The sequence below is a fragment of the Ruegeria sp. HKCCE4148 genome, from assembly GCF_017872495.1.
GTDB lineage: Bacteria > Pseudomonadota > Alphaproteobacteria > Rhodobacterales > Rhodobacteraceae > Ruegeria.
Window position 1 is genome coordinate 345,170 of the sequence record NZ_JAEDOS010000003.1, and the last position, 57,671, is coordinate 402,840.

Here is a 57,671-nt window from a genome sequence, read left to right on the forward strand (position 1 = left end):
CGCCAACATCACCGGCGATTTGACCATGAATGGCGTCACCAAATCCGTTGTTCTGGACGCCAAGTTGAACAAAGCGGACAGCCACCCGATGGCCAACAAGCCTTGGGCCGGCTTCAACGCAACGACAACTTTGGTTCGCAGCGATTTCGATCTGGGTCAGTTTGCACCGTTTGTCGGTGACGAAGTTCAGGTTCAAATCTCGATAGAGGCCCAAAAGGCCGACTAAAGCCCACATTGCTAAAGACAAAGCCGCCGGTGAGCATTTCACCGGCGGTTTTTTGTTGAACCGTCCTTTTTCCGCGTGGATAGCCCTAGGATCATTCCGCGCGGGTAGCTGTAAGGTCGACGGAAACAGAGACGGCAAATCCCAGGGATTCCTCGGTGGGCTGTGACGTGCCGACATCAAATTCCAAGCGGTTCAAATCAACCGAGCCAGACATTACGGCTGTTTCACCCTCAACATCCAGCGAGAAGGGCAGCACGATATCAATCGTTTTGTCGCGAATTGTCAGGGGGCCGCGAGCTTCAAACCCGGTTTCGGTCCTGAAGAGGTCAGCAGTGAATTGAGTAGTGGGGAATTGCGCCGTATTGAAGAAATCGGCACCCATGGCCTGCTCGGTAACTGTACCAAGATTGAGCGAGCCAATGGCAATGGTGACGTCCACTGATCCCGCAGGTCCGACTTGCGCCGGGTCGTCGAATGTGATGGCCGCCGTCCAGTCTGTAAAGGAACCGGTGACGGGGCTGCCCAGTTGCGAGATCGTAATCGACAGAGTGCCTGTCTGAACTTGCCAGTCTGATTGAACCTCGGCCAGTTCGATGTCGGCGTCTCCAGCTTCCCGAGCGAATTCACCCGTGACCCAACCGCCCGTCAAAACCATAGCCCAGACCGCCAAAGCGGCAACTGCGGGAACGAGAGAATGGTGTTGTCGCGGGGGTTCAGGCGCATCCGAACGTCCTGGCAGCATTCTGCGCAACGTGCTGTCTTTATCGACGACATGGTGTTTCAACGCGCCAGCGATGTGCAGAACCAGAGAACCGACCAAAACCCACATGAACAGCCAATGAAGCACGCCTGTAACCTCGGCCAGTACGTCGGACTTGGGAACAAAGGGCAAGTTTTGCCCAAAAGGCCATAGGATCGGAGCAAAGCCTTCTGTTGCGGCGTGGTGAACCCACCCGCTGAGAGGAACAAGAACCAAGGATCCATAAAGAAGCCAGTGAACGGTCTCTGCGGCGAAGGCCTCAGGCTTGTTTTCGGCATTCAAAAGGCCGGGCTTTGTTTGGGTGAGGGCCCACAGGATACGCGCCAATGCGACGAAGAACACTGCGATCCCGACTGTTTTGTGCAGCGAAAAGACGCGCGCTGCGCGGGCGATCTCGGCTTCGGTTGGTGCGGTGTCTGCGTGAAGAACCGCATATGCAAGGTTGTCTGCGACCCAGCCGAGCGGCAAGGTCGTCAGGATCAGCAGGGCTGTGAGCCAGTGAAACGTCTTTGCAACGCTTCCGTAGCTGGAAAAGGAATTGGTCGCGGCCATGGGTCGTGGACTCCGAGATTCTTGATCTTGTCCAACGTAAAGCTGACAGAATGAGACACAAGTAAGCGCGGGCGCACAGCAACAGTGCCAGAATGCAGAACGCAGGCAGCGCTTGTGCCAGACGAGCAGTCAGTTTACACCCCGCCGCAACCTAACAGCATGCATGAGGTTGCAATGACACTCGCGTTCGTTTTTCCGGGGCAGGGCGCCCAGACAATCGGTATGGGCAAAGCGCTGGCCGAGGCTTACCCGGCGGCGCAAGCCATCTTTGATGAGGTGGACGACGCTCTGGGTGAGAAACTGAGCAGCCTGATCTGGGATGGCGATATCGCTGAGTTGACGCTGACACAGAATGCGCAACCCGCGTTAATGGCAACGTCAATGGCCGCAATGCGTGCCTTGGAGGCCGAGGGTGTTTCAATCAGCAAGACCGCTTTTGTGGCGGGGCACTCGCTTGGTGAATATTCCGCTTTGGCCGCTGCTGGAGCGTTATCGGTTGCCGACACCGCGCGCCTGTTGCGCACGCGCGGGCAAGCCATGCAAAGCGCCGTGCCCGTGGGTGAGGGGGCCATGGCCGCTGTTCTCGGGCTGGACCTTGAAGCGGTACGCGCCGTTGCCGAAGAGGCCGCGCAGGGCGAGGTATGTCAGGCGGCCAATGACAACGACCCAACCCAGGTTGTTGTGTCCGGTTCAAAAGCCGCCGTTGAGCGTGCTGCTGAGATCGCCAAAGAAAAAGGGGCTAAACGTGCAGTTATGTTGCCTGTAAGTGCTCCATTTCACTGTGCGCTGATGCAACCTGCTGCAGATGTAATGGCGGAAGCCCTTGCTGCAGTCGAAATTAAGGCACCTGCAGTGCCGTTGGTCGCCAATGTACGCGCTGAGGCGGTCAGCGACCCTGATTTGATCCGTCAGTTGCTTGTCGAACAAGTGACGGGCTCGGTGCGCTGGCGCGAAAGCGTGCAGTACATGGCTGCGCAGGGTGTGACCGAGACATGGGAGATTGGCGCCGGCAAAGCACTCTCTGGAATGATCCGTAAAACCGACCGTGCCATCGCCGGCAAAGCTGTGGGTGCGCCGGAAGATGTTCATAAGGCCCTTCAGGCCGAATCGTAAGCTGAATGCGCGTCTTTGCCGACGCACCAAGAGGGAAACTGTATGTTTGATTTGACAGGTAAAAACGCACTGATCACTGGTGCGTCAGGGGGCATCGGTGGTGACATTGCACGTGCACTGCACGGCGCGGGTGCAACGGTTGGGTTGTCCGGTACACGGGTCGAACCGCTGCAAGCCCTTGCTGATGAGCTTGGCGAGCGTGCACATGTACTGCCTTGTAATCTGAGTGATCCCGAAGCTGTGGAGGCGCTGCCGAAGCAAGCGGCCGAGGTGATGGGATCGGTCGACATTCTGGTCAACAACGCCGGTATAACGCGCGACAATCTGTTTATGCGTATGTCAGACGAGGAATGGCAAAGCGTCATTGACGTGAACATGACCTCGACCATGAAACTGTGTAAAGGCGTGATCCGGGGCATGATGAAGGCCCGATGGGGGCGCATCGTGAATGTCTCGTCCATCGTGGCGGCTATCGGTAATCCGGGGCAAACTAACTACGCCGCTTCAAAGGCCGGAATGATTGGTTTTTCCAAGGCCTTGGCCCATGAAGTTGCAACGCGCGGTATCACCGTAAATGCCGTGGCGCCGGGTTTCATCACAACGGCAATGACAGAAAAGCTGAGCGAGGATCAGAAAAAGGGTTTGTTGACCAAGGTTCCGGCGGGCCGCATGGGCGACCCCAGAGAAATTGCTGCGGCGGTTCTGTACCTCGCAAGCCCCGAAGCAGGCTATGTCACCGGAAGCACCTTGCATGTGAACGGCGGTATGGTCATGTTGTGATCGCATCAGGGGCGAGCGCGAAAGCGTTTGCCTCTTGCGTCGACTATGCTATAGGCGGCGCATCTATGCGGGGCCGGTCTTTCAGGTCGGCCTTCTACTTTCCCGGTTTCCCGGGACCCAAACCGCCCGAAACGGGCAAATCAAAGCCAACCCGTGCGGGCAAGGGCAGAATCGGGCAGACCGCCCTGTAAAGGAATGAGGAATAGATATGAGCGACGTCGCAGATCGCGTTAAGAAGATCGTTGTTGAGCACCTGGGTGTTGAAGAAGATAAGGTCGTTGAAAACGCGTCCTTCATCGACGATCTGGGCGCAGACAGCCTGGACACTGTTGAGCTGGTTATGGCCTTCGAAGAAGAGTTCGGCATCGAGATCCCCGATGACGCAGCCGAAACCATTCAAACATTCGGCGACGCGGTTAAGTTCATCAGCGAAGCGTCCTAAGCGTTTCTATCTGATCAAAAGCGGCGCTTCCGAGCAACGGAGGCGCCGTTTTTTTGTGCCCGATCAAATTTCGGTCTTGCGTGGTCATTTTCCACTGCGCACTGTTTCCATTGAGGCAAAACTCAAAGTGGACAGGGCATGATAAGATCCACTCCAATGATAAATACCGCGCGTTTGACGCTTTGCGCCATGCGCCCCGAGGATTTTGAGCGGTTCGCCGAAATCTGGCGTGACCCTTGCGTCGTTCAGAATATTGGCGGGACGCCACGGTCACGTGGCGAAGCGTGGGATTCGTTTCTGCGAAATGCTGGGCATTGGCAAATGGCCGGATTCGGCCAGTGGGGCGTAATGCAGCAGTCAACGCGTACGCTGATAGGGCAGGCAGGGTTCTTCTACGGCAACCGACGTATGGGGGAGGATTTTGACGGTTTCCCCGAAGCCGGTTGGATCCTAGCCCCCGAAGCTCAGGGCCAAGGGTTGGGATATGAAGCGGCCAAGGCCGCCCATGATTGGTTTGATCGGGTGATTCCCGGACCTTTGGTTGCAATGGTGAACGCGTCGAATACGTCTTCGCAGAAGCTCGCGAAAAAGCTGGGCTATGTTCTGATCCGTGAAGGGGTATATAATGAAACCCCGGTGCATTTGTTGCGGCGCAACGGACCACCCGCCCGCGCGTAATTCCGCCAGTTCGCCTATATGCCGCAAAATGGCCAAACTGTGCCGATCCCGGTAAATCGGGTTTGGAATGTGTGATCTATGCTGCCGGGGATTTTCAGAGCGATTGAGCGGAGGAGCAAGCTCATGAGGATTTACCCCACGATGGAACTGCAGAACGGCCGGTGTGTCACGCTGGATAAAGGCCGTCTGGATAACGCGATGATCTGGCATGTGAATCCGGTTGAAACCGCGCGGAGCTGGGCCGAGGCAGGTGCCGAATGGATGCATCTGACTGATTTCGACGCGATTGAAGGCAAGGACACCAACGCCCAGCTGATTGAGGAAATCATTCGCGGAGCAGAGATTCCCGTGCAACTGGCCGGCGGTATGCGCACACGTGAACAGGTCGAATACTGGATCGACAAAGGGGTGGGGCGTGTCGTTATCGGCACGTTGGCCGCGCTGGAGCCGAATCTGGTCAAAGAACTGGCCAAGCTCTATCCGGATCAGATCGTGCTGTCTGTCGACGTCTGGCAGGGATTTGTCATGACGGATGGCTGGCGTAACCAGAGCGCCTTTACACCCGAGGCATTTATTGACGCGTTTGAGGGCGTTCCGTTTGCAGCGATTGTCGTCACGGATATCGATAGCGACATGGAAGATGTAGACGCGCAGCTTGGTTTGATTTCCGGGATCGCCGGGCATTCCCGGACCCCGGTAATTGCAAGCGGAGTCGTGCGCACGGCGGACGATATATCCCGTCTGGCCTATATCCCGAACATTTCGGGCGCAATTGTCGGGCGGGCGCTGTTCCGAAAGTCGCTGGAATTGTCAGATGCTCTGGAGATGGCTAAGGCCGCACACGAGCCAGTGGCGCAGTTCCAATAAGCCGAATAAACAAACCATCCCGCCCTTTCTGCTGCGCGCGTGAAAGGGCGGGTACTGTGTTTTCCTTAAAATACGCGTTTCTCTGGGTGATCGGCGGCAGGATGCCGGCGCGGAAATCGCCCTTGCTCTTGCCCCCGGACCCCGGGCCGGGGTATGAGCGGTTCTCATAACAGGAAGCAGGCAAGAGGCACTTCATGCGCAGAGTCGTTGTAACCGGTCTTGGATTGGTCACTCCTTTGGCCAGCGGGGTCGAGGAAACATGGTCGCGGTTGCTGGACGGGGAATCCGGCGCAGGCCCCATCACGCATTTCGACGCTGAGGCAAGCGGGGTCACAACGACCTATGCCTGCGAGGTGCCGCGCGGGGATGGTACCAACGGAACGTTCAATCCTGACGATTGGATGCCGCCGAAAGAACAGCGCAAGATCGAAGACTTCATCCTGTATTCGATTGCGGCCGCGGAAATGGCCTGCAAGGACGCCAACTGGTTGCCGGAGGATGAGGAAGACCGTCTGCGAACAGGTGTTCTGATTGGTTCGGGTATTGGTGGGTTGGGCTCGATTGCCAACACCGCTAATCTGATCCGCGACAAGGGTCCGCGCCGGGTGTCACCGTTCTTTATTCCGGGTGCTCTGATCAACCTGGCCTCGGGTCAGGTGTCGATCCGCCACGGTTTCAAAGGGCCGAACCACTCTGTTGTGACCGCATGTTCGACTGGTGCCCATGCGATTGGCGATGCCAGCCGTATTATCCGCGCGGGTGATGCGGACGTCATGGTTGCAGGTGGCGGCGAAGGCTGCATCTGCGAGATCGGGATTGCAGGTTTCAATGCCTGTAAGGCGCTGTCGACGAAATATGCAGACGACCCGAAGAAAGCCAGCCGTCCCTATGACGTCGACCGCGACGGGTTCGTCATGGGCGAGGGTGCGGGCATCGTGGTGTTGGAAGACTACGAACACGCAAAAGCACGTGGAGCCAAGATTTATGCCGAAGTTCTGGGTTATGGCATGTCGGGTGATGCGTATCACATCACCGCGCCGTCAGAGGATGGCGATGGGGCCGAACGTTCGATGAAGGCCGCGCTGCGCAGTGCCGGGCTGGAGCCGAAAGATCTGGACTATATCAACGCGCATGGCACCTCGACCATGGCGGATACGATTGAGTTGGGTGCTGTGGAACGCCTGCTGGGCGATCATGCGTCAAACGCCACAATGACATCGACAAAGTCAGCCACTGGGCACTTGCTGGGGGCTGCGGGCGCGATTGAGGCAATTTTCTCGATTCTGGCAATCCGTGATCAGGTTGCGCCGCCGACGATCAACTTGGACAACCCGGCGGTCGAAACACCGATTGATCTGGCACCGAATGCCAAGCGCGAGCGTGAGATCAACGTGGCTCTGTCAAACTCGTTCGGGTTTGGCGGTACCAATGCCAGCGTGATCTTTGGAAAGGTCAGCTAAATGTGGCGGGCCATTGCTTCGAATGCTCTGACCATGTTGGTGGTCGGCCTGTTCCTGATGGGCGGTCTGATCCTTTGGGGGCAATCCCAGTACAAGGCGGAAGGCCCGCTTGAAACCGCAATCTGCCTGCAGGTCAGAAGCGGATCGAACATGACGCGTGTCAGTCAGGAACTGCAAGAGCAAGGCGCGATTACCAATGCGACGCTGTTCCGGATGGCAGCGGACTACACCGACCGCGCGCAGCAGCTGAAAGCCGGTAGCTTTCTGGTGCGCGAAGGCGCGTCGATGGAGCAGATCATCGCTGAGATTACCAGCAGCGGTGCCAGCACCTGCGGATCCGAGATCGAATACCGCATCGGCGTGACCCGTGCCCAGACACGGGTGCGCGAGCTGAACCCCGCGACGTTGGAGTTTGATGAAATCGCGTCTTTCGATGCGTTGGAGGAAGAGGCGCCAGAAACCTATACCAAAAAACGTAACGAGGCCGATACCAGGTACCGTGTGTCGTTGGCCGAAGGCGTGACCTCGTGGCAGGTGGTTGAGGCGTTGAAGTCCTTCGAGGCGCTGGCCGGAGAAGTGACTGAGATTCCGGCCGAGGGGATGTTGGCTCCAGACAGCTATGACATTGTGGCCGGTCAGGACCGCAACGACGTCCTGCAAGCCATGCAAGATAAACAGCAGCTTCGGATCAATGCGGCCTGGGAAAACCGTCAGGATGGCTTGCCGCTGGAAAGCCCCGAAGAGATGCTGATCCTTGCTTCGATCATCGAAAAGGAAACCGGAGTTCCCGAAGAGCGTGGTCAAGTAGCCAGCGTGTTCGTGAATCGCCTGAATCAAGGGATGCGGTTGCAGACGGACCCGACGGTCATCTACGGCGTGACCAAAGGGCAGGGCACTTTGGGTCGGGGTTTGCGGCGCAGCGAGTTGAATCGCCCAACGCCGTGGAACACGTACCAAATCGATGGGTTGCCGCCGACCCCGATTGCGAACCCAGGTTTGGCAAGTCTTGAGGCTGCTGTTGCGCCGGATGACACCAGCTTTGTGTTCTTTGTGGCCGATGGTACCGGCGGTCATGCGTTTGCAGAGACGTTGCAGGAGCACAATCGTAACGTAGCCAAGTGGCGCGAGATTGAAGCCGAGCGGAACTCGGGGAATTAATCCGAACCTTAAACGCTTTCAAAAGAAACGCCGACGTCAGAGGGTTGTCTGACGTCGGCGATTCATTTTGAATTAGGTGTGGGCGCTACGCAGCAGGACGCCTGCGGCGGGGACGTCGACCTTTTGACCCTGAAGGTTTGCCAGCACCATTTGCCGGTTTGGGCTTGAACCCCCGGCGGCGGTTGTTCTGGCGACGCGCCGGTTTTTGAGTTTCTATCCCTTCGGGCATGGAGCCGCTTGCCACTGGAATTTCGATCTTCATCAGCTTCTGAATCTGAAGCAACAAATCGACTTCTTCCGGAGAGCAGAAGGCAATAGCCTCACCTTCGCGCCCGGCACGGGCTGTGCGGCCGATACGGTGGACATAATTATCTGGCACTTCGGGCAGGTCGAAATTGATGACATAGGCAACACCGGGGATATCGATACCACGGGCTGCGACGTCGGTGGCCACCAGGACATTGACCTCGCCTGCGCGAAACGCCTTGATCGCGCGGTCGCGTTGCCCCTGGCTTTTGTTGCCATGGATCGAAGCGGCGTTGTAGCCGTCGGCCACCAGTCCCTTCATCAACCGCTCGGCCCCGTGTTTAGTGCGCGAAAACACCAGCGTTAGGGCATTGCTGTCTCGTGAGAGAATCTCGCGCAGTTTGGCTGGCTTTTCGGGTTTTGAGACGAAATGCACGGACTGAGTAATTTTATCGGCGGCCTTGCCCGGAGGCGAAACCTGCACCCGTTGCGGGTTATTCAGATAGGCTCGGCTGAGTTCTTCCATTTGCTTGGGCATGGTCGCGGAAAACAGCATGGTTTGACGCGGCGTTCCCAAAGCGGGTGCAATGCGACGCAATGCGTGAATAAAGCCAAGATCAAGCATCTGGTCTGCCTCGTCAAGCACGAGATGCCGGACTGCGCCGAGGTCAACCGCGCCTCGGTCCATTAGGTCAATCAAGCGACCGGGGGTTGCGACCAGAATATCAGTGCCACGGGACAGGAACATGATCTGCTTGTTGATCGATTGTCCGCCCACAACGATCGCCACACGCAGCTTGGAGCCTTTGGTTAGGAAGCGCAGGCTGTCGGCGATTTGGTTCACCAGTTCGCGGGTCGGTGCAAGGATCAGCGCTTTGGCTGTCTTTGGATCAGGTTTTCCCGGCTGAGCCAGCAGGTGGTCGATCAGAGGTAGGCCAAAGGCCAGTGTCTTGCCTGTACCAGTTTGGGCCAGCCCGAGGATATCGTGCCCATTCAGCGCCAGCGGAATGGCTTGATTCTGGATCGGGGTGGGTTGTGTGAAATTGGCGCTCTTCAGTGCTTTGTTGAGTGCGGGGGCAAGGCCCAGCATGTCGAAGTCGAACAAAAAATTATCCTTTTTGTCCGGAGCTATCGCCCACGGACAGATCGTGACGGGTCGCATGTGGCGACCAGCAGGGTTGTGCGAGACCTCGGGACGGGCAGGCGCACCCTGCGCTATCCGGTCGTCGCGTCAAGAACCCTGCGTGATGGGGAACTGTAATGTGGATCGGGCGCTGTAGGGCGGAAGAGGTCCGCGCAAGCTCACGCAGCAGCGCTTTGATTGGCGGCAAATGGGGGTTGAGGGAAGGATTGTCAAGCTAGCATTTGTAAATGGAGCCATGCGTTGGCAGCGAGGGTGTCAAATTTAACGCGTTTCTTAGCCCGGTTTTGAGTGACGTCCTGAAGCAAGAGGGTGGTTTTGATGGTTTTTCAACGAGAGCAGTATTCGCGAAGCAGCTATGCTGGGGGCTGAAAGTCTTACTTCTGCGTACGCTCCCTGTTGCGTTCGTGTTGCGTAACTAATTGACATTGCGAACTTAAATCCATATAAGTTGTGTCATGCTAGAAGAAGTGGGCAACGGCCACGGGGAAACCCAGCGGCCGTTTTTCGTTTCTCTCGTGCGGAGAAAACTCACGCATGAGGTCACAGGCAAACATGACTTTGATTACCCCGGAAGAGCGGATTTCCCAGACGGCTGATTTGTTGCAGTCGCTTGAGAGGTCCATTCGCGATCTGCGGCAAGCGGCGGAAGACCTGCGCAAACAGATCGGTGCCGGGGAGGATGCAGATCTTGCTGGTTCAGCCAGGCAACTCGGGCAGTTAGAGGGGCTGATCCGAAGTTGTCAGAAAGTGGAGACAAGCTTTGTCGAACAACATCACAGACAAGCCGGAATTGCCCAAGGGGGGTACGCGCTCGACCTTGAGCGCGCTCGATTTGAAATCGGGTGCAGGTTGGCTCGCCTCCGCCGATGCTGCGGTGCGGGAGAGATTTCTGAGTGAGATCGGGGAGGGGGGGCTGTGTGCCCTCCCTTTCCTGTTCGAGTTCTGGGCGCTGCCGCATCAGTTGCCGCCCGAGGGCGATTGGCGGTCATGGGTGATCATGGGCGGGCGCGGCGCGGGCAAGACGCGCGCCGGGTCTGAATGGGTACGGGCGATGGTTGAGGGGGCCAAGCCGTTGGATCGTGGCGAGGCCAGTCGCGTGGCGTTGGTTGGCGAGACCTTCGATCAGGTGCGCGATGTGATGATCTTTGGCGACAGTGGAATTTTGCAATGCTCGCCGCCGGACCGGCGGCCTGTGTGGAAGGCATCGGAGCGCAAGTTGATCTGGCCCAACGGGGCCGAGGCGCAGGCGTTTTCGGCGCATGACCCGGAGGGGTTGAGGGGACCACAGTTTGATGCGGCCTGGGTGGATGAGCTGGCCAAGTGGAAAAAAGCCGGGGAAACCTGGGATATGTTGCAATTTGCGTTGCGGTTGGGGGAGCGGCCTCAGGTCTGTGTGACCACGACACCGCGAAATGTGAAAGTTTTGAAGGATTTGTTGGCCTCGCCGTCCACGGTGCAGACCCATGCGCCGACGGAGGCAAACCGTGCCAATCTGGCGGAGTCGTTCTTGCAGGAAGTGCGCGCGCGATATGCGGGCACGCGGCTGGGGCGGCAGGAATTGGACGGAGTGTTGTTGTCGGATGCTGAGGGTGCGTTGTGGACGGGATCGATGCTGGATCCTGCGCGGTGTGCGCAGGTGCCCGAGTTGGACCGTGTGGTGGTGGCGCTGGACCCGGCGGTGACATCCGGTTCAGGCGCGGATGCCTGCGGGATCGTGGTTGTTGGTGCTCAGATACAGGGCCCGCCCGAGGAGTGGCGTGCCTATGTGCTGGCCGACCGGACGGTGCAAGGCGTTGGCCCGGCAGGCTGGGCACAGGCGGCAATTGACGCGATGGATGAGTTTGGGGCCGAACGGCTGGTGGCCGAGGTCAATCAGGGCGGGCAGCTGGTGGAAGAGGTCGTGCGGCAGGTGGACCCTCTGGTCCCGTTCCGCGCGGTGCGGGCCTCACGCGGCAAGGTGGCGCGGGCCGAGCCCGTGGCGGCCCTGTACGAGCAGGGGCGGGTGAGCAATGTGGCGGGACTGGACGCGCTGGAAGAGCAGATGTGCCAGATGACCGCGCGCGGGTTCGAGGGGCAAGGCTCACCCGACCGGGTGGATGCGCTGGTCGACCGCGGCCGGGTCGATGTGGTGTCGGGTCCTGCAAAAGGGCTGTGGGCCTCGATCAAGCGAGACCGGCAAACAGGACGCGGGCGCGAGATCACGCTGTGGTCAGGGTTTGGCGAAAACCTGGTCGCGGGCGACTTGGTCCGACTGCGGGCAGGGTGTGACAAACGCATGAAGACCTGTCGGTCGAAATTCAACAACATTCTGAACTTTCAAGGTTTCCCGGATCTTCCTGGGGAGGATTGGGTGATGGCTGTTCCCAAGAAAGGCAAAGCCAACAACGGAGGAAGCCTACGGTGACACTCAAGAAACAGGACATTGTCGCTGAGGCACGCAGCTGGGTTGGAACGCCATATGTCCATCAGGCTTCAACCAAAGGAGCAGGTACGGATTGCCTGGGTTTGCTGCGTGGTGTGTGGCGTGCCCTGATCGGGCAAGAGCCCGAAGCCGTTCCGATCTACAGCCTGGATTGGTCCGAGCCGCAAGGGGAAGAACGCATGTGGGCGGCCGCGCAGCGGCATCTGGTCGAAAAACCGGTCTCCCGGTTCGCACCCGGAGATGTGCTGTTGTTTCGGATGCGCGAGGGTAGCGTGGCCAAGCATCTGGGCATTGTCAGCGCGACGCAGCCCACCCCGCGTTTCATTCACGCGTATTCCCGTCGCGGTGTTGTCGAGAACGCTCTGAGCGTCCCGTGGCAGCGCCGGGTCGTTTCCTGTTTTGAATTTCCGTTGGAGGAGCTCTGATGGCTACCATTCTTCTTTCTGCAGCTGGCGCAGCACTGGGCGGTTCGATCGGTGGTACGATTGCTGGCTTGTCGACGGCCATCATTGGGCGGGCCGTGGGCGCCACGATCGGACGGGTGATTGACCAGCGTTTCTTCAGCCAATCTGTCATGGGAAGCGGCAGCGAAGTTGTCGAAACCGGGCGGATGGACCGCTTTAGGCTCACTGAAACGGGCGAGGGCGCACCGGTCAGCACGGTGTTCGGGCGCATGCGCGTAGGCGGTCAGGTTATCTGGGCCTCGGATTTCCTGGAAACGCAAACATCGACGACCGAGGGGGGCGGTGGCGGTGGTAAAGGAACGCCCAGCACACCCGAAGTCACAACCATCTCATACAGCTACTCGGTTTCGTTGGCTATCGCGGTCAGCGCGGGCGAAATTGCGGATGTGGGACGTGTGTGGGCGGATGGTGAAGAACAAGAACGATCCAGCCTCAATATGCGGATCTACCATGGTACGCAAAATCAATTGCCCGACCCGCTGATTGAAGCCATTGAGGGCGCAGGTACTGTACCGGCGTATCGGGGAACGGCCTATGTGGTCATCGAAGATTTCCCGCTTGCCGCCTTTGGTAACCGCGTGCCGCAGTTTTCATTTGAAGTCGTACGGCATGCACAGCGTGACATGCCCGATCATGACAGTGCGGTCTCGCAGCTCGTACGGGGGGTCGCAATGATCCCCGGAACCGGTGAATACACATTGGCGACGTCACAGGTGAACTTTAAGAACAAAGGGAAAAGTTGGGCCACCAACGCGCATTCAGCGTCTGGAATGACCGATTTTCTGGCTTCGACGCGCGCTTTGCGAACTGAACTTCCCAATTGCGATGCCGCATCTTTGGTTGTGTCTTGGTTCGGCGACGACCTGCGGTGCAACGCTTGCCAGATACGTCCAAAGATTGAACAAAACAGCCTGGATAGCAGAGACATGCCGTGGGCTGTGTCGGACCAGAATCGAGGCAATGCGGGTGTTGTGGCCAAGGAAAATGGCCGCCCGGTCTATGGTGGAACACCCGCGGATGCGGCTGTGGTCGAGGCGATCCGCCATCTGAACAAGACCGGCAAAAGGGTCATGTTCTATCCATTTATTTTGATGGAGCAATTGAAGGATAACGGGCTGCCGGATCCATGGTCTGACGCGACAAACCAGCCACATTTGCCGTGGCGGGGGCGGATCACGCTGGACGTGGCGCCTGGGCGTGCCGGGTCACCGGATCAGACAGCCGCCGCAGATGCTCAGGTGGCTGCGTTCTTTGGAACAGCGCGGGCGCAGGATTTTACGATCAACCCCGAAGCACTTGACCCGGATAATGACTCTGATCGCGACACACTTACGCCGCCATTGCTTGGAGGGCGTGCGGATGATCAAGGGCGAGGAGAGCTGATTTGGTTCGGCGAAAACGGTTTGTTAGCGGGGCTTGGCGTTGGCGAAGGACCTATTATTGCAAAGGAAATCATCTCGTATTCAGGGCCGCAGGAATGGAGCCTGCGCCGCTTCATTCTGCACTATGCCATGTTGTGCAAAGCCGCGGGTGGTGTGTCGTCTTTTTGCATATCCTCAGAAATGCGTGGTCTGACGCAAATACGCGGGGCATCTGGCTTTCCCGCCGTTGCGCAACTGCGAGCCCTGGCGGCAGAAGTCCGTCAGATTCTGGGCCCGAATACGAAAATCAGTTATGCAGCGGATTGGTCCGAGTATTTTGGCTATCAGCCTGAAGGCAGTGATGACAGGTATTTTCACCTCGATCCACTGTGGGCAGACGACAACATCGACTTCATAGGCGTCGACAATTACATGCCGTTGTCCGATTGGCGCGATGGTGAGAACCATCTGGACGCCCAGGCCGGTGCCCCGTCTATCTACGATCTGGATTACTTGCGCAGCAACATCGAGGGCGGGGAAGGTTATGACTGGTATTACGCCTCGCCCGAAGAGGCCGATGCACAGATCAGAACCCCCATCGAAGACGCAGCGCATGGCGAGGCATGGGTGTGGCGTTACAAGGATCTGCGCAACTGGTGGTCGAACCCCCATCACGAAAGGATCGATGGGATGCGCCAACCCAACCCAACGGATTGGGTGCCGGGTTCAAAGCCGATCTGGTTCACCGAACTAGGCTGTGCAGCAATTGACAAAGGCACCAACCAGCCCAACAAGTTTCTGGACCCCAAGTCTTCGGAATCGCTGTTGCCTGCGTATTCGAACGGATTGCGGGATGATTTCATTCAGGCGCAATACCTGACGGCGACTCTTGGGTATTGGAACGATCCCGCAGTCAATCCTGTGTCACATATCTATGGCTCTCGGATGCTGGACTTGGCGAACGCTTACGTCTGGGCCTGGGACACTCGTCCATTTCCTACGTTCCCCAATCTGCAAAGACAGTGGGATGATGGTAAGAACTATGCCCGTGGGCATTGGCTGAACGGGCGGTCCGGATCGCGCACGCTTGCATCTGTCGTGACCGAAATATGCCATGGGGCAGGTGTGACGGATATTGACGTCTCGCGGCTTTATGGCGTGGTTCGGGGATATGTCATCGAAGATGTGACCAATGCGCGATCTGCGTTGCAGCCCTTGATGCTGCGGTATGGTTTCGACGCGATCGAACGGGACGGTCAATTACGGTTCCATATGCGCGACGGCTACGGTGCGGTCGCGCTGAACTCCGATCATCTTGCTGTAAGTAGCGATCTGGAGGGTACGCTGGAACACAGGCGCGAGGCCGAAGCCGAAATGACCGGGCGGGTTCGTCTGCGATTTGTGCAGTCAGATGCCGACCATGAACTGGTTGCCGAAGAAGCCGTGCTGCCCGAAGATAAAACCCATGCTGTGTCCGTGAACGAAATGCCCTTGTCGATGACGCGCACGGAAGGCCGTCAGACGGCCGAAAGATGGCTCAGCGAAGCTCGGGTTGCGCGTGATACTGTCAGGTTTGCATTGCCACCTTCGCAATTGCATCTGGGGGCGGGGGACCTGGTTCGGTTATCGGATGCTGAAAACAGCCCTATCTACCGCATCGACCGTCTGGAAACATCTGACTTGCAATTGGCCGAGGCGGTCCGGGTTGAACAAGGCGTCTATAAAGCGTCGGAATTGAAAGATGACAGGCCGACAGTCAAACCCTATGCCGCGCCAACGCCTGTATTGCCGATCTTTCTGGATCTGCCGTTGATCACCGGGGCGGAAACGCCGCATGCTCCGTATCTTGCCGTGTCGCGCGATCCTTGGCCTGGTGCCGCTGTTGTTTACTCTTCGTCCAGTGACGAATCGTACACTTTAAGCGACATCATCCAAAGGCAGGCAGTTGTTGGCACCACGGAAACACCACTGCACCGCGCCAAAACGGGGGTTTGGGACGAAGGCCCCGCGCTGCGGGTCAAGCTTGTCTCGGGTCAATTGGAATCGCGTACGCGCGGATCGGTTCTGAATGGCGTTAACCTGGCGGCCATCGGTGATGGGTCGCCCGGTAATTGGGAGGTATTCCAGTTCTCTGACGCGACCCTGGAAGCGCCCGGTGTTTATGCCCTGAGCGGCCGTCTCAGGGGGCAACTGGGTACGGATGCGCTGATGCCGGATGTCTGGCCGGATGGGTCCGTGTTTGTGTTGTTGAACACGCAGATCCAGCAGATCAACTTGCGACGCAATGAACGTCGAATGGCCAAGCACTATAGGATCGGCCCGGCAAACCGACGCTATGATGACCCGTCTTTCCAACATCTGATCGCCTCGTTTGATGGTAACGGACTGCGCCCTTACGCTCCGGCGCACTTGAGTGTGCAATCCAGCTTATCCGGTGATGCATTTAGCTGGATACGGCGCGCGCGTCTTGACGCTGACGATTGGTCGGGATTTGAGATTCCATTGGGCGAGGAAAGCGAATCTTACCTTGTGCGCATCCGTGCCAATGGCACCTTGATGCGCGAAGAACTCATCGCCGAGCCGTACTGGACTTATTCTGCGTCCATGAAGGCGGCGGATGGGGTCACTGGCGCGTACGAGCTTAATGTGGCGCAGGTGTCGGCGATCTATGGCCCCGGTTTGTCGTCGCGTTTGACAGTGCGGCTGGTGATCTGATGCGCCCAGTCCTGCACGGAGATGTCAGCGCAGCGGCGCGCGCGTTGCTGACCGTGCCGCAAGCGGAACGGACCCGTCTATGTGTTCGGATGATCCATGAGGCGGAACTGGCCGACGAGCATCTTAAAAACACCGGGCGGCTTCATCCCATTCACGGCAACGGCTCTCTCATGGCCGTTGCTCGCAACAGAGCCCTGGCAGATGAGCCAGGGTTCGACAACTTGCAATATTGCCAGTGTTTTGAAACGGTTTTGCACCATCTGTCCAGATTTCTGATCACCCGGCAGCGCAGCTAACGCATTTGCTGGCAGCCAAGTCCAAAGACAACCGCCCATCCGGGATACGATCGCCGCAATCTTCGCAATACCCGTACTCTTCCTCCTCAATCCGTACCAAAGCGGCTTGAAGCCGACTCTTTTCAATGTCGCGGTTGGCCTGCTGTGCTTTTGCCATCGCCTGGTTTTGCAAGGCGTCCATTCGGCTCAGCCGCCCAATAGCCTGCTGATCCAATTCGACCACCGCCTGCGCCTTTAGGGCTGACGCAGAAAGCTGCTCAAGCTCGGCCAGCCGCTCGCGAATTTTTGTTTCGAAATATGTGCTTTCGGACTCATTCATTTTTGTTGCGCAGCAGATCATGGGTTTGCGTTTGGTCTTTTTGCCACTAAATGGCATTCTAGGCGCAGCAAAGGATCAAAAGCCATGTTTGAAAAGCGCAGCCATGTGACGCCGGTCGATCCGGTGTGGAACCGCATCACATCCGAGGCCCATGCGGCCGTTGAACAAGAGCCACTTATGGGCGGCCTTGTGCACGCTTGTATCCTGCATCACCGCAGTCTTGAGCGCGCGCTTTCCTATAGGATTTCGGCCAAGCTGTGTTCTAACGAAATGTCGATGATGGTCCTGCGCGAGATTGTCGATGAGGCTTACGGTGATGATCCCAATGTGATCGAAGCGGCGCGGGCCGATTTAATGGCTGTTTACGAACGTGATCCAGCATGCCACCGCCTTTTGCAGCCAATCCTGTATTTCAAAGGCTACCAGGCCATGCAGGCTTATCGCGTCGCGCATTGGCTGTGGAACAAAGGTCGCTATGATCTGGCCTACTTCTTCCAGATGCGCTCGTCCGAGATTTTCGGAATCGACATTCACCCAGCCGCAAAAATCGGAAAGGGTATCATGATCGACCACGCGCATTCGATTGTGATTGGTGAGACTGCTGTTGTGGGTGACAATGTTTCAATGCTGCACTCTGTAACGCTGGGTGGGACCGGCAAGGAAGAGGAACAGCGTCACCCCAAGATCGGTAACGGTGTTCTTATTGGAGCCGGGGCAAAAGTGCTGGGCAACATCGAAGTGGGCCATTGCAGCCGTATCGCTGCCGGTTCGGTGGTATTGCAACCCGTGCCAGCGTGCAAAACTGTTGCAGGTATCCCGGCGAAGATCGTGGGCGAGGCGGGATGTGACCAACCCGCAATTTCGATGGATCATATGCTGGGCAAAGACCAGTAGGTAAAAATCACTTCAAGCGGTTGGTGCGTTTTTCCAACGGCTTGCGCTTGCGTTCCTCTCGTTTTTGCTGGCGCAATTCTTTGCGCCGCTTTTGTTCAGCTTTCTGCTCGGCAATCGCCGCAGGATCGTTGGAATTGAATTTCGAGTGCTCACCCGGATAACTGTTCGGTTTCGCAATCGCCTCGTCTGATGCCGTTCCGGTCAGAAAGGCCAAAATTATCAGGCTTTGAACAAGGTTCTTGCGGGTCACAGCGCACTCTCCTTCTGTCTTAATCTTAAAGAACAAGGTGGGAGAGCAGACTGCTTTAGGCAATTGATGCGCCGATCACGTGGGCTCAATTCGGCGCCAAGAGATAGGATGCCCCCGCCCGGCAAGAGCTTGGACGGGGGCATGATTCAGTTCCTCAGGCCAGCATGACCATCGGGTTTTCCAGATTATCGACGATGGCCTTGAGAAGTTCCGCCCCCAACGCCCCGTCGATGACGCGATGATCCACGGACATTGTGACAGACATCACGGTTGCCACGGTCAATTCGCCATCATCTCCGACAACAGGCTTTTTCACACCGGTTCCTACAGCCAGAATTCCGGCATGCGGCGGGTTCACAATGGCGTCGAAGTTATCGATGCCGAACATGCCTAGGTTCGAGATGGCAAAGGTGCCGCCCTGGTATTCATGCGGGGCCAATTTGCGCTCACGGGCGCGGCCTGCAAGGTCTTTCATCTCGGTAGACAGGGCGGACAGCGACTTCATGTCAGCATCTTGCAGAACCGGGGTGAACAAGCCGCCTTCGATCGCAACAGCAACAGCCACGTCCGAAGGTTTCAATTGCAGCACCCGGTCGCCCGCCCAAACTGCGTTGCAGGCTGGAACCTGTTGCAGCGCGTTTGCGACGGCCTTGATGATGAAATCATTGACGCTCAGCTTCACGCCACGGCCTTCCAACTGCTTGTTCAGTTGGCTGCGGAACTTGAGCAGCGCGTCCAGTTTGATGTCGCGACGCAGGTAGAAATGCGGGATGGTCTGCTTGGCTTCGCCCAAACGCGCGGCAATGGTCTTGCGCATACCGTCTAGCTGAATTTCTTCGTACTCGCGACCTTCGTACATGCGTGCGACCATATCTGCCAAGGGGCCGGCAGGTGCCGCAACAGGAGCCGAAGCAGCCGCAGTTGGGGCCGGTGCCGCAGCAGCCGTAGCAGTGGTCGCCGTGGTGCTTTCAACATCTGCCTTGACGATACGGCCATGCGGCCCCGAGCCGCTGATCTGCGAAAGATCCAGACCTTTTTGTGCCGCGATCCGACGGGCCAGAGGTGACGCAAAGACGCGACCGCCATCTGCCGTGACCGGAGCCGCTGGGGCAGGTGCAGGCGCCTCAGTTGTCGCTGCCGAAGCAGCCTCTGTGCCCGCAGCGACCGCTGGTGCAGCCACAGGCGCTGCGGCATGCGTTGCTGCGATGTCATCCGCGCTTTCGCCGTCTTCCAGCAGAACCGCGATGGCGGTGTTTACCTTGACCCCTTCAGACCCCTCGGGGATCAGGATCTTGCCGATGGTGCCTTCGTCAACGGCTTCGAACTCCATCGTGGCCTTGTCGGTTTCGATCTCGGCCAGCAGGTCGCCGGACGAGACTGCGTCGCCCTCTTTGACGAGCCATTTTGCAAGCGTGCCTTCCTCCATAGTTGGGGATAGGGCGGGCATCAGAATTTCGGTGGGCATGTCTTCATGTCCTCTTACTTCGAAAATGAGTATATCAGCGTTGCGATGTCGATCAGGAGAATGGCCGCGCAGAAGGTGACGAACACCCCCACGACCACAGAGCGCGCCTTCGAGACGCGTGGATGGTTCTTTTCGAGCCACTCGGTGAACAGACCAAGCGCTGCGGCGTCGCTGTGTTCAATGGTTGCCAGATAGTCCATACCCAGTTGCAGGCGCTGCTGCTCGAGTACGATGTAAATGACCGAGGCATAAGACACGACACAGGCAACAGACAGCATGGCTCGGATCGGCCAAGCGCTGGTCAGGTTGCCCTCGACCGATAGCAGATCGAAAGAGATCTGGTCGAAGGCCTCAAGATTGAACGCAATACTGACAAAGGAAACCACCAGGAACGCCGCACAGACATAAAGCAGGTTGCGGTTGTTATCCTTGCGCGCGGAGACGAGGCTTTCGAACAGCCAGTCCACGCCCGCAGGATTATGTACGTTCCCGGGGGTCATCGCCTATCGGTAGGTCACTTGTTTGACGGCGGCGATCACCTCATCGGTGGTGATCAGCGCCAGCTTTTCCAAGTTCGCGGCATAGGGCATTGGCACATCCTTGCCGGTGCAGTTGATGACCGGGGCGTCGAGATAGTCGAACGCTTCCTGCATCACCACTGAGCTGATGTAGCTGCCGACGGAACCCTGCGGCCAGCCTTCTTCAACGGTTACCAGACGGTTGGTTTTCATAACCGAGTTGATGATCGCGCCGGTATCCATCGGGCGGATGGTGCGCAGGTCGATCACTTCGGCGCTGATGCCTTCTTCGGCCAGCTTGTCGGCGGCTTCAAGCGCGTATTGCATGCCGATACCGAAGCTGACGATGGTCACGTCGGACCCTTCGCGCCAAATGCGCGCTTTGCCCAGCGGGATGGCCAGGTCATCCACTTGCGGTACTTCAAAAGAGCGCCCGTAGAGGATTTCGTTTTCCAGGAAAACTACGGGGTTGGGATCACGGATTGCCGACTTCAGCAGACCTTTGGCATCCGCGGCCGAATAGGGCATCACAACTTTCAGTCCAGGTACCTGCATGTACCAGGCAGCGTAATCCTGAGAATGCTGAGCAGCCACGCGCGCGGCAGCACCGTTGGGGCCACGGAATACGATTGGGCAACCCATCTGACCGCCTGACATGTAAAGCGTCTTGGCGGCAGAGTTGATGATCTGGTCAATCGCCTGCATGGCGAAGTTGAAGGTCATGAACTCGACAATCGGCTTCAGACCACCAAAGGCCGAACCAACAGCGATACCTGCAAACCCATGTTCGGTGATCGGGGTGTCGATCACGCGTTTGCTGCCGAACTCGTCCAGCAGACCTTGGCTGATCTTATACGCTCCCTGGTATTCGGCGACTTCTTCACCCATCAGGTAGACGTCTTCGTCGCTGCGCATTTCCTCGGCCATCGCGTCGCGCAGTGCTTCGCGGACGGTTTCAGACTTCATCTCTGCATCAGCAGGCCAGTCAGGCGACAGATCGACCACCGGTGCGGCAGGTGCAGCAGCGGGGGCAGGGGCCGCTGCGGGGCTAGCCTCGGCTGCCGCTTCTGCTGCAGGAGCCGCTGCGGGCAGGGCAGAGGCGTCTTCGCCGTCTTCCACCAAAACCGCGATAGGGGTGTTCACCTTGACCCCTTCGGTCCCTTCAGCGATCAGGATTTTTCCAACGATCCCTTCATCGACCGCTTCGAATTCCATCGTCGCCTTGTCGGTTTCGATCTCGGCCATAATATCGCCTGAAGATACAGTGTCGCCTTCCTTAACCAGCCACTTGGCCAGCGTGCCCTCTTCCATTGTGGGCGAAAGGGCGGGCATGAGAATTTCGGTTGCCATGTCTTATTCGTCCTCTCAGGCGTAAATGTCGGTCCAGAGCTCTTCGACGGAAGGCTCGGGGCTTTCTTTCGAGAATTCGGCGGCTTGATTGACGATCTCTTTGATCTCTTTATCGATCGCCTTCAGATCATCCTCGGTTGCGTGTTTGCCGGTCAGCAGAAGCTCGCGCACATGTTCGATCGGATCGCTCTGCTCGCGGACCTTCTGAACCTCTTCGCGGGTGCGGTACTTGGCCGGATCAGACATCGAGTGGCCACGATACCGGTAGGTTTTGACCTCAAGGATGTAAGGGCCTTTGCCCGCACGGCAGTGGGCAACAGCTTTTTCACCTGCGGCCTTAACCGCCAACACATCCATACCGTTGACGATCTCGCCGGGGATGCCAAACGCTTCGCCGCGCACGTAGATGTCCGGCGACGATGTCGAGCGCGCCTGCGCTGTACCCATGGCGTATTGGTTGTTTTCGATCACAAAGACCACAGGAAGATCCCAGAGAGCGGCCATGTTGAACGTCTCATAGACTTGCCCCTGGTTGGCCGCGCCATCACCGAAATAGGTGAATGTCACGCCACCGTTCTCTTTGTATTTGTCAGCAAAGGCCAGACCTGCACCCAGCGGAACCTGTGCGCCAACGATGCCGTGGCCGCCATAGAAATGCTTCTCTTTCGAGAACATGTGCATCGAGCCGCCCTTGCCTTTGGAAAGGCCGCCTTCGCGCCCGGTCAGTTCGGCCATAACGCCGCCCGGATCCATACCGCAGGCCAACATGTGGCCGTGATCGCGATACGAGGTGATGCGTTTGTCCCCTTCCTGAGCTGCCGCTTCGAGGCCGACAACAACGGCTTCCTGTCCGATATAAAGGTGGCAGAAGCCGCCAATCAGACCCATACCATAAAGCTGGCCTGCTTTTTCCTCGAATCGGCGGATCAAAAGCATCTCGCGGTAGTAGGTCTTGAGTTCTTCCGCAGAAACGTTTGGTTTCTTTGTGGTTTTTCGCGCAGCCATTGTGGCGATCCCCCCCCTTTCGGACAGATAGTTTAGCGTTAAACTATCTCATAAAGCATTTGATGCTATCTGGCGAGGGTAAATGTGACGCAGCGTCGGATTGCGCTGAGCCACGCTTGTCGAAGCAGGGTAAAATTTTGGATGTGCCAGATTTTTCGACGAAAAATCCAAATCAGGTCAGCGAATGACAATCTCGTCTGCGCGGATCATACCCAGAACCGAACGTGCCTGTTGGTCCAGAAGATCTAGATCAAGGTAGGTATCGGACAGCCTTAGGGTCAGGTTTTCCATCTCGGTGATCTCGGCGTTCAGTTTCGCCAAGTCGCGCGACAGAGCGTCCCGTTCCGCTGCAATCTCGACCCGCCGAAACAGACCATAGTCTCCTTGCACGGCAGCGAAGGTGAAGTAGACACCCAGCATGAAAGCCACCGAGAAGAAAGCAACTGCGCCCAAACCGGGCCGATGGGAACGGGACACTCTGTTTACCGCCGTATGAAAACTTGCCTCAATAACGGGTCCTTTTTGGACCTCTTTCAGCACTATGTCACAGGTGATTCGGCTTGTGAATCCCCTGACGCGGAAAAATCAGGGGATGAGTCAGAATGTCTCGGCACGCGCAGTAAAACCTTACTGCTCCAACGCTGCAACGCCAGGAAGGGACTTACCTTCCATCCACTCCAAAAACGCGCCACCCGCGGTGGAAATGTATGAGAAATCATGCGCTGCACCCGATGCGTTCAGGGCTGCAACAGTGTCGCCGCCGCCTGCGACCGAAACCAATTGTCCCGAACGCGTCAAGGCGGCTGCCTTCAGAGCCGCTGCATTGGTGGCTGCATCGAAAGGTTCCAGCTCGAACGCGCCCAGCGGGCCGTTCCAGATCAGGGTTTGGCTTTTTGAAAAGATGTCTGTGATGACAGCAACACTTTCGGGGCCTGCGTCCAGGATCATGCCGTCTTCGGGGCATTGATCTGTGGGCAGCGTTTGATGTGGTGCATGGGCTTCAAACTTCTGTGCGACCACGATGTCCTTTGGCAGAACGATAGTGCAACCGGAGTTTTCGGCTTTGGCCAGAATCTCAGCTGCGGTCCCCTGCATGTCGCGCTCCGCCAATGATTTTCCGACGTTGATCCCTTGGGCAACCAGAAACGTGTTGGCCATTCCGCCACCGATAACCAGATAGTCCACCTTGTTGATAAGGTTGCCAAGCAGCTCCAGCTTGGTCGAAACTTTGGCGCCCCCGACAACTGCCGTTACAGGCCGTTTCGGAGCACCCAAAGCGCCTTCCAGTGCCTCAAGTTCGGCCTGCATTAGACGGCCTGCACATGCAGGCAGAAGCCGCGCCAGTGCTTCGGTTGAACTGTGGGCCCGGTGTGCGGCCGAGAACGCGTCATTGCAATAGACATCACCAAGCTTGGCCATGCCTGCGGCCAGATCGGCGTCGTTCTTGGTCTCGGCAGCGTGAAAACGGGTGTTTTCCAGCAGCAATACCTGACCTGGTTGAAGCGCTTCGGTCGCCAACTCCGCCTCGGTTCCGACGCAATCAGCGGCAAACAAGACCGGCGCGCCGAACGCGCTTTCCAGTGTTGGCACCAACTGCTTGAGCGAAAGATTCTCGCGTCGCTCGCCGCCCGGACGTCCAAAATGCGCCAGCAAGATCGGCTTTCCGCCCGCAGCAAGGATGTGGCGCACTGTGGGCACGATCCGTTCAATACGCGTTGCGTCGGTGACAGTGCCGTCCACGACCGGTACGTTAATGTCCACACGCACCAAGACGCGTTTGCCACCCAAGTCCATATCGTCCAGTGTTTTCCAGCTCATCTTGCGATCCTCGTCATTGGCAACCGATTTAGGCGGTTCTTTTCCTGCATTTTACCCTCAGGTCAATGCGTCACTTGGCATTCACGCGCGTGCGGCATAGGTATTTGCGCAAGACAAACGACAGGAGGGCCACATGGCCGAGATCAAAGATCCCGAAAACACAATCATCATCGAGCTGAAGGGCGGCAATGTCGTCATCGAGCTGCTGCCGGATGTAGCACCGTTGCACAGCGCGCGGATGAAGGAACTGGCCCGTGGCGGAGAATATGACAACGTGGCCTTTCACCGTGTAATCGACGGCTTCATGGCGCAAACCGGTGACGTTCAGCACGGCGATATGGAAGACGGCTTCAACCTGCGCATGGCGGGCACCGGCGGGTCCTCGTTGCCGAACGTTCCGGCAGAATTTTCCAAACTGCCGCATGATCGGGGCACGCTGGGCGCGGCCCGGTCGCAAAATCCGGATTCGGCCAACTCGCAGTTCTTCATCAACTTCAAGGACAACCACTTCCTGAACGGTCAGTATACCGTCTATGGTCGCGTGATCGATGGCATGGAGCATGTGGATGCGATCGTTCGGGGCGAGCCGCCTGCGAACCCGGATCGCATGATCAGCGTCAAGGTGGCCGCCGATGCATAAGCTGGCTGCAGCCTTTGCACTTCTGGCCAGTCCCGCGTTGGCCAGCGGTTTGCAGATCGACGTCGAAGGGGAGGGAGCCAACGGCACCATCTCGATCGACCTGTTCGAGGATGTCGCACCCAAGCATGTGGAACAGATCACCGCCTTGGCCGCCGACGGTCAGTATGATGGCGTCGTGTTTCACCGCGTGATTGACGGCTTTATGGCGCAAACTGGCGATGTGGAATATGGCAACTCCGGCGCGGCCGGTTTCGACATGCGCAATGCAGGACGTGGCGGATCTGACCGTCCTGACCTGCCGGCTGAGTTTTCCGATGTCACCTTTGACCGGGGCGTGGTCGGCATGGCCCGTTCGAATGACCCGGATTCAGCCAATTCGCAGTTTTTCATCATGTTCGAACCCGGCCCGTTCCTAGACGGGCAGTACACTGTAGTCGGTCAGGTGACTGACGGCATGGATGTGGTGGACGCAATCAAGCGCGGTGCCGGTCAAAACGGTGCGATCATTGGCGCACCGGACGTGATGAAGAAAGTCACAGTCATCGAATGAACGAAAAAGCCCGACGCGCGTTACCGCATCGGGCTTTTCCATATTGTGGGTTGCACGAACCGGAATCAATCGTCGGGTGACATCATCTTCCAGATCACCGCGCCGATCGCTCCACCGATCAATGGGGCCACCCAGAACAGCCAGAGCTGCGCCAAGGCCGGGCCATCCGCGAACAGCGCCACTCCGGTAGACCGCGCCGGATTCACCGATGTGTTGCTGACCGGGATCGACACCAGATGAATCAGCGTCAGCGCCAGACCAATTGCAATCGGCGCGAACCCGGCGGGTGCCTTTTCTGACGTTGCACCCAGGATGATGATGATGAAGAAGGCGGTCATCACAATTTCGATCACCAATACGGACATCATCGAATAGCCCTCGGGCGAGGCGTCTCCGTATCCGTTTGATGCAAACCCTCCGACGCCTTCGAAGCCGGGTGCGCCGCTTACGATCAGATACAGCACGATGGCAGCTGCAATCGCGCCGATGACCTGAGCGCCCCAATAGGGCAACAGATATTTGGCCGGAAACCGCCCGCCGATCATCAACCCCAAACTGACGGCCGGGTTGAAATGCCCACCCGAGATGTGACCAACCGTGTAAGCCATAGTCAGAACTGTCAGGCCAAAGGCGAAAGACACGCCAAGCCATCCGATGCCGACATCCGCGACACCGGCTGCTAATACGGCACTGCCGCATCCCCCAAGGACCAGCCAGAATGTGCCGAAGAACTCGGCAAGTAATTTCGATGACATGAAAAATCCTCCGCAATGTTATGAGGTTAAGTGTAATTCAAAAATTAGCTTTTGTTAAATTATGACGAACGGGGAATTTGTCGAATGACCTGTCACCTTGGGTAAAAGCGATCAGCGCCACTGTACGGGGTCCAGATGAAACAGTTTTGACAGCTGTTCATAGACCTCCGGATCAGAGTTTCGCAGCGCCCTGGGCCGTTCAAAAAACACTTCAACCGAAACGGCGAAAAACTCTTCGTGCCCTTCCGCACCGTAGGGATCAATCACAGTTGCGCGCCCCATTTCAACGGCCTGTACATGGGCGTCGTAAGCCGCCAGAAACGCGGCCTCCCACTCGGAAAAGCTCTGGTTGGCGCTGAGAACGGGCACACCATTGGCCGAGCCTGTCAGATCGTCGATCTGATGTGCGAACTCGTGGAAGACAACATTTTGCCCGTCGTGGTCGTTCATCGCGCCGCGCCGGCTGTGCGCCCATGACAGGATCACCGGGCCGCGATTCCAGCTTTCTCCGGTGCGTACAATTTCCTTTTCGGTGACAACATAACCGCTGTGGCGGCTCTGTCTGGATTTGAAGGCGCTGGGATAGATCAGGATGGTGGTGAGGTTGTCGTACCAAAGCTCGGTGTTCACAACCAACAGACAGGCTTGCGCGGCGATAGACATTTGCATGTCTTTGGTAACGTCCAGACCGTCGCAGCCGATGAACTCAACCTGATCGAGAAACAGGTTGATCTTACCTTCCAGCTTAGCGCGCAAGCCTTGCGGCAATTTCCGCAGGATCGGGACCTGAGCGTCGATAAGGTGCCGTTCCTGATCCGTCAACGGCGCGGCCAACAGGGCCCGGCGCGCCTGTTGTTTTGACCAAAAGTAATAGGCCGCACCACAAGCAATCAGCGCAACAAGTGTCAGGAATATCAACATGACCCGACCCTAACGCGATCCCCGCACGATCAAAACCTGTTTCCCGAACTGAACAATGCCCCAAAAGAAAAGACGCCGCGGGTTTCCCAGCGGCGTCTCGGGTTTGACCAGAAAGGTCGCGTTATTGTTTGACGTCAGCCGCTGGGTTCGATCCCGATTTGCTACTGCGGCCAGGGTTCAGCGGGTCGTCCTGACGCTGCACTGAACCTTCAAAATGCGCGCCGCTTTCGATGGCGATGGTCTTGTGGATGATGTCGCCTTCAACACGCGCAGTCGAAGTCAGGCGCACCTTCAGGCCACGCACACGGCCCACGATACGACCGTTGATCACCACGTCATCTGCGGTGACTTCACCCTTGATTGTTGCCGATTCACCAATGGTCAGCAGGTGAGCACGAATATCGCCCTCCACGGTGCCTTCCACCTGAATGTCACCGGAGGTCTTGATGTTGCCGGTGATGTGCAGATCCGAGGACAGAACCGACGCCGGCGGCTTTGGCTTGGGCGCAGTGGCAGGTTTCGTCTCGGTCGGTGCAGGGGCCGCTGGGGTCGCCGGAGCGGCAGGTTTGGCCGCCTCAGGTGCCTTGGATGCGGGCTCGTTGATTTTGCTTTTAGAAAACATTTCTCGCAGCCTTGATGTAAGTCATTGGGTTCACGGGCTTTCCGTTCACGCGCACCTCATAGTGCAAATGCGTGCCGGTGGACCGTCCGGTGCTACCCATATCAGCAATATGATCCCCGCGCGAGACCCTTTGGCCAACCTTCACGTTGATCTTGGTGTTATGAGCGTAAAGTGTCTCAATTCCGAACGCGTGCTTGATTTTAACAAGCCGTCCGAAACCCGACTGCCAGCCTGCATGAGTGACCACACCATCCGCAGTTGCAAAGATGTCAGTGCCGTGCGCACCAGCAAAGTCCGCGCCATTATGCATACGGCGACCACCGGTTTTGGGGTCGCGACGTGTGCCAAATCCGCTGGTATAGCGCACAGCACTGTTGACCGGGCTGGCGAAGGGGGCCTTTTCCGCAGCAATCCGGTACAGGTTTAGTTGGTCCATCTGCTCAAGTAGAATGTTTGCACGGGCTTCTTCAGCGGACAGCTCGTCCTCCTCACCACGCGTGCTAAGGGATAAAGGGGTCAGCGGACCGCCCATACCGCTATATCCGCGCCGGACCTCTTCGATAATGCGATCGGTCGGCATGCCGGCCTTACGGAACATCTTGTCCAAAGGTTCGACCGAGATCACCATGGCTTCTTCCAACTGGCGGAAAATCTCGTCGCTGCGTTCCTGCATCAGACGGATTTCCAGTTCCAGCTCATCCCGTTGGTCCAAAGCCTGACGCGCGTCCGAGGCGATTTGATCGCGTTCTTCCGCGGTGCGGGAAAGGGCATTTGTCATGAAGGCCATCTGCACCGGGGTGCTCGAGGCCGTCACGTACATGTCGGCATCATTGGTTTCCTGCTTCAGAACAGCCAGCTCCGTGCGGGCTTCTTCCCGTTGCTTCATCGTGCTGCGCAGCGTCGTCTGGATGACCTCGATACCGGTCTCAAGCTCGCGGCGGCGGTTTTCCGACGCCAGCAACTCGGACTGCATTGCGGAAATCTGTTCCAATGCGGCGTTAAAGCGATCTTGTGCGGCCAGTGCTTCTTGCGCGCGTGCGTCCCGTTCGGCTGACAGGATATTCAGGCGCTCTTGATATGTCGCCTGATCGCGCTTGGCTTGTTCTCTGAAGTTGCCCGACCCGATGCTGTCCATCAGCAGTATGGCCGTTGCAACCGTTGTCCACCCAACCATCACCGCGACACCGGTGACTGCGATCACCTGCGTTTCCGAACTCAGCCGAATGAACCGCGTGTCCTTGTCAGATTTCAGAAAGACCCGGCGTTCCGGGAAATACCGCTCAAGCAGTGAGTGTAGCTTTATTGCCAGACGTGTTCGCACGCGCCTTACCTCTCGTCCCCAAATTCGGGACCGGTCGTGGTGCAGTAGCCGTCCCTTGGGCCGAGTGCATAAACGGCTCGCTACGATCGGGCAAGTTTGTTGACCTCTTTGCGGCAAACAGCGCAAAAATCCCCCGAAGATCGGCGGGAATTCGCCGAAATTCACATATAAGTGTCAGTTCGTGACTTCACCCGGCGCGGGCAGGTCTTCTGTCAGCGGCCAATAGAAATCGGGGGGCAGGCCAGCTTCGGCGCGCTTCTCCTCGTTAAAGGGCGGTTTCAGGACGCCGTGGAAATACCGCCGGACCAGGGCGTGGAACACGTCCTTCGGGTCGGCGTTTTCCCGACCGCACAGGAAATGAAACCACTTAGAGCCATAGGCGACATGGCCGACTTCTTCCGCATAGATCACCTCCAACGCGGCAATGGCTTGGTCCGCTTTGGCCTTTCGGAAGATTTCGATCATGCCGGGGGTGACATCCAGACCGCGTGCCTCAAGCACCATGGGAACAACAGCCAGCCGTCCCATCAAGTCTTCGGCAGTATCTTCGGCGGCGCGCCACATTCCGGCGTGGGCGGGCAGGGCGCCATAGTGGCTGCCCATCTGCTCTAGGCAGTCGCACACCAGCTCGAAATGCCGCGATTCCTCTTCGGCGCATTTCACCCAGTCATCGTAAAAGCCGATCGGCATCGGCACATGACCAAACCGCGCGATGATGTCCCAGTGCAGATCGACGGCATTCAACTCAATATGCGCCACAGCGTGCAACAGGGCGATACGCCCGGCCTCGGTCCCGGGTTTCCGCTTTGGCACTTCACGAGGCGAAAGAAGCTCGGGCTTGTCCGGGCGGGCGGGGTTCAAGGGGGGCGTTGCCGCGCCAATTTCGATTGGGTCAGCTTCGCCCTTGCGAGCAGCGAACCATGCGGCGGCGTGCGCTTTGGACAGGGCGGTCTTGGCCCGCCCGTCCGCAGTTGTCAGAACCTCTGTCGCCATCTGTGTCAGTGTCTTGGGCACGGGATCACTCCGACTCTGTCGTGTCGAGGCGGGTCATAAACCGGATGGCATGGCAGGTCGAGAGTGCGCTTACAGCGCCTTCACCGCCTCAAGCACCTCGTCCACATGACCGGGCACTTTGACTTTGCGCCAGACCTTAGCAATGCGACCTTCGGCATCTATGACAAAGGTCGAACGTTCGATGCCCATCGACTTGCGCCCATACATGTTCTTTTCCACCCACACGCCATAGTCCTCGCAAACGGTCGAGTTTTCGTCCGATAAAAGCGGTGTGGTCAGACCATGCTTGGCAACAAATTTGTCATGCTTGGCGACACTGTCGCGCGAGATACCGAAAACTTGAGCACCTGCATCCGCAAAGGCCTGAAGCTGTTCTGAAAAACCAATGGATTCCTTTGTACAGCCCGGCGTATCATCACGGGGATAGAAGAACAAAACCACGGTGCCACCGCGCAACGCCGAAAGCGTCACCTCGCCGCCGCCGTCGCGTGGCAGGGTGAAGTCGGGGGCCATGTCTGAAATATCGGGCATTGGAAACTCCGCTAAAGGTTTTTAAAGGCTGCCTGATATCATAGGGCAACACGTGCGGGTTGGAAGGCGTGGACAGTAAATTGAAGCAGCATGACGACGAACAAGACGAACCGGTACAACCGGTGCGTCGACGGTCGCGTCGGAGGGCCGCTGGTCTTTGGGCCATGCGCGGTGCTTTCATGCTGGCGCTTCTTGCGCTGTTCGCCGGTTTCATGGTGGTGGGGCAAAGGATGCACGCGCCTGCCTGGTTGCGGGACAGGGTCGAAACGCGGCTTGAACAGGCGCTGGGTGGTCTGCAAATCCGCTTTGGCGATGTCAGCTTCATCATTCACGAAGGCTGGCGGCCCCGTCTGCGTCTGACCGACGTTGCCATCAGCGACGCGGCGGGCCAGCAGATTGCGCAGGTCTCGGACATGCGTGCCAGCCTTGCCATGCGCCCTTTGTTGCGCGGGCATGTTCGCCCAAAACGCATCATCCTGAGCGGAGCTCAAATCGCCCTGACCCGAGGCATGGATGGGGCGTTGACCCTGACCGTGGGGTCTGGCAGCGCTCCGGTACAAGAGGCACCGAACCTGGCAGAGCTGATCGAGGCGTCCGATCAGGTATTCCTGTCTCCGGCTCTGTCTGCTCTCACCTCGGTCGAGCTTGATGCAATCACGCTGGATTACAGCGATTTGCGACAGGGTCGGTCCTGGGTGCTGGATGGTGGTCATATTCAGGCCAACCGCAGTGACAACGAAGTACGACTCGCTACCGGGTTTTCGGTTCTTTCGGGGCGGGATTACGTCAGTGCCATCGAGGCCAACTATACCAGCATCCTTGGCACCCCTGCCGCTCAGTTCGGCATCTCGGTCTCGGACCTGCCTGCCGAGGATATCGCCGGTCAAAGCCCTGTTTTGGCGTGGCTGCAGGTCTTGCGGGCCCCCATATCGGGTGCCTTGCGCGGCAGTATCGACGATAGCGGTGCCATCGGAACGGGCTTTGCAACGCTCAACCTTGGGGCAGGGGTCGTACAGCCCAACCCTGAAACGCGCCCGGTGCCTTTTGAATCTGCCCGCACCTATTTCACCTATGATCCTAAAACGCATGCGCTGGATTTCAACGAAGTGTCAGTAGTATCGGCTTGGGGCGAAGTGCAAGCAGACGGTACGGCGTTCCTGCAGGGGGTGGAAGATGGTGTCCTGGACAGCCTGACCGCGCAATTGCGTTTGTCGGGCCTCAATGTGAACCCCGCCAACCTGTTTCCAGAGCCGATCCAATTGTCCCGCGCCAGCGTGGATTTCAAAATGGTGTTGGACCCTTTCGAGTTGCGTTTGGGACAGGTCACTGTTGAAGACCCAGGTCACATCATACGCGCCTTTGGAGTTCTGAGCGGCCGGCCCGACGGCTGGGCAGTGGAATTGGATGCACATCTGGATCAGATGACCTCGGACAAGGTTCTCAGTTACTGGCCCGAACTTTTGGCACCGAAACCGCGCGAGTGGGTTACCAAGAACCTTTACGAAGGCGTTCTGTCGGACATGGATTTTGCCCTGCGGCTTGAGCCCGGATCCAAGCCCGATATCTATTTGGATTTCGGATTCGAAAAGGCCAAGATTCAGTTCGTCAAAACCCTTCCACCGATCGAGGACGCCCAAGGGCAGGCCAGCCTGATCAATCAACGATTTACTGTCACCGCGCAAAAGGGGGTGGTGATCGCTGACGAAGGTGGTGCAGTGGATGCCGCGGGCACGTCCTTCATAATACCCGATACGGACATAAAGAAATCCGCGCCTGGAATTGCGCGTATACGGGCCAAGGGCAGTGTGACCGCTGCACTGTCGCTGCTGGACCGCCCCCCACTTTCATTGCTGAGCAAAGCAGGATTGCCTGTCGAGCTTGCCAAAGGCACCGCTTCGCTGACTGGCACGCTGTCATTGCCGCTGAAAAAGGAGCTGAAGTTTCAGGAAACCGAATTCCATTTCGACGGCAATCTGGCAAACCTTTCCAGCGATCGTCTGGTGCCGGGGTTCACGGTCAGCGCCGCTTTGCTGGATCTGTCCGGCAATCAGTCGGGCGTTCAAATACAAGGGCAAGGGCAATTCGGAGATGTTCCTCTTGAGGCGCTGTGGCGGCAGCCGATTGATGGAAAAACGGCGCAGCGCAGTACGCTGACAGGCCAGATCGAACTGTCCCCACGCTTGATGGATCAGATCGGGGCCGGGCTACCCCCTGGGATGCTGACCGAGTCGGGTGTTGCGGACATTACCCTGGGTCTTGGAGCAGATACCCCGCCGAAACTGTCCGTTGCGTCGGACCTACAGGGTGTGGTGCTGGCGATCCCGGAACTTGGGTGGCGTAAGGCGGCAACCGCACCGGGCTCACTGACAGCCGAAGCGACATTGGGCAAAGGGTTGAAGGTGGACAGTTTGAACATCGAGGGCGCTGGTCTGCGAACAAGCGCATCGATTACCTTTCGCGAAAACGGAGATTTTGACCGCATACGATTCAGCTCATTCGATCTGGGGAATTGGCTTGCGGTCCCGGCTGAGATGATCGGGCGCGGGGATGCCGTACCAGATATCCGAGTTCTTGGCGGTGTACTGGACATGGGGAAAGCGACGTTCGGCGAAAGCGGCGGCGGCGGGGCAGGTCCGAAGCTGGACGTTGCCTTGGATCGCTTACAAGTGACCGAAGCGGTTGCGCTTACGGGATTTCAGGGAACGTTTCAGACGACTGGTGGCGTAAACGGAGGGTTTACGGCACGGGTGAATGGGGGGGCGGCGGTCTCCGGGCAGGTGACCCCGCGCGGAAACCGCAGTGCCGTGACCCTGACATCGCAGGACGCCGGGGCGGCGTTGCGTTCTGCTGGCGTGCTGACCCAAGCGCGCGAGGGCACATTGAACTTAAGCCTCGAACCGGTGGCAGCACCGGGAAACTATGACGTGGTCCTGAAAATCATCAACACGCGTATCACCGATGCCCCGGCCATGGCGGCCCTCTTGAACGCAATCAGTTTTGTTGGATTGTTGGACGAGATGGCCGGGCAAGGCATTTTCTTCTCGGCGATCGACAGTCGCATGCGGATTACGCCGACGGATATCAAAGTGCTCAGCGGCAGCGCAGTTGGACCATCCATGGGACTTTCGTTTGACGGCACCATCGACACGGTCAACGAGATGCTGAACCTGCGCGGTGCGATTTCGCCAATCTATCTGCTCAACGCCGTGGGCAGCGTTTTCACGCGCAAGGGCGAGGGTGTGTTCGGATTCAACTACACCCTCACCGGGCCGCTGGCTTCTCCGAAAGTTTCGGTGAATCCGCTTTCTGGACTGGCCCCTTTGTTTTTGCGCGATTTGATGCGTCAACCTGCACCAAAGGTATCGGATGGCCCAAACGCGACACCGCAAAAACCAGATGAGCCCAAGCAGACATTCGGGTCACAGCCCAGCGATCGCTGACGACATATGGCCGAATCTTTTGCGGGGATGTAAGGCGCGCGCATGAAACTCAGCGATTTTGACTTCCACCTGCCTGACGACCTGATTGCCACGCGGCCTGCTAGCCCGCGATCCTCTGCGCGTCTGCTGGTGGCGCAGGGGGATCAGACAACGGACAGCCACGTCCTTCATCTGCCCGATTTTTTGCAACCCGGTGACAGGCTAGTGCTGAATGACACGCGCGTCATCCCGGCACGGCTTAATGGTCGCCGCCATCGGGACAGTGCCCAAGGTCCAGTGTCAGCCGGGATCGAGGCGACATTGCTGGATCCTCAGGCCGATGCAACTTGGTCAGCTCTGATCAAGCCCTTGAAAAAATTGAAGGTTGGGGAAGAGATTGTCTTCTCGGATGACCTGAGCGCCACGCTGGACCGGTTTGAGGATGGGCAGGCCTATCTGCGGTTTAACCTGAGTGGCGAAGATTTTGATAAAGCACTGGAGCAAGCCGGGGCGATGCCGTTGCCGCCGTATATTGCGGCCAAACGTCCGGCGGATGAACAGGACAAAACCGACTATCAAACCATCTGGGCGCGTAATTCGGGTGCCGTAGCCGCGCCGACCGCTTCGCTGCATTTCGATGATGCCCTTCTGTTGGCTTTGGCCGAGCGCGGCGTGAATTTCACTCATGTAACCCTGCACGTGGGGGCAGGCACGTTCCTGCCGGTCAAAGTTGAAGAAGTGACAACCCACAAGATGCACGCGGAATGGGGGCAGGTCAGCCCCGAGGCGGCAGCCGAGATTCAGGCCACCAAAGACGCAGGTGGACGGGTGATTCCAGTGGGCACCACAGCCCTGCGTCTGATCGAAAGTGCGGCCCGGTCCGGCCGCATCCAACCCTGGGAAGGGGATACGGATATTTTCATCTATCCGGGCTTCCAGTTCCATGTCACGGACGCGTTGATGACCAATTTCCACCTGCCGAAATCAACGCTGTTGATGCTGGTGTCCGCGTTGATGGGGCAAGATCGAATGTTTGATTTGTATCATCATGCAATAACACAGAAATATCGTTTCTTTTCCTACGGCGACGCGTCGCTTTTGATCCCATGAGGGGCGCGCATGAAGTATCAAAACAGTTCAATGTCGTAGACAAGCGCGACAGAAGCGGTCTTTGATCGCAGTACACAGCGCAACTTAGTTTGGCATCACTCGGAGACCCCAATGATTCAGGTTCTTTCCAGCGCGTGGGCGTTGCTGCTCGGCATGGGGTTGCTGATGGTCGGAAATGGCCTTCAGGGCACTCTTTTGGGTGTTCGCGGCGAGATCGAAGGGTTTTCGACTCTGCATATGTCTATTGTGATGTCCGCCTATTTCGTCGGCTTTCTGGGCGGCTCACGACTTGCCCCTGAAATGATCCGGCGCGTCGGCCATGTGCGGGTCTTTGCAGCGCTTGCGTCTTTCATCTCGGCCGTCATGATCATGTACCCCATGCTCACGAACCCAATCGCCTGGGCACTTGGGCGGGTGGTGATCGGCTTTTGTTTCTCGGGTGTGTATGTCACCGCAGAAAGCTGGTTGAACAACGCGGCCAGCAACGAAAACCGAGGCCAGGCCTTGTCTTTGTACATGATCGTTCAGATGACCGGAATCGTCACGGCGCAGGCCCTGTTGCTGGTGGGCGATCCGGCAGGGTACGAGACATTTGTGATCGCCTCGATCCTTGTTTCGGTTTCCTTCGCGCCGATCCTGTTGTCGATTTCACCAACACCAGCCTTTGATACAACAAAGCCTATGACACTGCGCAAACTGATGGAGACATCACCATTGGGCTGCGTCGGCATGTTCCTGCTGGGTGGAATATTTTCGGCTCAGTTCGGGATGAGCTCGGTCTACGGCGCGCAAGCCGGATTGTCGCTGGTCGAGATTTCAACCTTTGTGGCCGCGTTTTATGTTGGCTCGGTTCTGTTGCAATACCCGATTGGTTGGTTCTCGGACCGTATGGATCGCCGGATTCTGATTCTGACGGTTTCCGTCGTCGGCGGCTGCGGCGCACTGGTGGGAATGTTTTTCGGGGCGACCTTCTCAATCCTGCTGACCGGTGCATTTGTTATTGGAGGCATGACCAGCCCGCTTTATTCCCTGCTGATCGCCTACACCAACGACTATTTGGAATATGACGACATGTCTGCTGCTTCGGGCGGGCTGATCTTCATCAACGGCCTGGGCGCAATTGCCGGTCCGCTGATAACCGGTTGGCTGATGGGCAACGGCATCATGGGCCCTGCAGGTTTCTTCCTGTTTATTGCGACGCTGATGTTTGCGATGGCGTTCTACGCGCTCTACCGAATGACCCAGCGTGCTTATGTACCTGTTGACGAAACCGGAACAATTGCACCGATTATGCCGACATCGTCGCCAGTAGCTTTGGAAGTTGCGCAGGAAGTTGTGATCGAAGCAGCACAAGATGAGCAAGATACGCAAGAAGTCGCTTAAGAAACGAAAATATGTCGCAAATGTTGCAATATGTTACTGTCACAATTCTGTAAAACATTCTTAAATGACCTTACGTCCCTGGGGAGGGCAAATTACGGAGTTTAGGGCAATGGTAGGTCCTGAAGAAGTATTGAGTTTTTGGTTAGATGAAGTTGGTCCCAAGGGGTGGTATCTGCAGGATGACGCATTGGATGCGGAAATCCGAGACCGTTTCTTGTCAACTTGGGAAGCAGCGGTTGAGGGCAGATTTTCGCTTTGGCTGACATATCCCAGCGGATCGCTGGCGTATATTATCCTGACAGATCAGTTTCCACGTAACATGTTCCGGGGGCAGGCCCGTGCATTTGCGACTGACCGAGCGGCTTTGGCAGCTGCCAAATGCGCGGTCGACAAGGGGTGGGACAAAAAGATCGACGAACCCGCGCGGCAGTTCTTTTATCTGCCGATGATGCACTCGGAAAATCTGTGTGATCAGGAACGTTGTGTGCGTTTGATCTGCGAAAACCTGAGCGGTGACACAAGCAATCTATTGCACGCACGGGCGCATCGCGAAGTGATCCGCAAGTTCGGTCGGTTCCCCTATCGGAACGAAGCACTGTCGCGTCATTCCACACCACATGAAGTTGCCTATGTCGACATGGGTGGTTATGGGACCACCGTACGCGAGCTTCAGGCAACCGTTTGACCGTTTGAAAATGCTGGCATGCCGCGCCTTGTTCGCGCGGCATAACCTTATGAGCCTGGTTCACACCCTTTGAAATCCAAAATGCGCTTGGACACGACGTCCGCGCCGCTATTGATGGTCTGGGCTATCAAAACCTGAGGCTCGTCTGCCAGACTGATCAACCTATCCTGTGCTGTCTGCAACTTTTGTTCCAAGGAATTTAGTCGGGCTAAGGTCGATTGGATATCCTTGGTTGTTTGACTGTCTAAACCAATTGCCTTTTTCGGCAACGCGGCTAAGTCGTCTCGTAATGCCGCAAGCTCTGTTCGAATGTTCGTTGTCTCCTCTCGGAGCGGAGCAACGACTTGCACTGTTTCAGAAAACTCCGCCGTGATGCTCTCCACCTTTGACGCCAACTGCCAGCCCAGAAACAGGCACAAGGCCACAAGGATCAACGTGGCGTTGAGCAAAGCAAGCAGCAGGTCTTTGAGTGTTTTCGCCATAGTCAGCCTCTTGAATGTCCTTTGTTAAGAAATGCCCGAACGGTGTCGACAGTTCAGTTCTAGCCATGGAGCGGGCTTGGGTATAGGCTGAAATCCACGTCTTCAGGTGTGGCTTACCTCGCGTCGCTTTTGTCGCGGGGCGCGCCTGTTGATGTGTTTTGAAAAGTAGTTTAATGGTAAACTAATTTTTCAACACCTGCGCCGAGAGGGACACATGGCTGCACAATCTTATGATCTGATCGTAATCGGGGCTGGCCCCGGCGGCTATGTCGCTGCAATCCGTGCCGCCCAGTTGGGTCTGAAAACCGTCGTTGTCGAACGCGAACATCTTGGAGGCATTTGCCTGAACTGGGGTTGTATCCCCACCAAGGCATTGCTTCGCTCATCCGAAGTGTTCCATCTGATGGAACGCGCCAAGGATTTCGGCTTGAAAGCTGACAAGATTGGTTACGACCTGGATGCGGTAGTCAAAAGGTCACGGGGTGTGGCCGGACAACTTTCAGGCGGGATTGGTCATCTTCTGAAGAAGAACAAGGTTGCTGTTGTGATGGGCGAGGCCACGATCGCTGCCAAGGGCAAGGTCAGCGTCAAGACCGACAAGGGCACCGAAGAACTCACCGCCAAGAACATCATTTTGGCCACCGGCGCGCGGGCGCGGGAATTGCCGGGGCTTGAGGCGGATGGTGATCTGGTCTGGACCTACAAACATGCGCTGCAACCGCCACGTATGCCGAAGAAACTGCTGGTCATTGGGTCCGGCGCGATTGGCATCGAATTCGCCAGCTTCTACAACACGCTTGGCGCGGACACGACCGTGGTCGAAGTGATGGATCGCGTTCTGCCGGTTGAGGATGCCGAGATCAGCGCATTGGCGAAAAAGGCCTTCACCAAGCAAGGCATGACCATCATGGAAAAGGCGATGGTCAAGCAATTGGACCGGGGTAAAGGTAAAGTGACCGCTCATATCGAGGTTGAGGGCAAGGTCGAAAAGTATGATTTCGACACCGTGATTTCGGCGGTAGGCATCGTCGGTAATGTCGAAAACCTTGGCCTCGAAGCGCTGGGGGTCAAGATCGACCGCACGCATGTGGTGACGGATGAATTCTGCCGCACCGGTGTCGAAGGGCTGTACGCAATCGGTGATATCGCAGGTGCACCATGGCTGGCGCATAAGGCCAGTCACGAGGGCGTCATGGTCGCGGATCTTATCGCGGGTAAACACGCACACCCGGTCAAACCCGAGAGCATTGCAGGATGTACCTACTGTCAGCCTCAGGTCGCGTCCGTTGGCTACACCGAAGCCAAAGCCAAAGAACTGGGTTACGACATCAAGGTCGGGCGCTTCCCGTTCATCGGCAACGGCAAGGCTATTGCCCTGGGGGAACCAGAGGGGCTGATCAAAACCGTCTTTGACGCCAAGACAGGAGAGCTTCTGGGCGCACATATGATCGGCGCGGAAGTGACGGAACTGATCCAGGGCTATGTGGTTGGACGCCAGCTGGAGACCACCGAAGAAGATCTGATGAACACGGTCTTCCCGCACCCAACCTTGTCAGAGATGATGCACGAAAGCGTTCTGGACGCTTACGATCGCGTGATCCACATGTAAGGGAAGGGGGCTCTGCCCCCGCCGCGGCAAGCCGCGACTCCCCCGAGGTATTTATAGCCAGATGAAGCAGGGGATCCGCACTTCATCTGGCCGAAAATACCTCGGAGCGCGAGGCAGAGCCTCGCAAAAACACTTTACTTGTTCAAAGCATCCAGAATGCGGGCCCAGGATCGGATGCCCTTGTGAAAGCTTTTGACATCATATTTCTCGTTCGGTGAGTGAATTGCGTCATCATCGTTTGCATAACCGACCAGCATGGAATCGAGCCCGAGAACGGTGTTGAAGTACCCGACCACCGGAATAGAGCCACCCATGCCAGTAAAGACCGCCTCGCGATCCCATTCGTCAGACAAGGCGCCGCGCGCGGCTTCGAACTCTGGGCGGTCCAAATTCATGACAGAGGCTGGTGAGCCTTCAAGGTCATTGTCCCAGATCACTTTGGCGTCCGGAGACAGACGCTCCTCGACATGTTTGCGAATTTTGTCGCGCAGAGCGTCGGGATTCATGTCACCGACGAGACGGCAGGTGATTTTGCAATGTGCCTCGGATGGGATCACGGTTTTCGAACCAGCCCCGTTGTAACCGCCCCAAAGCCCGTTCACCTCAAGCGTTGGACGCGCCCATTGCTGCTCGAGTGTCGAATACCCCTTTTCACCATGTGGTTGGGTGTAGCCGACCGAATTTAGGTAGTCTGCTTCGTCGAAACCGCAGTTTTGCCACTGGCGGAGTTGATCCTCGGGTACTTCGTGTACGCCTTCGTAAAATCCGTCAACGGTTACGCGGCCGGTTTCGTCATCGTAGAAAGAGGCCACTATTTTCGACAGTTCCCGCAAGGGGTTTAGGCCTGGGCCACCGTAGTGGCCGGAATGCAGATCGATACGGGGTCCGATGATGGTGAATTCATCCTTCAGCATACCGCGCAGTTGGGCAGCTATGGAGGGAACCCCGCGTGAGACCATCGAGGTGTCGCAGACCAGTGCAAGGTCGGCTTTGAGCTCGGCCGCGTTTTCCTTAAGGAACGGGACTAGTGATGGAGACCCCGATTCTTCCTCGCCTTCAAAGAAGAAGGTGATGCGACAGGGCAGGGATCCATGCACAGCCTTCCAGGCGCGGCAGGCTTCGACAAAAGTCATCAGTTGCCCTTTGTCATCCGATGCGCCACGCCCACGGATAACGGGGCCGTGCTCGGTATCTTCGATTGCAGGATCAAATGGGTCGCGTGTCCACAGGTTCAGCGGATCAACCGGCTGCACATCATAGTGGCCGTAGAACAGGATATGCGGAGCGTCTGCGTCTTCTCCCACATGGCCAACAACCATGGGGTGGCCCGGCGTTTCTCGCTTTTCCGCGTCTATTCCGATACTGCGAAGGTCGTTGACCAACCAATCTGCGGCGCGGTTGACCTCGTCCTTGAACGCGGGATCGGTTGAAATGGATTGGATGCGCAATAATTCCATCAGGCGGTCGATCGAGGTTTGCAGATCTTCGTCAATCCGGTTCAGCACGGTGTCTAGCGACATAGGGGGCTCCTGCTTTTCTAGGTTGGGCGAACCCTAACAGCGTGATCAGCGCCGTCCAGAGCGGTTTTGACGAAAACCAAAGTATCGTACGACGCATTGTGATGCGACTGTACCTGCGTCGTTTCCACGCGTTCGATAGCCGGAACTTTACTTGTCGTAGGGGGCACAACCTTTTATTTGATGCAAATCAAAGTTGGGTTCACCTGTTCGGCTGTAACCAGCTAAACTAAGGAACGCAAAGCCGCTGAAACACGTTGCACTGTGTAGGGTGGCAAACTATTTGCCCAAGGGAAACCAATTTGGGCGCTCAAGGAGGGTCCGTTGGACTATACTGCTCAGCTCGATTCAGCGATTGCCAGGCTGCATGATGAAGGACGCTACCGGACCTTCATTGACATCGAACGTCGCAACGGACATTTCCCTCATGCGGTGCGCACGCGTCCGGATGGGTCGCAGCAGAACATCACCGTGTGGTGTGGCAACGATTACTTGGGCATGGGGCAGCACCCTGTTGTTCTGAATGCCATGCATGAGGCTGTGGACGCAGCAGGTGCAGGGTCTGGCGGGACGCGCAACATCTCAGGCACCACGGTTTACCACAAAAGGCTTGAGGCCGAGTTGGCTGATCTGCACGGCAAAGAAGCCGCGCTGTTGTTCACCAGCGCCTATATCGCCAATGATGCAACGCTCAGCACTCTGCCCAAGCTGTTCCCCGGCCTGATCATTTATTCCGACGCGCTGAACCATGCCTCGATGATCGAAGGTGTGCGCCGCAACGGCGGTTCTAAGCGGATTTTCCGGCACAATGACGTGGCGCATCTGCGTGAGTTGCTTGAAGCTGACGATCCGCAAGCGCCTAAACTGATCGCCTTCGAGTCAGTCTATTCTATGGACGGCGATTTTGGCCCGATCGAAGAGATCTGTGATTTGGCCGATGAGTTTGGCGCGCTGACCTATATCGACGAAGTGCACGCGGTTGGCATGTACGGCCCGCGTGGCGGCGGCGTGACTGAACGTGACCGTTTGGCCCATCGGATCGACATCATCAACGGAACCCTCGCCAAAGCATATGGCGTTATGGGTGGCTACATCGCCGCCAGTGCCAAGATGTGCGACGCTGTGCGCTCTTATGCGCCGGGTTTCATTTTCACCACTTCGTTGCCGCCAGCTGTTGCCGCAGGGGCTGCCGCTTCGGTTGCGCATCTGAAAACCGCGCAGGAGCTGCGTGACCAGCATCAGACTCAGGCCAAGATCCTCAAGCTGCGACTTAAAGGGATGGGTCTTCCCTTGATTGATCATGGCAGTCACATTGTGCCCGTGATCGTCGGCAACCCTGTGCATACCAAAAAGCTCAGTGATATGTTGCTGGATGATTATGGCATTTACGTGCAGCCGATCAATTTCCCGACTGTCCCGCGGGGAACCGAAAGGCTTCGGTTTACCCCGTCTCCGGTGCATGGACCCGACGAAATGAACCGTTTGGTGCAGGCGATGGACGAACTTTGGTCACATTGTGCGCTAAATCGCGCCGAACTTGCCGGTTAACCTCACGCCAAAGTGTGCAACGTGATTGCCGCGTGTTAAGCTTAGGCTAACAAAATTGGCAGACGAATCATTGTGGGGATGATTCGCCGCTAACGCGAAATACGCGACAGGCAGAATGGGGCAGCAGGGATGATTGGGCGCAGATCACAGCGCGAGTCCGAAGAAGACGTGGACGTCAGACCAAAAGGGTTTGATGACTACGAGATTCGTCTTGGTGACAAGATGCGCGGTGAGCGCGCGACAATGGGCAAATCTCTTTTGGATGTTCAGCGCGAACTGAGGATCAAAGCCAACTACATTGCTGCAATCGAAAACGCCGACCCTGATGCGTTTGATACACCCGGCTTCATAGCCGGGTATGTGCGCTCATATGCGCGCTACTTGGGAATGAACCCGGATGAGACCTTTGCAACCTTCTGCCAGGAAAGCGGTTTTGAAGTGGCCCATGGCATGTCGGCCGAGGCATCTGTGGTCCGCAAATCCACTGGCGGTCTTCCGTCGCGCGGTCCTATGGGGCGCGACCCGTTCATCTCGCCCAATACGCCCTATATTCCGGGCAAAGAGCCGCTGGTCAGTCAGATCGAACCGCGCGCCATCGGCTCTTCGCTGGTGTTGCTGGCGGTCATTGGTGGCATCGGCTATGGCGGCTGGGCTGTTTTGAACAAAATCCAGCAGGTGCAGGTCAGCCCTGTTGAGCAAGCCCCTGTGGTCCTGTCCGACCTTGATCCACTGGATGCGGTGCGTGGTGCCGCGTCAGACGATACGGTTGAAGTGGCCAGTACCGAGGCGTTGGATCGTCTTTATCGTCCACAGGCGCTGGACGTGCCGGTTCTGGTTGCTCGTGATGCCCCGATCTCGACCCTTGACCCACGTGAGGTCGGAACTTTCCGTCCGCCCGAGTTGCCGCAGCTTGAACTGGCCAAGGTTCACACGGTCGAACGACCCGCGCTGCCGCAGGTCGTGGAACAGATTGATACGACGCTTAAAATTGTGGCTGTTGACCCGGCATGGATGCGTGTGACGGCTGCAGACGGCAGTATCATTTTCGAAGGCACCCTTGGCACGGTTGAACAAGGCAGCGTTTTTGAAGTGCCTCTGACCGAGGAGCCGCCGCAGTTGCGGGCCGGGGCCTCGGGGTCGGTCTACTTCTCTATGAACGGCGAGCATTACGGTCCGGCGGGTGCGCCGGGTACGGTTGCCAAAGGTGTCGTGTTGTCGAAAGACGCAGTGTCCGAGACGTATGCCGTAGCCGATCTTGAGGCCGAGCAGAACAGCGCTCTAAAGCAACTGGTGGCGGAACTGCAGACCGAAGCGACTGAAACGCCCGCGGAGTGATCTAACCATTGCGACGCCCCGGTTGTCGGACTATCTAAAGGTCCAACTCTGGCAGACGCGGATCCGTCCTTATGTCCCTCAATCACGTACGCCCTTGGCGCGACATCTATCGTCGTAAATCCCGTCAAATCATGGTCGGCAACGTCCCTGTTGGGGGTGATGCACCCATTGCGGTACAGACCATGACCAATACGCTGACCACCGATGTGGCGGCCACCGTGGCGCAGGTTCAGGCCGCAGCCGAGGCTGGCGCGGATATAGTGCGCGTTTCGGTTCCGGATGAGGCGTCGTCGAAGGCACTGAAAGAGATCGTCCGCGAAAGCCCTGTGCCGATCGTGGCAGACATTCACTTTCACTACCGCCGTGGCATCGAAGCCGCCGAGGCGGGCGCGGCTTGCCTGCGCATCAATCCGGGCAATATCGGCGATGAAACCCGCGTGAAAGAGGTCATTCAGGCCGCACGCGATCACAACTGTTCGATCCGTATCGGGGTCAACGCGGGGTCATTGGAAAAACATCTGCTTGAGAAATACGGCGAGCCATGCCCCGAGGCGATGGTTGAAAGCGGGCTGGAACATATTCGCATCCTGCAGGACAACGACTTTCACGAGTTTAAGATCAGCGTGAAGGCCAGCGACGTTTTCCTGTCTGCTGCTGCTTATCAGGGCATTGCCGAAGCCACCGACGCGCCCATTCATCTGGGCATCACCGAAGCTGGAGGGCTGGTCAGCGGCACCATCAAGTCCGCCATCGGTTTGGGTAACCTGTTGTGGATGGGGATAGGCGACACGATCCGTGTCAGCCTGTCCGCTGATCCGGTGGAAGAGGTCAAGGTCGGTTTCGAAATCCTCAAGTCACTGGGCCTGCGACATCGCGGCGTGAACATTATCTCGTGCCCATCCTGCGCCCGTCAGGGGTTCGACGTCATCAAGACCGTTGACGCCTTGGAGCATCGGCTGGAACACATCAAGACACCGATGAGCCTGTCAATTATCGGCTGTGTCGTGAACGGCCCGGGTGAGGCGTTGATGACCGATGTGGGCTTTACCGGCGGCGGCGCAGGCTCTGGCATGGTTTACCTGGCCGGCAAGGCCAGCCACAAGATGTCAAACGATCAGATGATTGATCACATTGTCGAACAGGTCGAGAAAAAGGCAGCTGAACTGGACGCGCAGGCCGAAGCGGCCGAGTAGGCGCTTATTCGGTCAACGCTTGCCGCGCGTCTTAAATGTCATGTCCACGAAAGGGCAAAGGGATGATCGCCTATATCACCGTTGGTGTGGACGACATTGCAGCTGCAGAGCAGTTTTATTCTGCTTTCCTGCCAGCCCTAGGATATGAATTGGAATGGTATCACGGCGACTTAAGCTACGCTCTTCCATCTCAGCCAGGTCAGTCTCAAGCTTTGCCGGAATTCTATGTGAAATCCCCGTTCGACGGGCATCCGGCCTCGGCAGGGAATGGCACGATGGTTGCGTTCGAGGCGCAAAGTCAAAAGCAGGTTCGTGACCTTCACGCGGCGGCACTTGCCGCAGGTGGTTCCGACGAAGGCCAGCCGGGCTTTCGCGACTCCTATGGGGCTAATTTCTATGTTGGTTACATGCGCGATCCGCAAGGAAACAAGATCGCGCTGTTTTCCAGTAATCCAAGCGAACCCGGTCGGGACGGTTAGATCAGAGGTTCCACACGCTATTTGCTGGGGCGAATGCTGTGCAGAGCCTTCGTGATCTGAAAGAAAGAAGAGCTCTGCAATAGTAGGAGGCGGGCTAAGCCGCCTCACCATGTGTTCAGCCGCGCTCGGCGCGCACACCATCCGCGATTTGTTGCATCTGATCGGCAGGCAGGAAGCCACGCAGCATTTCGGTGCCCAGAACAAAGGACGGCGTGCCCGAAATCTGCATCCGCTGCGCCAGTGCGCGGGTGCGGGTGATTTCGTCCGTCACGCGGTCGCTGTCCATTGCGGCGATGATCGCATCGCTGTCCAGCCCCAGACCATCCGAGATGCGGCGCAAAGACACTTCTGATGGCTCGCCGGTGAACTCCAGCAGGGCGTCATGGACCTGTTTGTAGGCTTCATTGCCCGCCACGTGCTTGGTGGCGACGGCAAAGCGCGAGGACAGGACAGACGCGTCACCCAGAATGGGGAACTCCTTGATCACCAAGCGGATATTGCCGTCTTCGGCCAACAGGCTGGCTACCTCGGGTACGGCACGGCGGCAATAACCACAGCGGTAATCCATGAATTCGACCAGTGTGATATCCCCGTCCGGGTTGCCGCCCACAAAGCTGTAGCCATCGTTGAACAGTTCTTCTTCATTGGCGGCGATCAGTTCCTTGTCGGCCAGCGCTTCGGCTGCGGCATTTCGCTGTTCAAGGATGTTGATCGCTTCGATGATCACTTCGGGGTTTTCAAGCAGATACTCTCGCACCTGCGCGCCGAATTCGGCCTTTTCGGCATCGCTCATTGCGTTCAAATCCAGCGCCTGCGCTGAAGTCGCAGCCATGGAAAGCCCCAGAAGGGCAGGTGCAGCATGTCTGAGGATCATTTCCGTTTCCTTTTACTTTTCTTGAATCGTTCTGACGCAATCAGCACGTCTTGTGCCCTTTGCCAACCCGGCGAGCCTTCGGGCAAGCGGGCCACAGCCCGTTTTGCGTGAATTCCGGCATCATCCAGCCGTCCTTGCAGCGCATATCGCTCTGCCGTCACGGTGGATGCCATTCCGTTGTTGCCAACCTTGGCATAGGCAATGCCCAAATCCTGCATCAGGCGCGCATTGCGAAAATCGCGGGATCGGGCCTTTTCCAACGCGGTCAAGGCTTGATCGGTGTTACCCTGCGCCAGCAGCGCACGACCATATCCTGCAAGGATCAGCGCATTGTTCGGGGCCATTTCCACCGCGCTCTGATACGCTTGAACTGCTTTGTTTATTTGCCTGTTTTCCAAAAGAATTTGCCCCTTGAGTTCGTAATAGTAAGGGTCATTCGGGCGAATGGCCAGAGCCTCATCTATGGCGGCGCGAGCGCGGGACAAATCGCGGTTTTGATGATGCGCCGACGCCTCTCGCATCAGGCGAATGTCACGGTCGGTCTCTTCTTTGGCGCGCCGCAAAGTCCAGCTTGGAGACCGCAGAAAGGCGGATAGCTTACCTTTGACGCGGGCGAACCAGTAATCGGCGCTAGGGTTGGGGATAGCCTTGTCACCAAACTCGTCCAGAAAGGCCTCGGCGGCACGCAGACGGTCGCGGCTTGTCGGGTGCGAGCGCATATAGGGGTCCTGATTGGCAACGCTCAGCAGCTCCTGACCGGCGAATTTCCGATGCAGTTCGACCATGCCGCTGGGCGAAATCTGGGCCCATCGCAGATAACTTGCAGCGCTTCGGTCAGCCGAGGCTTCTTCTGCGCGGGTGTGGCCCAGAAAGCTGCGAAGGGCGGCGCCCTGGGTGCCGGCGGCAATACCAAGGGCTGCTTCACCACCACCCGCAGCAGCAGCCAGCAAGGCCAGAGCGGTGCCAAAGCCGGCATTGCGCTGCGCCGCTTTCAGGTTTTCGGCCCGCCGTGCCAGATGGCCATTCGCGATGTGGGCGGCTTCGTGCGCGATCACAGCCTGCAGCATTTCCGGGCTTTCGACGCTCAGGATCAGTCCGTAGTTCACGTAGATCGCGTTGTAGTCGATGACAAAGGCGTTGAACGTGTTGTCGTTGATGACCAGGATTTGAACGCGGTTGGTATTCAAACCGGCCGCGCGCAGGATGGGAAATGCCAGTTCACGCAGCCCATGCTCGATGTCGGGATCTCGGATCAGGCTTTGCGCATGGGCTTGAACCACTGCCGCAAGCCAGACGACAGCTGCAAGCATCAGAGCCGGGATTGACGCCAGCCTGGATACGCGTTCAAAAGCCATGGCTGCAACATGGGAGATGGGCATGAGAAACTCAACCCGGTCCGGGGTCGATCCGTTTATTGTGATGGACGTAATGGAGGCCGCGCGCAAAGCGGAAGAGGCCGGACGCCATATCATCCACATGGAAGTCGGCCAGCCGGGGACAGGGGCCCCCAAGGGCGCGACCGAAGCGCTGGCAAAGGCAATGGAGCAAGGCCCTTTGGGTTATACGGTGGCTTTGGGGTTGCCCGCGCTCAGGCAGCGGATCGCGCGGCTTTACGGCGATTGGTATGATGTTGACTTGAACCCGGATCGAGTGGTCATCACCCCTGGATCCTCAGGCGGCTTTCTGCTGACCTTCACGGCGTTGTTCGACAGCGGGGACCGGGTTGGTATCGGCGCGCCCGGTTATCCGTCCTACCGACAGATCCTTAAAGCGTTGGGGCTGGTGCCCGTCGATCTGCCCACTGCCCCTGAAAACAGGTTGCAGCCTGTTGCCGAGGATATTCAGGGAATGGACCTGAAGGGGCTGATGGTGGCCTCGCCCGCGAACCCAACCGGTACCATGTTGGATCATGCGTCCATGGGCGCGCTGATAGAAGCGGCGCAGGGGCAGGGGGCTTCGTTCATAAGTGACGAAATCTATCACGGGCTGGAATACGAAGCCAAAGCTGTCACCGCGCTGGAGCTGACGGATGAGTGTTATGTGATCAACTCATTCTCCAAATATTTCTCGATGACAGGCTGGCGCGTCGGATGGATGGTGGTGCCAGAAGATCAGGTGCGTGTGGTTGAGCGGATTGCCCAGAACATGTTCATCTGCGCCCCCCATGCCAGCCAGGTTGCAGCGCTGGCCGCGATGGATTGCGAAGACGAGTTGCAGGACAATCTGGACGTCTATCGCCGAAACCGGGCGCTGATGCTGGACGGGCTGCCCAAGGCCGGGTTCGCGAACATCGCTCCGCCTGATGGCGCGTTTTACGTGTATGCCGACGTGTCTGACCTGACCAATGACAGCCGTGCCTTCGCGGCCGAGGTTCTTGAAAAGGCGGGCGTTGCGGTAACTCCGGGTCTCGACTTCGATCCACAGCGCGGTCACACGACCCTGCGTTTCTCTTACGCAAGGGCCACGGCTGATATCGAAGACGGTCTTGAGCGTTTACGCCTGTTCATGGCCGCGCGTGGCGCGATCAGGGAACAGGCCTGAACCGTTCACAAAACGCAGCCAGTGGTATAGGCTGCGGGTCAAACGATCTCGGGAAAACTTGAGGCTATGAGCAGGATCTTCTTTTGCATCGCCCTGATTTGGGCGCTGGCGAGTGGTGCAGTTGCGCAGGAGTTCAGCGCGCTGGCGCGTATTCAGCCGGACCAGAGCCGCATAACAGATGTCGGGCGCACTGGCGTGCGAGTGGATATCGGCCTCAGCCAAGGTGTGCCGTACCGGATCTTCACCTTGCAGGATCCTTATCGGATGGTTTTGGATTTTAACGAGGTCGACTGGACAGGGTTGAATTCCTCGGACTTCCTGCAATCTGATCGCATCAGCGGTGTTCAGTTCGGGGCTTATGTTCCGGGCTGGTCGCGTCTGGTGCTGGAACTGGGTGCACCGATGGCGGTCGAGACAGCGCAGTTGTCGATCGCAGAAGACTCGGGCGCGGCTTTGTTGTCCCTGAACCTTAAAGGCACGGATTTCGACACATTCAACGCGACATCAGGTGCGCCACGCAATCCGGGTTGGGATCTGCCAGAACCTGCCAACTTGCCGCAAACAGCACCCCGCAATTCTGATCGACCCCTGCGCGTCATGCTGGACCCAGGCCATGGCGGCATAGATCCGGGGGCCGAGGTTGGTGGGGTTGATGAGAAGACCCTGATGCTGACCTTCGCACGCGAGCTGCGTGAAGTACTTTTGCGTTCCGGCGGATATGAAGTGGTCCTGACGCGGGTTGAGGATCAGTTCGTGTCGCTTGAGCGTCGGATTGCTTTGGCCCACCGGGCGGGTGCAGACCTGTTCATCTCACTGCATGCCGATTCCCTGTCCGAGGGGCAGGCCCATGGTGCGGCGGTCTATACTTTGTCTGATGATGCCTCGGACGTGGCGAGTTCGAAACTGGCGGAACGGCATGATCGCGGCGACCTGCTGTCTGGCGTCGACCTCAGTGGCTCGGATGATCAAGTGGCTGACGTTTTGCTGGACCTGGCACGGCAGGAGACCAAGCCGCGCACGCTGTCCCTCGCCACATCGATTGCCAACGGTATGACGCAGCAGGGCGGTCCCATGAACCGTAAACCCCTGCGCACGGCGTCTTTTTCGGTGCTTAAAGCCGCAGATATTCCTTCGGTTCTGGTCGAGCTTGGGTTTCTTTCCAGTCCTAGAGATCTGAGAAACCTCAAGGATCCGGAATGGCGGTCGAAAATGGCTTTGGGGATTTATCAGGGGCTTGAGGATTGGCGACAGCAGGATGTGATCCGCAAATCCCTGATTGGCCAGTGACCTTGCGGCGCAAACCGGCTAGAATGCGCTTGGTGTTTTGACCCTCAGGCGGTGCATCACTATATAGACGGCACCGCGAGAAAAAGGCAGTAACGTGATCCGGTTCATTCTTTCGTTTTTCGGGGCGATTTTCAGCCTCGTCACTTTGGGTATCTTTATGGTCGCACTGGTAATCGGTGCGGTGTTCTGGATGTATGGCCGCGACCTGCCCAGCCATGAATCTCTGGCCCAGTATAAGCCGCCCACCATCAGTCGGATTTATTCGGGCAAAGGGCAGCTGATTGATGAATTCGCGCAGGAACGACGCCTGTTCACCCCGTCCGAGGACATCCCCGATCTGGTGAAACAGGCTTTCATCTCGGCCGAAGACAAAAACTTTTACACCCATCAGGGGTACGATCCGCGCGGTATTGTTGCAGCCGGTGTTGAGGCAGTGCGCACCAAGGGCGAAACCGTGCGCGGGGCATCGACGATCACGCAGCAGGTAATGAAGAACTTTCTGCTGTCAGGCGACCGCCGAGCTGAACGCAAGATCAAGGAAATCATCCTCGCCACAAGGCTTGAGGATACCTTGGACAAGGAACAGATCCTCGAACTTTACATGAACGAAATCTTTCTTGGCCAGAACTCCTATGGCGTGACCGCTGCGGCGCAGACCTATTTCAACAAGACCTTGCAGGAGTTGGCCCCGCATGAGGCCGCGATGCTGGCTGCGATGCCCAAGGCACCTTCGGATTACCACCCGGTTCGTCAAAAAGAACGCCTGCTCGCCCGCCGCAACTACGTGCTGCGCGAGATGAACCAGAACGGTTACATCGATCAGGCGACCTATGAGACCGAAGTCGAGATGCCGCTGCGTTCGGTGCAGAACGGTGACTTTGAAAGTTTCCGCACCGCTTTGCCGCCGCGTGACTATTTCACCGACGAAATCCGTCGCCAGCTGAGCGAGGATTTTGGCGAAGGTGAGTTCTTTACCGGCGGCTTTACGGTCCGTGCGTCTGTGGACGAAGAAATGCAGATCGAAGCTGCCAAAGCTCTGCGCACGGCGCTGCAGAAATACGACCGATCGCGCGGCAGGTGGCGCGGTACGGGCGAAGTGATCCCGGAAGAAGCGCTGGCGGATGAGGCGCAGTGGCGCGAAGCTCTTTCTATCATGGAAATTCCACGCGATGTGGTGCTGCCGACCCGGTGGTATCCTGCCGTGGTTTTGGGCGTCTCTGACCAGCAACTCACGGTCGGGATCGAAAATGGACCCGCCGATGGCATTATCCCACGCTCGGACATCAAATGGATGCAGGGCGATTTTGCAGCAAACTTCAAACGCGGCGACGTGATCCTTGTGATGGCCGGGGAAGAGGGACAATGGTCTGCCCGTCAGGTGCCCGAAGTGCAGGGCGGCTTTGTTGCGATGGATGTGAACTCGGGCCGTGTTTTGGCGATGCAGGGCGGGTTCTCGTATCAGGACACCGTGTTCAACCGCGCCACGCAGGCGCAGCGTCAGCCCGGATCGTCTTTCAAACCTTTCGTCTATGCCGCCGCACTGGACAGTGGCTATAGCCCCGCAACCATAGTTGTGGACGCCCCGATTGAGGTGAACACGCCACAGGGTCTGTGGCGTCCCAAGAACTCGTCGAACAAGTTCTACGGACCGACGCCGCTGCGCACCGGGATCGAGCAGTCGCGGAACCTGATGACCATCCGTCTGGCGCAAGAGGTCACGATGCCGGTGGTTGCAGGCTATGCGGAACGCTTTGGCGTCTACGACCGGATGGGGGCATTCCTTGCCAACTCGCTGGGATCCGAAGAGACGACGCTTTACAAGATGGTGGCGGCCTATGCGATGTTTGCCAATGGCGGTCAGCGGGTCGAACCCACTCTGGTCGACCGTATTCAGGACCGGTTCGGCAAAACCATCTATCGCCACGACGACCGCCAGTGTCTGGATTGCGATTCCACATGGATGGCCCCTGATGAATCTCCGACCCTTGTGACGAACCGCGCACAGGTGATGGATGCGATCACGGCCTACCAGTTGACCTCAATGATGACAGGCGTGGTGGATCGCGGTACTGCCGCGCGCCATGTAAACTTGCCGGTGCCGACAGCGGGCAAAACCGGCACCACCAACGAATCCAAGGATGCGTGGTTTATTGGGTTTACCTCGAACATCGTTGCTGGCTGTTACATCGGCTACGACCGACCGCGTCCGATGGGGCGGGGGGCTTACGGCGGCACGATGTGTGGCCCTGTGTTCCAAAGCTTCATGGAAAAAGCTGTCGAGAAATACGGCGGCGGCCCGTTCGAGGTGCCGGAAGGTGGTCATTTCATCAAGATCGACCGTTTCAGCGGCGCACGGCTGCCTGACGATGCCAGCGGTGACTATGTTGTTGCTGAATTCTTCCGTGATGGCGTCGATGGCTTCATCGACCGCGTCTATGACGGCGGCTTTGCGATCGGTTCGGATCTGCCCTTGTTCGAGGAAGTGCAGCGCGCAGGCGTGCAGGTTCAGACCTCGACAGGTCAGACGGTCACTGTCGGGCCCAAAGCCACGCAGGGCGACCTGAGCACTGGCGGGCTTTACTGATCAGATAGACACAGAAGCAGATTCAAAAGGTCTGCTTCCGGATCGTTATCGATTGCACCGTCCGATCGCCAGTGGATGGACAAGGCGCATTTGGCGGCGGCCCATTGGGCCAGCCGTTCCTTTGGTACTCTCAGCACCTTGGAGTAGAGCGACAGGCAGGTTTCGATCTGCTGAGGACCACGCACCAAATCTGGCATCCCTTTTGGGTGTCGTAATGCATTTGCCAACTCAAACGCCGGATCTCCGACATACCCTTTGGCATCGAAAACCCGCGGGCCCGTCTCGGTCATGATAATATTGTCAGGGTGAAGATCCCCGTGAAGAGGCACGGACGCTGGCTGGCTATTCAACAGATGCCGGCCCATGGCCATGGCGGACAGTACGTCGTTGGGCAGAAGGGTTGGGCATGTTGGCGCAAAAGCGCAGTTAAACAACGGGGTGAAAACCTGGTCCAGGGGTCTCAAACCCTGAACCCGGACGGTGGGTTTTCCATGCAGACGCGCTGCAGTTTCGGCAAGGAATCTAGTGGTGTCATCGGGGCGTCCCGAACGCGCAATGTCACCCAATGACGGACCATCCAGCCACTCCATCAAAACAGCGTTCCGTTCTTCGTTGAAAATACGAACCGCACCCCGGTCTCGCCACGCATTCAGCAGCGCGCTGCCGGGTGCTTCGTTGCCGCGATCCGGTCTGCGATAGAGTTTCAACGCTGCGGGTCCGTGTTTCGACAACACTTTCCAAACCCGCACCTGACCGGTCTCGGCAACCAGCTCTGGCTGATGCAGGTTCCATTCGTCCAGAAACTCGTCGCATGTGCTTTGCATTCGCGTCCGGCCTGTCTTGTGGTGTCTCGCACCTCTTGCTATCACGCAGGCCTGATTGAGCAAGTTGGGACAAGACCATGCGCGCCGAAACCCAGAACATCGTGGCGGAAATCGAAAAGTCGCTTGAGCTGCTGGCGCAGCGTATGGACTATGAAACCGCACCGCATCGCCTTGAGGAATTCAATGCGCGTGTCGAAGATCCGAACCTGTGGGACAACCCCGAGAACGCGCAGAAGCTGATGCGCGAACGGCAGATGCTGGTCGACGCCATCGAGACCTATGAAACCATCAAGACCGATCTCAGCGACAATATCGAGCTGATCGAATTGGGTGAGATGGAAGAGGATGAAGAGGTCGTGCAGGACGCCGAAGCTGCGATCAAAGCACTACAGGGCAAAGCCGCCAAGAAAGAGCTTGAAGCGCTGCTGGACGGTGAGGCCGACAGCAACGACACGTTCCTTGAAATCAACTCGGGCGCGGGTGGAACCGAAAGTTGTGACTGGGCTTCGATGCTGGCGCGGATGTACGTTCGCTGGGCCGAGAAAAAGGGCTATACGGTCGAGCTTCAATCCGAGACCGCAGGCGAAGAGGCGGGCATTAAATCTGCCGCTTACAAGATTTCGGGCCACAACGCCTATGGCTGGCTGAAATCGGAAAGCGGTGTACACCGGCTTGTGCGGATTTCGCCTTTTGACTCGGCGGCGAAGCGCCATACCTCATTCAGCTCGGTCTGGGTCTATCCAGTGGTGGACGACAATATCGAGATCGAGGTGAACCCGGCCGACATCCGCATCGACACCTACCGGTCCTCCGGCGCAGGTGGTCAGCACGTCAACACCACGGACTCGGCGGTACGGATCACGCATATTCCAACCGGGATTGTGGTGACTTCATCCGAGAAGTCGCAGCACCAGAACCGTGACATTGCCATGAAGGCCCTGAAATCGCGCTTGTATCAACAGGAACTGGACCGTCGGAACGCGGATATCAACGCCGCGCATGAGGCCAAAGGCGATGCAGGCTGGGGTAACCAGATCCGGTCCTACGTCTTGCAGCCGTACCAGATGGTGAAGGATCTGCGCACCAACCACGAAACTTCGGATACCAAGGGCGTGTTGGATGGTGATCTGGACGGGTTCATGGCGGCGACTCTGGCTCTGAACGTTGCAGGCAAAAGCCGGTCCGAGGCGCAGGGCGACAGCTAAGGTGCATAGCCAGATCGCTTTTCTGAACGTGCTGAAAAGGTACTGGCGGCGTATCCTGATTACATGATTGGTCTTTCTTCTTTGCAGCACAACTGTTGTGCGGCAGCTGAAGATTTTGTTTCTTTTTCTGAATGAGTTGGCCCATGCCGTTTCAATCCTGTTGACCGGTGGCGAGGTCGAGAAAAGATACATTTAGACAGTGGGTTTAAATGAGCTGAACCGCTCGCTAGGCTGTTGAAGACCAACAACAGAATGGCATGCAATGGACCTGACTCGGATATCGGCCGCAGAGCTTGTGAAACAACTGGCAACCCGACAGGTTTCAGCCACCGATGTAATGCGTGCCACCCTGGATCGCATCGCTAAGGTGAATGGCGATGTGAACGCTATAGTAGCGTTACGGGAAGAGAGTGCGTTGATGGCCGAGGCACAGAGATGCGATAGCGGTCCAATCACTGGCCCGCTGCACGGTCTGCCAATTGCGGTCAAGGATTTGGTCAATGTGGCAGGCGTGGTCTCGTCTCATGGATCGCCTTTGTTCAAGGACGTCGTGCCGGACAGCGACGATTTGATTGCCGCCCGGATGCGGGATGCGGGGGCTATACTTATCGGAAAAACCAACACGCCGGAATTCGGATTGGGATCGCACACATTCAACCCGGTCTATGGTGCGACGCGCAATCCGTATAACGCCGACCATACCTGCGGAGGATCGTCCGGTGGGGCGGCGGTGGCCCTGGCCACGGGAATGGTGGCGCTTGCAGACGGGTCCGACATGATGGGCAGTCTGCGTAACCCAGCGGCCTGGAACAATGTCTACGGCTTTCGCCCAAGCTGGGGCAGGGTGCCGTCTGATCCTGTCGGCGACAGCTTTCTGCATCAACTGTCCACACTTGGCCCCATGGCCCGCAGCCCCGAGGATTTGGGCATCTTGCTTGACGTTATCTCGGGGCCAGACCCGCGCCTGCCCTTGGCCTCTGATAGCGTTCCGGTGTCACCGGTGGAAATTGCAGATTTGCAGGGTCTGCGGATTGGTTGGCTTGGGGATTGGGGCGGGGCGTTCCCGACCGAGCCTGGAATTCTCGACCTGTGCAAAGATGCTTTGACCGTGTTTGAAAGCCTTGGCGCTGATGTGCAAGAAGTTGATCCGCCCTTCGATGCAGAACAACTTTGGACCAGTTGGATCACGCTGCGGTCGTTCAGCGTGGCGGCGGGGCTGGAGCCCTTGGCCTCGCAAAGGGATCATCTGAAAGATACGGCTCAATGGGAACTGGATCGTGGTCTGGCGATGTGTGCAATGGAGGTGCAGCACGCCAGCGTCATCCGCTCGGATTGGTTCCGGCGCGCTGCAGACCTGTTCAAACAGTTTGACGCATTGGTTCTGCCATCCGCGCAGGTCTGGCCCTTTGGGGTCGAGATACCGTACCCGACCAGTATCGCGGGCCGGACGATGGACACCTATCACCGATGGATGCACGTCACGGTGCCTGTCAGTCTGATCGGTTTGCCTTGTCTGGCCGCACCTGCGGGTTTCGGTTCAAACGGACTGCCGATGGGGTTCCAGCTGTTCGGTCCACGGGGCGCGGATCACAAACTATTGTCGGTTGGGGCGGCGTATCACGCCGAAACCAACTGGCCAAACAAGAGACCGGCGAGGTCATAACGCCGGATCGGGAGGAGGAGACAACATGGATAAGCCTTTTGGTGTGCCGGAAATGCGACCGGTGGATACCGCCATGCTGCGCACGGCATTGCAGCGCGCGTGGACTGATTTTCGCCGCGCACCGCTATTCGGGGTGATCTTTGCTGGCTTTTACGTGCTGGCGGGTTGGGCCATGGCGTGGGTGACTGTGCAGACCGGAACAACCTTTTGGCTGGTACTGGCGGCCATCGGGTTTCCGTTGATCGGACCTTTCGCAGCGGTCGGGCTTTATGAGGTCTCGCACCGGCTTGAGCAGGGTGAGCCCTTGGATTTTGGTGCGATCTTTGGCGTGGTACTGCAGCAAAGCCGCAGGCAGTTGCCTTCGATCTGTGCAATCATCGTTGTCGTCTTCCTGTTTTGGTTCTTTCTCGGGCACATGATCTTTGCCCTGTTTCTGGGCCTGGCCACGATGACGAACATATCGACGTCGACAGAGGTGTTCCTGACGTTGAACGGCCTGACCATGCTGGCCGTGGGTACGGTCGTGGGGGCGGTCTTTGCCACCATTTTGTACATGATCACCGTTCTTTCGATCCCATTGCTGCTGGATCGCGAGCTGGATTTCGTGACCGCCATGATCACAAGTTTTTCTTACGTGAAAGAAAATCTGTTTGTGATGCTTGGCTGGGGGGCCTTGGTCGCGATTTTGACATTCATCGCGATGGTGCCCTGGTTTTTGGGGTTGTTGATCGTTTTGCCAGTGCTTGGCCACGCCAGCTGGCATCTTTATCGGCAGATTACCCAGGTCGATGCCGCGCAGACACCCACAACTGCGGCAGGTTAGAACTGCTGTGCAAGATTGTTCGTGGACAGGCGCGCAGCGGCAAAAATAGCTGCAGAGTCGTGCCCCAGGTACTTGAGAACAACCGGTTCCGGGTTGGATGTATCCGCGGAATTAACCACCGATCCGCGCCAATGAACCGCAGTTCCGTTTTGATCGGGTGAGATCAGGTAGACCCGGCTGTTGTGGCCGCCCCGTTGGGATGTCAGCATATAAACGGTATCGCCGCTACAGGCGGCGATACCTTGGATTTCACGGTCTTGCGGTGTGGCATCTGGCATGGCAGTGCGTGATACATAGCCCCGTATCAAAGTGCACTGGGCCAGCGGTCGTGCGTGCAACAAGGTCATGCGGTGTGTATCCGAAAGGCTTTCGATGACGGCATAAAACCCAAGTGAAAAGGCGGACTTCCCGATCGCCTCTGCACCCGAACCCAGAAACTCAGTCAGAGTTTTG

Annotated in this window: 52 protein-coding genes (2 of these 52 running past the window's edge); 30 read left to right on the top strand and 22 right to left on the bottom strand. The window is 57.5% G+C overall.

What is annotated here, in order from left to right:
* Window positions 1-226, top strand: the end of a protein-coding gene (locus I9187_RS11500; RefSeq protein ID WP_171179600.1) for a YceI family protein. 347 nt of this gene lie to the left of the window's left edge; 226 of the gene's 573 nt are visible here — the last part of the coding sequence; its start codon lies off the left edge, out of view; it ends in the stop codon at window positions 224-226.
* A gap of 91 nt (window positions 227-317) precedes the next feature.
* Here the strand turns inward: I9187_RS11500 and I9187_RS11505 are convergent, their stop codons facing one another.
* Window positions 318-1,538, bottom strand: a complete 1,221-nt coding sequence (locus tag I9187_RS11505; protein ID WP_209940198.1) for a cytochrome b/b6 domain-containing protein — start codon at window positions 1,536-1,538, stop codon at window positions 318-320.
* 174 nt (window positions 1,539-1,712) lie between these two features.
* Here I9187_RS11505 and fabD point away from each other — a divergent pair, with 174 nt between their 5' ends.
* The 7 genes from fabD to mltG all read left to right on the top strand — a co-directional run bounded on the left by fabD (window position 1,713) and on the right by mltG (window position 8,036).
* The gene (fabD, locus tag I9187_RS11510; RefSeq protein WP_171618778.1) at window positions 1,713-2,651 is read left to right on the top strand and encodes an ACP S-malonyltransferase; all 939 of its coding nucleotides are present in this window, start codon (window positions 1,713-1,715) and stop codon (window positions 2,649-2,651) included.
* A 42-nt stretch (window positions 2,652-2,693) separates the two neighbouring features.
* The gene (fabG, locus tag I9187_RS11515; protein WP_171234507.1) at window positions 2,694-3,431 is read left to right on the top strand and encodes a 3-oxoacyl-[acyl-carrier-protein] reductase; all 738 of its coding nucleotides are present in this window, start codon (window positions 2,694-2,696) and stop codon (window positions 3,429-3,431) included.
* Window positions 3,432-3,639: 208 nt separating this feature from the next.
* Window positions 3,640-3,873, top strand: coding sequence for an acyl carrier protein (locus tag I9187_RS11520; RefSeq protein WP_050602116.1), 234 nt, complete (start codon window positions 3,640-3,642; stop codon window positions 3,871-3,873).
* A gap of 138 nt (window positions 3,874-4,011) precedes the next feature.
* Entirely contained in the window at window positions 4,012-4,551 is a 540-nt protein-coding gene (locus I9187_RS11525; protein WP_171179607.1) for a GNAT family N-acetyltransferase, read from the top strand.
* Between the two features lie 123 nt (window positions 4,552-4,674).
* Entirely contained in the window at window positions 4,675-5,418 is a 744-nt protein-coding gene (locus I9187_RS11530) for a 1-(5-phosphoribosyl)-5-[(5-phosphoribosylamino)methylideneamino] imidazole-4-carboxamide isomerase (RefSeq protein WP_171179609.1), read from the top strand.
* A 194-nt stretch (window positions 5,419-5,612) separates the two neighbouring features.
* Window positions 5,613-6,878 carry a beta-ketoacyl-ACP synthase II gene (fabF, locus tag I9187_RS11535; RefSeq protein ID WP_171237789.1) on the top strand — a complete coding sequence of 422 codons (1,266 nt, stop codon included), beginning with the start codon at window positions 5,613-5,615 and terminating at the stop codon, window positions 6,876-6,878.
* Window positions 6,879-8,036: an endolytic transglycosylase MltG gene (gene mltG / locus I9187_RS11540; RefSeq protein WP_171179613.1), complete on the top strand. Its 1,158-nt coding sequence runs from the start codon at window positions 6,879-6,881 to the stop codon at window positions 8,034-8,036. It abuts the gene before it with no gap.
* Window positions 8,037-8,121: 85 nt separating this feature from the next.
* Here mltG and I9187_RS11545 read toward each other — a convergent pair whose 3' ends face one another.
* Window positions 8,122-9,387, bottom strand: a complete 1,266-nt coding sequence (locus tag I9187_RS11545; RefSeq protein ID WP_209940199.1) for a DEAD/DEAH box helicase — start codon at window positions 9,385-9,387, stop codon at window positions 8,122-8,124.
* An 871-nt stretch (window positions 9,388-10,258) separates the two neighbouring features.
* Here I9187_RS11545 and I9187_RS11550 point away from each other — a divergent pair.
* From I9187_RS11550 to I9187_RS11570, 4 genes are read left to right on the top strand one after another with little or no spacing between them, the layout of a single operon-like run.
* On the top strand, window positions 10,259-11,830 hold the full coding sequence (locus tag I9187_RS11550) for a terminase family protein (protein ID WP_280922846.1): 1,572 nt from the start codon (window positions 10,259-10,261) through the stop codon (window positions 11,828-11,830).
* A complete protein-coding gene (locus tag I9187_RS11555) occupies window positions 11,827-12,273 on the top strand; it encodes an NlpC/P60 family protein (RefSeq protein ID WP_171237774.1) in 447 nt (148 codons plus the stop codon). Before I9187_RS11550 ends, I9187_RS11555 begins: the two co-directional genes overlap by 4 nt.
* Window positions 12,273-16,388, top strand: a complete 4,116-nt coding sequence (locus I9187_RS21970; RefSeq protein ID WP_245223193.1) for a glycoside hydrolase/phage tail family protein — start codon at window positions 12,273-12,275, stop codon at window positions 16,386-16,388. The genes I9187_RS11555 and I9187_RS21970 overlap by 1 nt, the downstream gene beginning before the upstream one ends.
* Complete coding sequence (locus I9187_RS11570; protein WP_171179643.1) at window positions 16,388-16,684, top strand: hypothetical protein; 297 nt, start codon at window positions 16,388-16,390, stop codon at window positions 16,682-16,684. The genes I9187_RS21970 and I9187_RS11570 overlap by 1 nt, the downstream gene beginning before the upstream one ends.
* On the opposite strand, the gene I9187_RS11575 is transcribed toward I9187_RS11570, so the two are convergent.
* A complete protein-coding gene (locus I9187_RS11575) occupies window positions 16,665-17,003 on the bottom strand; it encodes a TraR/DksA C4-type zinc finger protein (RefSeq protein WP_171234501.1) in 339 nt (112 codons plus the stop codon). The two genes, I9187_RS11570 and I9187_RS11575, sit on opposite strands and share 20 nt — an antisense overlap.
* Window positions 17,004-17,087: 84 nt before the next feature.
* Between I9187_RS11575 and cysE the strand changes: the two genes are divergently transcribed.
* Window positions 17,088-17,897: a serine O-acetyltransferase gene (cysE, locus tag I9187_RS11580; protein ID WP_171179647.1), complete on the top strand. Its 810-nt coding sequence runs from the start codon at window positions 17,088-17,090 to the stop codon at window positions 17,895-17,897.
* Window positions 17,898-17,904: 7 nt separating this feature from the next.
* Here the strand turns inward: cysE and I9187_RS11585 are convergent, their stop codons facing one another.
* The 7 genes from I9187_RS11585 to I9187_RS11615 all read right to left on the bottom strand — a co-directional run bounded on the left by I9187_RS11585 (window position 17,905) and on the right by I9187_RS11615 (window position 24,303).
* The gene (locus I9187_RS11585) at window positions 17,905-18,147 is read right to left on the bottom strand and encodes a hypothetical protein (RefSeq protein WP_171179649.1); all 243 of its coding nucleotides are present in this window, start codon (window positions 18,145-18,147) and stop codon (window positions 17,905-17,907) included.
* Window positions 18,148-18,301: 154 nt separating this feature from the next.
* Window positions 18,302-19,612 carry a pyruvate dehydrogenase complex dihydrolipoamide acetyltransferase gene (locus I9187_RS11590; RefSeq protein ID WP_171179651.1) on the bottom strand — a complete coding sequence of 437 codons (1,311 nt, stop codon included), beginning with the start codon at window positions 19,610-19,612 and terminating at the stop codon, window positions 18,302-18,304.
* A gap of 14 nt (window positions 19,613-19,626) precedes the next feature.
* Window positions 19,627-20,112 (bottom strand): hypothetical protein, encoded by a 486-nt coding sequence (locus I9187_RS11595; protein WP_171179653.1) that lies wholly within the window; start codon window positions 20,110-20,112, stop codon window positions 19,627-19,629.
* A 3-nt stretch (window positions 20,113-20,115) separates the two neighbouring features.
* Window positions 20,116-21,480 (bottom strand): pyruvate dehydrogenase complex E1 component subunit beta, encoded by a 1,365-nt coding sequence (locus I9187_RS11600; protein WP_171234496.1) that lies wholly within the window; start codon window positions 21,478-21,480, stop codon window positions 20,116-20,118.
* 15 nt (window positions 21,481-21,495) lie between these two features.
* The gene (gene pdhA, locus I9187_RS11605) at window positions 21,496-22,485 is read right to left on the bottom strand and encodes a pyruvate dehydrogenase (acetyl-transferring) E1 component subunit alpha (RefSeq protein ID WP_171179657.1); all 990 of its coding nucleotides are present in this window, start codon (window positions 22,483-22,485) and stop codon (window positions 21,496-21,498) included.
* A gap of 177 nt (window positions 22,486-22,662) precedes the next feature.
* Window positions 22,663-22,962, bottom strand: a complete 300-nt coding sequence (locus tag I9187_RS11610) for a septum formation initiator family protein (protein WP_171179659.1) — start codon at window positions 22,960-22,962, stop codon at window positions 22,663-22,665.
* A 150-nt stretch (window positions 22,963-23,112) separates the two neighbouring features.
* Window positions 23,113-24,303: a phosphoglycerate kinase gene (locus I9187_RS11615; protein WP_171179662.1), complete on the bottom strand. Its 1,191-nt coding sequence runs from the start codon at window positions 24,301-24,303 to the stop codon at window positions 23,113-23,115.
* Between the two features lie 133 nt (window positions 24,304-24,436).
* On the opposite strand from I9187_RS11615, the gene I9187_RS11620 reads away from it, so the two are divergent.
* Window positions 24,437-24,943 (top strand): peptidylprolyl isomerase, encoded by a 507-nt coding sequence (locus tag I9187_RS11620; RefSeq protein WP_171179664.1) that lies wholly within the window; start codon window positions 24,437-24,439, stop codon window positions 24,941-24,943.
* Window positions 24,936-25,493, top strand: coding sequence for a peptidylprolyl isomerase (locus I9187_RS11625; protein WP_171179666.1), 558 nt, complete (start codon window positions 24,936-24,938; stop codon window positions 25,491-25,493). The genes I9187_RS11620 and I9187_RS11625 overlap by 8 nt, the downstream gene beginning before the upstream one ends.
* A gap of 65 nt (window positions 25,494-25,558) precedes the next feature.
* Here the strand turns inward: I9187_RS11625 and aqpZ are convergent, their stop codons facing one another.
* The 6 genes from aqpZ to I9187_RS11655 form a co-directional block, all read right to left on the bottom strand.
* Window positions 25,559-26,248 carry an aquaporin Z gene (gene aqpZ, locus I9187_RS11630; protein ID WP_171179668.1) on the bottom strand — a complete coding sequence of 230 codons (690 nt, stop codon included), beginning with the start codon at window positions 26,246-26,248 and terminating at the stop codon, window positions 25,559-25,561.
* A gap of 111 nt (window positions 26,249-26,359) precedes the next feature.
* A complete protein-coding gene (locus I9187_RS11635; protein WP_171179670.1) occupies window positions 26,360-27,169 on the bottom strand; it encodes a M90 family metallopeptidase in 810 nt (269 codons plus the stop codon).
* Window positions 27,170-27,290: 121 nt separating this feature from the next.
* Entirely contained in the window at window positions 27,291-27,791 is a 501-nt protein-coding gene (locus I9187_RS11640; RefSeq protein WP_171179672.1) for a polymer-forming cytoskeletal protein, read from the bottom strand.
* A complete protein-coding gene (locus tag I9187_RS11645) occupies window positions 27,781-29,112 on the bottom strand; it encodes a M23 family metallopeptidase (RefSeq protein WP_209940200.1) in 1,332 nt (443 codons plus the stop codon). Before I9187_RS11645 ends, I9187_RS11640 begins: the two co-directional genes overlap by 11 nt.
* A gap of 174 nt (window positions 29,113-29,286) precedes the next feature.
* Entirely contained in the window at window positions 29,287-30,105 is an 819-nt protein-coding gene (locus I9187_RS11650) for a ferritin-like domain-containing protein (RefSeq protein ID WP_171180055.1), read from the bottom strand.
* 90 nt (window positions 30,106-30,195) lie between these two features.
* A complete protein-coding gene (locus I9187_RS11655) occupies window positions 30,196-30,657 on the bottom strand; it encodes a peroxiredoxin (protein ID WP_171618796.1) in 462 nt (153 codons plus the stop codon).
* A 68-nt stretch (window positions 30,658-30,725) separates the two neighbouring features.
* Between I9187_RS11655 and I9187_RS11660 the strand changes: the two genes are divergently transcribed.
* The 4 genes from I9187_RS11660 to I9187_RS11675 all read left to right on the top strand — a co-directional run bounded on the left by I9187_RS11660 (window position 30,726) and on the right by I9187_RS11675 (window position 37,254).
* Window positions 30,726-34,097 (top strand): DUF3971 domain-containing protein, encoded by a 3,372-nt coding sequence (locus tag I9187_RS11660; RefSeq protein WP_348540092.1) that lies wholly within the window; start codon window positions 30,726-30,728, stop codon window positions 34,095-34,097.
* Window positions 34,098-34,139: 42 nt separating this feature from the next.
* Entirely contained in the window at window positions 34,140-35,186 is a 1,047-nt protein-coding gene (queA, locus tag I9187_RS11665; protein ID WP_171179680.1) for a tRNA preQ1(34) S-adenosylmethionine ribosyltransferase-isomerase QueA, read from the top strand.
* A gap of 111 nt (window positions 35,187-35,297) precedes the next feature.
* The gene (locus tag I9187_RS11670) at window positions 35,298-36,569 is read left to right on the top strand and encodes an MFS transporter (RefSeq protein WP_171179682.1); all 1,272 of its coding nucleotides are present in this window, start codon (window positions 35,298-35,300) and stop codon (window positions 36,567-36,569) included.
* A 109-nt stretch (window positions 36,570-36,678) separates the two neighbouring features.
* Window positions 36,679-37,254, top strand: a complete 576-nt coding sequence (locus I9187_RS11675) for a DUF924 family protein (RefSeq protein ID WP_171179684.1) — start codon at window positions 36,679-36,681, stop codon at window positions 37,252-37,254.
* Window positions 37,255-37,301: 47 nt separating this feature from the next.
* On the opposite strand, the gene I9187_RS11680 is transcribed toward I9187_RS11675, so the two are convergent.
* On the bottom strand, window positions 37,302-37,736 hold the full coding sequence (locus I9187_RS11680) for a hypothetical protein (protein WP_171179686.1): 435 nt from the start codon (window positions 37,734-37,736) through the stop codon (window positions 37,302-37,304).
* Between the two features lie 214 nt (window positions 37,737-37,950).
* Here I9187_RS11680 and lpdA point away from each other — a divergent pair, with 214 nt between their 5' ends.
* A complete protein-coding gene (lpdA, locus tag I9187_RS11685) occupies window positions 37,951-39,345 on the top strand; it encodes a dihydrolipoyl dehydrogenase (RefSeq protein WP_171179688.1) in 1,395 nt (464 codons plus the stop codon).
* A gap of 134 nt (window positions 39,346-39,479) precedes the next feature.
* Here the strand turns inward: lpdA and I9187_RS11690 are convergent, their stop codons facing one another.
* Window positions 39,480-40,865 carry a M20/M25/M40 family metallo-hydrolase gene (locus I9187_RS11690; RefSeq protein WP_171179690.1) on the bottom strand — a complete coding sequence of 462 codons (1,386 nt, stop codon included), beginning with the start codon at window positions 40,863-40,865 and terminating at the stop codon, window positions 39,480-39,482.
* 321 nt (window positions 40,866-41,186) lie between these two features.
* Here I9187_RS11690 and hemA point away from each other — a divergent pair, with 321 nt between their 5' ends.
* From hemA to I9187_RS11710, 4 genes are all read left to right on the top strand, one after another.
* The gene (hemA, locus tag I9187_RS11695; protein WP_171179692.1) at window positions 41,187-42,410 is read left to right on the top strand and encodes a 5-aminolevulinate synthase; all 1,224 of its coding nucleotides are present in this window, start codon (window positions 41,187-41,189) and stop codon (window positions 42,408-42,410) included.
* 129 nt (window positions 42,411-42,539) lie between these two features.
* On the top strand, window positions 42,540-43,745 hold the full coding sequence (locus I9187_RS11700) for a helix-turn-helix domain-containing protein (protein WP_171179694.1): 1,206 nt from the start codon (window positions 42,540-42,542) through the stop codon (window positions 43,743-43,745).
* Window positions 43,746-43,816: 71 nt separating this feature from the next.
* Window positions 43,817-44,938, top strand: coding sequence for a flavodoxin-dependent (E)-4-hydroxy-3-methylbut-2-enyl-diphosphate synthase (ispG, locus tag I9187_RS11705; protein ID WP_171179696.1), 1,122 nt, complete (start codon window positions 43,817-43,819; stop codon window positions 44,936-44,938).
* 62 nt (window positions 44,939-45,000) lie between these two features.
* Window positions 45,001-45,417 carry a VOC family protein gene (locus tag I9187_RS11710; protein WP_171179698.1) on the top strand — a complete coding sequence of 139 codons (417 nt, stop codon included), beginning with the start codon at window positions 45,001-45,003 and terminating at the stop codon, window positions 45,415-45,417.
* Between the two features lie 115 nt (window positions 45,418-45,532).
* On the opposite strand, the gene I9187_RS11715 is transcribed toward I9187_RS11710, so the two are convergent.
* Both I9187_RS11715 and I9187_RS11720 read right to left on the bottom strand, forming a co-directional pair.
* The gene (locus I9187_RS11715; RefSeq protein ID WP_171179700.1) at window positions 45,533-46,291 is read right to left on the bottom strand and encodes a DsbA family protein; all 759 of its coding nucleotides are present in this window, start codon (window positions 46,289-46,291) and stop codon (window positions 45,533-45,535) included.
* Window positions 46,288-47,670: a M48 family metalloprotease gene (locus I9187_RS11720; protein ID WP_171179702.1), complete on the bottom strand. Its 1,383-nt coding sequence runs from the start codon at window positions 47,668-47,670 to the stop codon at window positions 46,288-46,290. The genes I9187_RS11715 and I9187_RS11720 overlap by 4 nt, the downstream gene beginning before the upstream one ends.
* Here I9187_RS11720 and I9187_RS11725 point away from each other — a divergent pair.
* The 3 genes from I9187_RS11725 (at window position 47,669) to I9187_RS11735 (ending at window position 52,703) form a co-directional block, all read left to right on the top strand.
* On the top strand, window positions 47,669-48,832 hold the full coding sequence (locus tag I9187_RS11725) for an aminotransferase class I/II-fold pyridoxal phosphate-dependent enzyme (RefSeq protein WP_171179704.1): 1,164 nt from the start codon (window positions 47,669-47,671) through the stop codon (window positions 48,830-48,832). The genes I9187_RS11720 and I9187_RS11725 overlap by 2 nt on opposite strands.
* A 66-nt stretch (window positions 48,833-48,898) precedes the next feature.
* Window positions 48,899-50,119, top strand: a complete 1,221-nt coding sequence (locus tag I9187_RS11730) for an N-acetylmuramoyl-L-alanine amidase (protein ID WP_171179706.1) — start codon at window positions 48,899-48,901, stop codon at window positions 50,117-50,119.
* 94 nt (window positions 50,120-50,213) lie between these two features.
* On the top strand, window positions 50,214-52,703 hold the full coding sequence (locus I9187_RS11735; RefSeq protein ID WP_209509300.1) for a PBP1A family penicillin-binding protein: 2,490 nt from the start codon (window positions 50,214-50,216) through the stop codon (window positions 52,701-52,703).
* Here I9187_RS11735 and I9187_RS11740 read toward each other — a convergent pair.
* Window positions 52,697-53,527: an aminoglycoside phosphotransferase family protein gene (locus tag I9187_RS11740; protein ID WP_171179710.1), complete on the bottom strand. Its 831-nt coding sequence runs from the start codon at window positions 53,525-53,527 to the stop codon at window positions 52,697-52,699. The two genes, I9187_RS11735 and I9187_RS11740, sit on opposite strands and share 7 nt — an antisense overlap.
* 77 nt (window positions 53,528-53,604) lie before the next feature.
* Between I9187_RS11740 and prfB the strand changes: the two genes are divergently transcribed.
* The 3 genes from prfB to I9187_RS11755 all read left to right on the top strand — a co-directional run bounded on the left by prfB (window position 53,605) and on the right by I9187_RS11755 (window position 57,218).
* On the top strand, window positions 53,605-54,732 hold the full coding sequence (gene prfB / locus I9187_RS11745; RefSeq protein WP_171090621.1) for a peptide chain release factor 2: 1,128 nt from the start codon (window positions 53,605-53,607) through the stop codon (window positions 54,730-54,732).
* A 262-nt stretch (window positions 54,733-54,994) separates the two neighbouring features.
* A complete protein-coding gene (locus I9187_RS11750; RefSeq protein ID WP_171179712.1) occupies window positions 54,995-56,395 on the top strand; it encodes an amidase in 1,401 nt (466 codons plus the stop codon).
* Window positions 56,396-56,420: 25 nt separating this feature from the next.
* Window positions 56,421-57,218: a DUF2189 domain-containing protein gene (locus I9187_RS11755; protein ID WP_171179714.1), complete on the top strand. Its 798-nt coding sequence runs from the start codon at window positions 56,421-56,423 to the stop codon at window positions 57,216-57,218.
* On the opposite strand, the gene I9187_RS11760 is transcribed toward I9187_RS11755, so the two are convergent.
* Window positions 57,215-57,671, bottom strand: the 3' portion of a protein-coding gene (locus I9187_RS11760) for a helix-turn-helix transcriptional regulator (RefSeq protein WP_171179716.1). Its footprint extends 263 nt past the window's final position; only the last 457 of its 720 coding nucleotides appear in the window; its start codon lies off the right edge, out of view — the gene reads right to left on this strand; its stop codon occupies window positions 57,215-57,217. The two genes, I9187_RS11755 and I9187_RS11760, sit on opposite strands and share 4 nt — an antisense overlap.

Coding starts and splice junctions, on each gene's coding strand:
- I9187_RS11505 (WP_209940198.1), bottom strand. CDS start 1,538: ATGGCCGCGACCAATTCCTTTTCCAGCTACGGAAGCGTTGCAAAGACG.
- fabD (WP_171618778.1), top strand. CDS start 1,713: ATGACACTCGCGTTCGTTTTTCCGGGGCAGGGCGCCCAGACAATCGGT.
- fabG (WP_171234507.1), top strand. CDS start 2,694: ATGTTTGATTTGACAGGTAAAAACGCACTGATCACTGGTGCGTCAGGG.
- I9187_RS11520 (WP_050602116.1), top strand. CDS start 3,640: ATGAGCGACGTCGCAGATCGCGTTAAGAAGATCGTTGTTGAGCACCTG.
- I9187_RS11525 (WP_171179607.1), top strand. CDS start 4,012: ATGATAAGATCCACTCCAATGATAAATACCGCGCGTTTGACGCTTTGC.
- I9187_RS11530 (WP_171179609.1), top strand. CDS start 4,675: ATGAGGATTTACCCCACGATGGAACTGCAGAACGGCCGGTGTGTCACG.
- fabF (WP_171237789.1), top strand. CDS start 5,613: ATGCGCAGAGTCGTTGTAACCGGTCTTGGATTGGTCACTCCTTTGGCC.
- mltG (WP_171179613.1), top strand. CDS start 6,879: ATGTGGCGGGCCATTGCTTCGAATGCTCTGACCATGTTGGTGGTCGGC.
- I9187_RS21970 (WP_245223193.1), top strand. CDS start 12,273: ATGGCTACCATTCTTCTTTCTGCAGCTGGCGCAGCACTGGGCGGTTCG.
- I9187_RS11570 (WP_171179643.1), top strand. CDS start 16,388: ATGCGCCCAGTCCTGCACGGAGATGTCAGCGCAGCGGCGCGCGCGTTG.
- I9187_RS11575 (WP_171234501.1), bottom strand. CDS start 17,003: ATGAATGAGTCCGAAAGCACATATTTCGAAACAAAAATTCGCGAGCGG.
- cysE (WP_171179647.1), top strand. CDS start 17,088: ATGTTTGAAAAGCGCAGCCATGTGACGCCGGTCGATCCGGTGTGGAAC.
- I9187_RS11590 (WP_171179651.1), bottom strand. CDS start 19,612: ATGCCCACCGAAATTCTGATGCCCGCCCTATCCCCAACTATGGAGGAA.
- I9187_RS11595 (WP_171179653.1), bottom strand. CDS start 20,112: ATGACCCCCGGGAACGTACATAATCCTGCGGGCGTGGACTGGCTGTTC.
- I9187_RS11600 (WP_171234496.1), bottom strand. CDS start 21,480: ATGGCAACCGAAATTCTCATGCCCGCCCTTTCGCCCACAATGGAAGAG.
- pdhA (WP_171179657.1), bottom strand. CDS start 22,485: ATGGCTGCGCGAAAAACCACAAAGAAACCAAACGTTTCTGCGGAAGAA.
- I9187_RS11615 (WP_171179662.1), bottom strand. CDS start 24,303: ATGAGCTGGAAAACACTGGACGATATGGACTTGGGTGGCAAACGCGTC.
- I9187_RS11620 (WP_171179664.1), top strand. CDS start 24,437: ATGGCCGAGATCAAAGATCCCGAAAACACAATCATCATCGAGCTGAAG.
- I9187_RS11625 (WP_171179666.1), top strand. CDS start 24,936: ATGCATAAGCTGGCTGCAGCCTTTGCACTTCTGGCCAGTCCCGCGTTG.
- aqpZ (WP_171179668.1), bottom strand. CDS start 26,248: ATGTCATCGAAATTACTTGCCGAGTTCTTCGGCACATTCTGGCTGGTC.
- I9187_RS11635 (WP_171179670.1), bottom strand. CDS start 27,169: ATGTTGATATTCCTGACACTTGTTGCGCTGATTGCTTGTGGTGCGGCC.
- I9187_RS11640 (WP_171179672.1), bottom strand. CDS start 27,791: ATGTTTTCTAAAAGCAAAATCAACGAGCCCGCATCCAAGGCACCTGAG.
- I9187_RS11650 (WP_171180055.1), bottom strand. CDS start 30,105: ATGGCGACAGAGGTTCTGACAACTGCGGACGGGCGGGCCAAGACCGCC.
- I9187_RS11655 (WP_171618796.1), bottom strand. CDS start 30,657: ATGCCCGATATTTCAGACATGGCCCCCGACTTCACCCTGCCACGCGAC.
- queA (WP_171179680.1), top strand. CDS start 34,140: ATGAAACTCAGCGATTTTGACTTCCACCTGCCTGACGACCTGATTGCC.
- I9187_RS11670 (WP_171179682.1), top strand. CDS start 35,298: ATGATTCAGGTTCTTTCCAGCGCGTGGGCGTTGCTGCTCGGCATGGGG.
- I9187_RS11675 (WP_171179684.1), top strand. CDS start 36,679: ATGGTAGGTCCTGAAGAAGTATTGAGTTTTTGGTTAGATGAAGTTGGT.
- I9187_RS11680 (WP_171179686.1), bottom strand. CDS start 37,736: ATGGCGAAAACACTCAAAGACCTGCTGCTTGCTTTGCTCAACGCCACG.
- lpdA (WP_171179688.1), top strand. CDS start 37,951: ATGGCTGCACAATCTTATGATCTGATCGTAATCGGGGCTGGCCCCGGC.
- I9187_RS11690 (WP_171179690.1), bottom strand. CDS start 40,865: ATGTCGCTAGACACCGTGCTGAACCGGATTGACGAAGATCTGCAAACC.
- I9187_RS11700 (WP_171179694.1), top strand. CDS start 42,540: ATGATTGGGCGCAGATCACAGCGCGAGTCCGAAGAAGACGTGGACGTC.
- ispG (WP_171179696.1), top strand. CDS start 43,817: ATGTCCCTCAATCACGTACGCCCTTGGCGCGACATCTATCGTCGTAAA.
- I9187_RS11710 (WP_171179698.1), top strand. CDS start 45,001: ATGATCGCCTATATCACCGTTGGTGTGGACGACATTGCAGCTGCAGAG.
- I9187_RS11715 (WP_171179700.1), bottom strand. CDS start 46,291: ATGATCCTCAGACATGCTGCACCTGCCCTTCTGGGGCTTTCCATGGCT.
- I9187_RS11725 (WP_171179704.1), top strand. CDS start 47,669: ATGAGAAACTCAACCCGGTCCGGGGTCGATCCGTTTATTGTGATGGAC.
- I9187_RS11720 (WP_171179702.1), bottom strand. CDS start 47,670: ATGCCCATCTCCCATGTTGCAGCCATGGCTTTTGAACGCGTATCCAGG.
- I9187_RS11730 (WP_171179706.1), top strand. CDS start 48,899: ATGAGCAGGATCTTCTTTTGCATCGCCCTGATTTGGGCGCTGGCGAGT.
- I9187_RS11740 (WP_171179710.1), bottom strand. CDS start 53,527: ATGCAAAGCACATGCGACGAGTTTCTGGACGAATGGAACCTGCATCAG.
- prfB (WP_171090621.1), top strand. CDS start 53,605: ATGCGCGCCGAAACCCAGAACATCGTGGCGGAAATCGAAAAGTCGCTT.
- I9187_RS11750 (WP_171179712.1), top strand. CDS start 54,995: ATGGACCTGACTCGGATATCGGCCGCAGAGCTTGTGAAACAACTGGCA.
- I9187_RS11755 (WP_171179714.1), top strand. CDS start 56,421: ATGGATAAGCCTTTTGGTGTGCCGGAAATGCGACCGGTGGATACCGCC.